Consider the following 57,554-nt stretch of genomic DNA (forward strand, 5'->3'; position numbering starts at 1 on the left):
GAAGATCCTTTTGGCGAAGAATCTTCAATTCAACCACATCATTCCGTTCTCACCATTAATGTCGTGTACCGTGGGCAGTGATAAGCTGAACCGCTCTATCTCTTTGTTTTCTCGCAATTCCGGACGGGAAACCGCTACGCATTTTTCCTGGAATTGCTTTAGTTCGAGACCGGCTTTATCACATCCATGATCCGTTTCAGCAGGATTTGCGGCCGGTAGTCCGCCCAGGCTGGCGTCAATCCCATTCGCACGACAACCAGATTGGCGGAGGGAACAATGGCCACCGTCTGGCCGTCGTGACCGCTCATCCAGAACGTATCTGCAGGCAGGCCGAATTGCGCATTCGAGCCGCCGGGACCCGCAAGCCAGGCCTGAACCTGAGAATAGACTCCTTCCGACGCCTTCGTCGGCGTGCGCATGGCGCCGACGAAACCTTCCGGCAGCAACCGATGCCCATTCCACACACCATCCTGAAGCAGGAACTGGCCGAAACGCGCCCAGTCACGAGCATTGGCGTAAAGATAGGAACTGCCGACAAAGGTCCCGCGCTCATCGGCCTCCAAAACGGCGCTATACATGCCGAGCGGGCCGAAAAGCGCTTCGCGCGGATAGGCGATGGCTGCACTCAGATTGGGCAACCGATTCATCCAGAGGCGGGAAAGAAGGGTTGCCGTGCCGCTCGAATAGCTGAAACGCTCGCCGGGCGCTGCGACCTGACGCGCACCGGCCGCGATGCTGGTCGTATCCGGATCGAGATAGAGCATGCGGGTCACGTCGGACACGCTGCCATAGGACTCGTTGAAGACGAGACCGCTCTCCATGGCAAGGAGATCGCTGAGCTTGATGTTCTTACGCTCGTCCACGCTCCATTGCGGCAACAGATTTTGATCGTCGAAAGACATGCGTCCCGCCAGCATCAGGCGACCGATGATGGCAGCATTGACTGTTTTCGTCATGGACCAGCCGATGAGAGGTGTCGCCTTGTTGAAGCCGTCGCCATAACTCTCGGCGACGACATGCCCCTCTTTGACGACCACGATCGCCCGCACGGCCGGCCCGGCGAGATCCGGATTGGCGACGATATCGGCAAGCTTCGCGCCCTGCTCGCCTTGGCCGACGTTGACAGCATCTCCATCCGGCCACAACGCATCGCTCTTCGGTGCCTTGATCTTGTTCAGGAAGACGGCGCTGCGTGCCGCCTGCAAATCGCCATCGGGCACCGACGTGCAGCCGAGTGCGCCACGATAAAGCGCATAGTTCGGCGCGAACAAACCAAGGAAGCGGGCGGCCACCACGCCTTCGTCACGATCGACGGAAACCCGAATGAGCTTCAGCGCCGGATTGCCGGGGGCCTGCACATCTTCTTCCAGCACCTTGTCCGGATCGCGCTTTGCCACGAACGTATTCGAGCAAACGATCTTTGCGGCATAGCCATCACCAACCCTGAGCAATTCCGGCGGGTAAAGGGAAAGCCAGATGGCTCCGCCGGCGACAATGATCAGCAGCAAAACAATAAGAGCCCCGATCACTCTCGATATCAAACGCATGTCACATACCCTCCAAAAAGTACGCGGAGACAATCAGGAAACGCAGCAATATGAAAGGCCTATGATGGCTGCGGAACCTTAAATATCCGCAGGGGTGCTTTTCCGCCGGATCTGCCAACAGCCCGCGTCATCAGACTGTAGCATTGCCGGGTTACACGCCTTGAACTTCACAAATCGGTGACAAGACTCAGATGACGGAATTCGCCCCGGATGCCGGTCTCCAAAAGAACCGGAAACTCAAGGACGCTCTCCTCCAGCATAAGCCGCTATCCAAGGCCGGCCTCTCCGAGCGCCTCTTCGGAATGCTGTTTTCCGGCCTCGTCTATCCGCAAATATGGGAAGATCCGGATATCGACATGGAGGCGATGGAGCTTCAGCCGCATCACCGCATCGTGACCATCGGTTCCGGCGGCTGCAACATGCTCGCCTATCTCTCGCAAAACCCCGCCTCGATCGATGTCGTGGACCTGAACCGCCATCACATCGCACTCAACAAGCTGAAGCTCGCCGCCTTCCGCTTGCTGCCCGGTCATGCGGATCTGGTGCGTTTCTTCGGCATGCCTGATGTTGCCGCCAACAGCCAAGCCTACGACCAGTTCATCGCATCGCGCCTCGACACGGCAACCGCCGACTATTGGGACGGTCGCGATCTCTATGGCCGCCGCCGGATCACGGTCTTCAACCGCAATATCTACAAGACCGGTCTTCTCGGCCGCTTCATCGGCGCAGCCCATGTGCTGGCGCGCCTGAATGGCGTTCGTCTCGCCAAGATGACGCAAGCCCGCACCATGCGCGAACAGCGCCAGTTCTTCGAGGAAGAGATCGCTCCAATCTTCGACAAGCGAGCCGTTCGCTGGCTGCTCGGTCGCAAAAGCTCGCTCTTCGGTCTCGGCATTCCGCCGCAGCAATATGACGAACTCGCAAGCCTTGCGGGCGACGATTCCATTTCCGCCGTGCTGAAGCACCGTCTTGAAAAGCTCGCCTGCCATTTCCCGATGCGCGACAACTATTTTGCCTGGCAGGCGTTTGCGCGCCGCTACGCAGCCCAGCACCAGGGTCCCTTGCCCACCTATCTCAAGCCGGAACACTATGCCGCGATCCGCGCCAATGCCGACCGCGTTGATGTGCATCACGCCAATTTCATCGAGCTTCTGGCCTCCAAACCGGCCGCCTCGCGCGATCGCTACATCCTGCTTGATGCCCAGGACTGGATGACCGACGAACAGCTCAACAATCTCTGGGCCGAGATTACCCGCACCGCGCGCGAAGGCGCCCGCGTCATCTTCCGCACCGCCGCTGAAAAGAGCATCATCGAAGGTCGTCTTTCTCCGGCGATCCGCGACCAGTGGGTCTATTTCGAGGAGCGTTCGCAGGAGCTCAATACACGCGATCGCTCGGCAATCTACGGCGGCTTCCACATTTACGGGAAAAAAGCGTGAGCCAGGCGGATACGGGCATAGAAACCAGCGACAGCAACCATGCCAAGCTGATGGACGGCATGTACCGCTATCAGCGCCACATCTATGACCTGACCCGCAAATATTACCTGTTCGGCCGCGACCGCACGATCGAGCATCTGAATGTACCTGCCGGCGGTTCCTTCCTGGAGGTGGGCTGCGGCACCGGCCGCAACATGTTGCTGGCCTATCGCCGCTTCCCTTCCGCTCGCTTCTATGGCTTTGACATCTCCCAGGAGATGCTGATTTCGGCGCGAAATAATTTCCGCGGTCTGAAGCAGATGCCGGATTTTCGCGTTGCCGATGCCACGGCCTTTTCGCCCGCTGATTTCGGGGTCGGCGGGTTCGATCGTGTGATGATTTCCTATGCGCTGTCGATGATTCCTGACTGGAAAAGCGCAATCGATGCTTCGCTCGATGCCGTCGCTCCTGGCGGTGAGCTCCACATCGTCGATTTCGGCCAGCAGGAAGGACTGCCGGGCTGGTTCAGGGCGCTTCTGAAGGGTTGGTTGAAGAAGTTCCACGTCGATCCGCGCGCCGACCTCCTGACGGTGCTTGAAGACAAGGCTCGGGCGCGCGGCATGTCCGTGAAGACCGAAAGGATCGGCCGCGGTTATGCCTGGCGCGCTGTGGCAAGCAAGCCCGGCGCGTGAGTGGCGGCAGATTCCAGCGCAAAATCCGTCAAGGAATGCACCAAGCATAAGAATTTGCTTGAAGATAACGCATTTTTTACGTTGATATGGTGAATAAAGTGGCAGGACCAGCCGGCAACGGTATGGTCTGCCGCTCTTTCGGATTCTCGGGGACCATAGTACGGAAGCCAAGCCTTGGGGCAGCAAGATCACTCGCGCCATAACGGGTTACACATGCGCCGGCTTCTGGCATGTCTACTGCCGCTCGCCCTTTTCTTGAATGGCTGCACGACGGGCTATGACGCCCTCTCGACAGCCGCCCTTCCCAAGACCAGATTCAGCGATACGAAGCCGCAGGATTTCGGCCGCGACCATCCGCAGCGCCACCCCATCCATGGCATCGACGTTTCCAAATGGCAGGGCGATATCGATTGGAAAACCGTGAAGGGGTCGGGTGTTGCCTTCGTCTTCATCAAGGCGACGGAGGGCAAGGACAGGATCGATCCGCGCTTTACGGAATATTGGCAGGAAGCCAGTGCCGCTGGGCTTCTGCACGCGCCCTATCATTTCTTCTATTTCTGCTCCACCGCCGACGAACAGGCCGATTGGTTCATCCGCAATGTGCCGAAGGATACGATGGCGCTTCCGCCTGTAGTCGACGTCGAATGGAACCCCGGCTCCCCGACCTGCAAGACCAGACCGGCTCCTGAAACGGTGAGAACGGAAATCAAGCGTTTCATGGATCGCCTCGAAGCCTACTACGGCAAGCGCCCGATCATCTATACGTCAGTCGATTTCCATCGCGAAAATCTTGTCGGCTATTTCAAGGATTATCACTTCTGGGTCCGCTCGGTCGCCAAGCACCCGAAAGAGACCTATGCCGATCGCAGCTGGGCCTTCTGGCAGTATACGTCGACGGGCGTTATTCCCGGCATCAAAGGTCCGACCGATATCAATGTGTTCGGCGGCTCCACGCAGAACTGGCAAAACTGGGTGGCGGCAGTAGAGAAGCAAGGAAATTCTTAAGGCCGACTCCACTTCACTCTTGCTTATGTCACAATCTTCTGTGAAAGCGACCCTATTCTATCTCCTAGGAAGGATCGCTCATGGATCGTCACACCATTCGGCGCAGCGCTCTTGCGTTGCTCTTCGCTTCAGCCATGACTGGTACGGCAATGGCTCAGAGTGCGGCTCCCGCCGCAGCCCCGAGCGGGGATGGCGCCAACGCTCCGAAGGTCGCCTGCGGTGGCGATCTCACAAGCTTCTTGGCAGGTGTGAAAGCTGAGGCAATTGCTGATGGCGCGGATGCAACCGCAGCCGACAAAACGCTGGCCGGCGCGCAGATCGACCAGAAGGTTCTCGCCATGGACCGCAGCCAGGGTGTCTTCCGCCAGACCTTCCTCGAATTCTCGCAACGCACCGTCAGCCAGGGCCGTCTCGATATCGGTCGCCAGAAGATGAAGCAGTATGCCGACGTCTTCGCCAAGGCCGAAAAGGACTATGGCGTTCCTCCCGGCGTCATCACCGCCTTCTGGGCCATGGAAACGGATTTCGGCGCCGTTCAGGGCAATTTCAACACCCGCAACGCTCTGGTCACCCTCTCGCACGACTGCCGCAGGCCGGACTTCTTCCGTCCGCGCCTGATCGCGCTGATCGAGCTGGTGCAGCGTGGCGACGTCGACCCGGAAACGACCACGGGTGCATGGGCCGGCGAAATCGGCCAGACGCAGATGCTGCCCCCAGATATCATCGCCTACGGCACCGATGGTGACGGCGACGGCCATGTGAATTTGAAGACCAGCGCGCCCGACGTCATCCTGACCACGGCAAGATTCCTTCAGCACCTCGGCTTCCAGCGCGGCCAGCCCTGGCTGCAGGAAGTAACGGTGCCGGATAATCTCCCCTGGGAAAAATCCGGCATCGGCGGCACGCTGACCGCTGGCGACTGGTTCCAGCTCGGCGTCAAGCCCCGCGACGGCGATACAAGCTTCGGTTCGTTGCCGGCGGCCCTCATCCTGCCGCAGGGCCGCAAAGGCCCGGCCTTCCTGACTTATCCGAATTACAACACCTATCTCGGCTGGAACCAGTCCTTCATCTACACGACATCAGCCGCCTATTTCGCCACCCGGTTTGCCGGCGCTCAGCCCTATAACAAGGGCACACCCGAGGCGGGCCTGAACGATACCGATATGAAGGCGCTTCAAACCAAGCTCGTGGGACGCGGCTACGATGTCGGCAAGATCGACGGTATTCTCGGCTCCGGCACCCGCGTCGCCATCCAGAAGGAACAATTCCGCCTCGGCATACCGGCGGACGGCTGGGCAACCACGGCGCTGCTCAACGCACTCTGAGTTCTTTTTGCCTCCCTATCGGAAAGGCGGCCACAAGCCGCCTTTTTGTTGCGCGGAATTTCAGCGAACCGCTCACGAGCCAGCCACCGCACACTCCGACGGAAAACGGGTGGAACACCGGCCCTCTCCCAGGTTACATGAACCGAAACGGGGGAGATGGTGATGGGTAACGACAACCGGATGAGTGCCTTGACCTGGGGGCTGCTTCTATTGCTCGGGCTGATCTGGGGCGGGTCGTTCTTTTTTGCCCGTATTGCGGTCCATCACGTTCCGCCCTTTACGCTCGTTCTTCTACGCCTGTCATTGGCAGCGCTGGCACTGCATCTCTATCTTGCCGGCCGCTTTGGCATTTATCAGCTGTTGCGGACGCAATGGCGACAATTTCTCCTGCTGGGACTCATCAACAACGCCGTGCCGCATACCCTGATCTTCTTCGGTCAGACACAGATGGGCGCCGGTCTTGCCTCCATCCTCAACGCAACCACGCCGATCTGGACCGTCCTGATCGGCAACCAGCTGACCACCGACGAACGTCTTACTCCGGCCAAGCTCATCGGCTGTTTCACGGGGTTAATCGGGACCGCTGTGCTGCTCGGACCAAGCGTAACCACCGGCGGCTCGGTTCCCTTCTGGGCGTTATCGCTGCCAATCCTCGCCGCGATTTCCTATGGTTTTGCCGCGATCTACGCCAAACGCTTCAAGGGCATCGCCCCACCCGTCGTCGCGGCCGGTCAATTGACCGGCTCTTCGCTGATCATGTTGCCGGTCGCCGTGATCGTTGACCAGCCCTGGTCTCTCGCAGCACCGCCGGCAACGGTGATAGCCGCTATTCTGGGCTTGGCGCTGCTATCGACAGCTTTCGCCTACATTCTATACTTTCGCATCATGGCGCTTGCCGGCGCCACGAACGCCTCGCTTGTGACCCTGCTGGTGCCGCCAAGCGCCCTTCTGCTTGGCTTCCTGTTTCTGGACGAGCGGCTTGGCTTTACCGAGATCGCCGGCATGGTGCTGATCGGCGCGGGCCTGCTCGTCCTCGACGGCCGCTTTTATGCATGGATGAAACACGGCCTAAGAACGCGCGCAACATGATCGAATGCACCGTCGACCGGCCTGCGGTCACAGCATGTTAATACTTATTCACAACCCGTCACTCAGCAGACGACCGGAATTTTTATAGTAAAATCAAATCTCTGTCAGAGTTACCTGAATTAAAACGCCAATCTCATGCCGCGTCGCAGCATCGAATTCGCTTTCCAAACGACATATTTTCGACATAAAATTTAACGGCTGACTGAGGAGGAAGACATGGGATTGACGCGATCCATCAACGTCCTAGTGGTCGGTGCGGCCTTCGCTTTCGTCTTGACGATGCTTTTCATCTGATGGCTTTGGCGAAATTCGCAGACGATCAAACTCCGAAAAGCTAACAAAACCCCTGCTTCATTAGAAAAGCGCATGTCCGAGATGGACATGCGCTTTTTCATAGGCAAATGGCACGGAATGCTCAGGCAGCGGCACCGGCGCGCGCATCCACCTTGCGCTGAAGGCCCAGCCGTTCAAGGACGGCCGAGACGAGCGCGGAGCGATTCATCGTGTAAAGATGAAACTCGTGGATGCCGCGACCTATCAGATCCTGAATCTGCTCGGCCGCGACGTCTGCGGCGACCTTGGCGCGTTCCTCGACATTCTCGTCCAGACCGTCGAAACGCTCGTCCAGCCAGGATGGGATGCTGGCGCCGCACGCGCCAGCAAAGCGCTTGAGCTGGGTGAGGTTCTGGATCGGCATGATGCCGGGCACGATGGGGATCCGGATGCCCGCCGCGCGAACGCGATCATGATAGCGCTCGAACGCGTCGTTATCGAAGAAGAACTGGGTCAGCGCCCGGTCGGCGCCATTCTCGGCCTTGCGCTTCAGCATGTCGATATCGGCTGATGTATCGCGGCTTTCCGGGTGCTTTTCCGGATAGGCGGATACGGAAATATCGAAATCGCCGCGCTCGCGCAAGGCGCCCACCAATTCGGCGGCATTGGCATAACCGCCCGGATGCGGCTGATAGGCCGAGCCGACACCGCCGGGCGGATCGCCGCGCAGGGCGACGAAACGGCGAACGCCCGCGGCTAGGAACTCGTCGATCACACGATGCGTATCCTCGCGCGTCGCACCGACACAGGTGAGGTGCGATGCTGTCGTGAACGGCGTTTCATGGATCATCTTGCGCACGGCGGAAAGCGTCGGCGCCTTGGTCGAGCCGCCTGCCCCGTAAGTCACGGAAACGAACTCAGGCTCCCAATCGCTAAGGTCTGCAACGGTGGTCCACAATTGCTGCTCGGCTTCTTCCGACTTCGGCGGAAAGAATTCGAAGGAGACGCGGATACCGTCACTAACACTTTCGGATCTCGAAGACATGTCAAACTCTCCCGGCAAGAATGGGGGACGACTGGTGACCTTGATCGGCTGCCATCAGCAGCCGCGGATCGCGCGCCAGCCAGATGCTGACTGTCAGCGCCTGACCGCCTTCCCTCCCTGAATGGAGGTGCTGCACGCGCTCCACATCCAGCCCGGCCAGCTTCAGCCAATCCGACATAGCCTGATCCGAGAAGCCGAGACGCAGATGCGCATGCTCGTCGCGCAAATATTCAAGCCCGTGTGGCGCGAGATCGATGATGACGAGCCGGCCGCCCGGCCGCAGCATTCGCGCGGCCTCGGCAACGGCGATCTCCGGCTGATCGAGGAAATGCAGCACCTGGTGGATGGTGATGAGGTCGAAGTCCTGCTGCTCGAGCGGCAGGTTGAAAATGTCGCCATGACGTACCGACGCGGCGGTGATGTTGGCGCGATCGAGATTGGCGCGGGCGACCGCCAGCATGTCACGGCTGGCATCGATGCCGACGGCGCGACGATAGTGGCCTGCCAGGAGCTGAAGCATCCGGCCCGTACCCGTGCCGAGATCGAGAAAGGAATCGATCGGCTGCGGGCCGATCAGCTCGATCAGCGCCTTGTCGACATCCTCGTCCGCGACATGCAGGCGACGCAGTTCGTCCCACTCGGCGGCATTCCGGCTGAAATAAGCCTGCGCCCGTTCGGAGCGGATACGCTTCACCGAAGCAAGGCGTTCGCCGTCGCGCAGCAGGACGGTATCCTTCTCGGCGGTGTGACGCAGCAGTGCTCGCGCCAGCGTCACCGCCTTGCCTTCCTGCTTCAAACGAAAATACGCCCAGGCACCTTCCTGATAACGATCGATCAGGCCGGCTTCGCCAAGCAGCTTCAAATGCCGGGAAATACGCGGCTGCGACTGGCCCAGAATTTCGGTAAGATCGGTGACGGTCAAATCGCTTGCTGCGAGCAGAGCCATGAGACGCAGCCGCGTCGGTTCGCCGACCGCCTTCAGCACGTCAACAACTTCATCCAAGCCGAGCTTCACCAGATCCGTCATTCGACACCCAATCAAGATATAAAGATATCTTTATGTGATTTGAGTGGGCTCTGCAAGAGCCAATTGGCCATTAAGGCCGCCGGACGTCGGAAATCTGTTCATTTCTGCCGAGAATGGAATATTGAATGCCATCGCCGGACAAACAAAAACCCCGGTCAAGCCGGGGTTTTCGAAGAGCGAAAACAGGCACTTATCGCGTCAGTCGCTTGTAGGTGACACGGCTCGGGTTGATGCTGTCAACACCAAGACGGCGCATCTTGTCCTGCTCGTAATCCTCGAAGTTGCCTTCGAACCATTCGACATGGCTGTCGCCTTCGAAAGCGAGGATATGCGTGGCGAGGCGATCGAGGAACATGCGATCGTGGCTGATGATAACGGCGCAGCCCGCGAAGTTTTCCAGAGCGATCTCGAGGGCGCCGAGCGTTTCGGTATCGAGGTCGTTGGTCGGTTCGTCGAGGAGCAGCACGTTGCCGCCAGCCTTCAGCATCTTGGCGAGATGCACGCGGTTGCGCTGGCCGCCGGAGAGGTTGCCGACCTTCTGTTGCTGATCGCCGCCCTTGAAATTGAAGGTCGAGCAATAGGCTCTCGAATTCATTTCATACTTGCCGAGCTTGATGACTTCGGCACCGCCGGAGATTTCTTCCCATACGGTCTTGTTGCCATCGAGCGCATCGCGGCTCTGGTCGACATAACCGAGGTGAACCGTCTCACCGATACGGATGGAGCCGCTATCCGGCGTTTCCTGACCGGTGATCATGCGGAACAGCGTCGTCTTACCCGCGCCGTTCGGGCCGATGACGCCGACGATACCGCCCGGCGGCAGCTTCAGCGACAGGCCTTCGATCAGCATCCGGTCGCCATACCCTTTGTTGATGCCTTCCATTTCGATGACAACCTGACCGAGGCGCTCGCCGACCGGAATGATGATCTGCGCGTCGCCGGGACGCTGGTTTTCCGCCGCATCGACCAGCTCGTCATAGGCGCGGATACGGGCCTTGGACTTGGCTTGGCGTGCCTTCGGGCTGGAAGCAATCCACTCCTGCTCGCGCGCAAGCGCCTTCTGGCGGCTCGCTTCTTCGCGATTTTCCTGCTGCATGCGCTTTGCCTTGGCCTGCAGGTAAGCGGAATAGTTGCCTTCGTAGGGGATGCCGCGACCGCGATCGAGTTCGAGAATCCAACCCGTGACGTTGTCGAGGAAGTAGCGGTCGTGGGTAATCATCAGCACGGCGCCCGGATAGGCGCGCAGGTGCTTTTCAAGCCAGGCGATGGTTTCGGCGTCGAGATGGTTGGTCGGCTCGTCGAGCAGCAGCACGTCCGGCTGGGACAGCAGCAGCTTGCACAAGGCCAGACGGCGGCGTTCGCCGCCGGAAAGGTTGGTGACGTCGGCGTCACCGGGAGGGCAGCGCAGCGCGTCCATCGCCATTTCGACCTGGCTTTCCAGGTCCCAAAGGTTCTGGCTGTCGATGATGTCCTGGAGCTTGGCGCCCTCGTCCGCCGTCTCGTCGGAGTAATTCATCATCAATTCGTTGTAGCGATTGAGGATGTCCGTCTTGGCGGCAACGCCTTCCATGACGTTTTCAAGCGCCGTCTTTGCCGGATCGAGCTGCGGCTCCTGCGGCAGATAGCCGATGGTCGCGCCTTCGGCCAGCCATGCCTCGCCGGTATATTCCTTGTCGAGGCCGGCCATGATGCGCAGCACCGTCGACTTACCCGCACCGTTCGGGCCGAGAATACCGATCTTGGCGTCGGGGTAGAAGGAGAGATGAATGTTCTCGAGAATCTTCTTGGCGCCATAGGCCTTATTCAGACCCGACATATGATAAATGAACTGACGTGCCATAGCTTGGGTTACTCCACGGGCGGAAACAGTACGAATTGTGCCGCTATGTAGGCGAAACCCCGCCCTCGGGCAACGGCGAAACCTTGTCCGAGGGCATTATCCGCGTCAGAAAAGCCGTATTTCTTCAGAAACCGGCGGCATCCACCACGCCACGGTCGCAGCCGAAAGCGGTGCTGCCCGCGCTTTGGATCAGTTTGGCGAGCCGCGGCTCGTTACCCTGCTGGGGCTCGATCGCATCCTCCGAGAGGCCGATGGTCAACTCCGAAATCATTCTGACATCGCCGACGCGGCGGCAGCTCATCTTGATGCGTGCATTGGCGCCCTCGCCGAAGCTCTGGTCGAAGGCCGCCTTGATGCTTTCAGCATCCAGCTCCTTGCCGATATTCTCAGCAAAGAGATCGCGCACTGACGACGCATTGAGCTCGGCGACCAGGCCGGCGGCGATGGAAAAATACTCGTCGGCACTGAGCTTGGTACAGGTGCCGTGCTTGACCCATTCATGCCGATCGAGGCCCGATTGCGTGCCCGGCATTGCCTTGTCCAGCTTCGCCTTGACATCCTGCGACAGCTGCACCGCCGGCAGGTCCTTCCAATCACGGCCGCGATCCGCCTGCTTCAAATCCTCCGAAACATCGCAATATTCCTGCCGCATGGGCCAGAGGCCGTGCAGCGAGAAGTTCTTGGCATCGTAATCGTTCGACGACTGGTTCCGGCATTCGGCCTTCTTCTGGTTCGTCGCGCAAAATGCCGGCTCCCAGCTCGCCGCCAGGATAAAGCGCGTCCGCCCGCGGCTATGCTCCTGCGCCATAGCGCTCGCGGCCGTCCCAACCGAAAGAAATACAACTGCAAATACCCGAAGCAACTGCTTCATTCCTGCCTCCAATAAGAACATTATAAGAACAAATAAGCAGTTTGATCGAGCGGACGCAATCCTGAATCGTAACGCTCGGAAAGATTTATTTCTGTGAGCTCCGGCACCTATCCATTGCAATCCGGCGAATGATAACCTTTCGTCCGAATAGGGAGGATCGAATGCATGTTCGCGGATACTGAGCGCCTGAATAGCCCGACGGGCGCGAAGATTGCCTATCATTACGTGCCGGCAACGGGAGAAGCACGTGGCATCCTGCTGATATCACATGGCCTTGCCGAACATTCCCGCCGCTACGAAACCTTTGCGGATGCGATGGCCGCCCAGGGCTTCCACGTCTACGCACATGATCATCGCGGCCACGGCGAGACCGTTGCCCATGATGCGCCCATCGGCCGATTTGCTCGAAAAGATGGGGTGGCTCGCGTCATTGCCGATGTGCTCGCCATGCGCGAGCTTGCCGCAGGGGCTCATCCCGGCCTGCCCATCATCCTCTTCGGCCACTCCATGGGCGGATTGATCAGCCTCAACACGATCGTCACGCATCCGGACAAGTTCGATGCCGTCACCGTGTGGAATTCCAATTTCAATGCGGGCCTTGGGGGCCGCGCCGCCCAGCTCATCCTCAAGACAGAGCGCATGTTCAAGGGATCGGATGTTCCAAGCGGCCCCTTGCCGAAGCTGACCTTCGGCACCTGGGGCCGGTCGATCACCAATCGCCGTACCGACTTCGACTGGCTTTCGCGCATCCCCGAGCACGTGGACAAATATATCGCCGATCCGCTTTGCGGCTTCGATGCCTCCGTCTCGCTCTGGCTCGACATTTTCGAGCTTACTTTCCGGGCACCGCAAAAAGCCTATCTCGACCGGCTCCGGCGCGATATGCCCATCCATCTCGTCGGGGGGGCCAAGGATCCGGCAACGGACAATGCGAAAGCGATCTCCTGGCTGGCAAACCATTTGAAAAGTGCCGGTTTCTCTCATATCACAACCGAGATCTATCCCGACATGCGGCACGAGACGCTGAACGAAATCGGTGCCGATGAAGCCATTTCCCGCTTTGCCGACTGGTGCAAAGAGGTGACGGCAAACACCTGATTCTCATGGGAATTCTATAATGAACACCTCCAGCGGCTCCTCGATCCGATTGCCGCAATCGGAGCTGACCTTCGGCTTGTTGATGATGTTTCTCTCCGTCGTCCTTTCGCCGATCATCGATATCTTCTCCAAGCTCGCCGCAACCACGATCCCGCCGGCCGAAGTCACCGCGGCCCGCTTCATCCTTCAATCGCTGTTTGCGCTGCCGATGATGGCGATGCGCGGGCAATGGGGCGTATGGACATGGCGGCGCAGCGGCGTGCATGCCATTCGTGCCGCGGTGCTGACGTTGTCCATGGTGTCGTTCGTGACCACGCTGCAGGTGATGGAAGTGGCTGATGCCATCGCCATCTTCTTCGTCGAGCCGATGATGTTGACCATCTTGAGCAGCATCTTCCTCAAGGAAACCATCGGCTGGCGGCGCTACACCGCCTGCGCCGTCGGCTTTTTCGGCGCGATGCTGATCATCCAGCCGAGCTTTCAGGAAGTCGGCTTCGTCGCCCTGCTGCCCGTCGTCACCGCGCTTTGCATCGCCATCTACGTGATGATTACGCGCGTCGTCTCCCATAGCGAGGATGCCTGGTCGATGCAGTTCCAGACCGGCCTATGGGGCTCCGCCTTCAGCCTGATCCTGCTTGCCATAGGCCGGGCGACGGGGTCTGCGATCCTCGATCCGGTCATGCCTGATCTGACGGCCATGCTCTACCTGCTCGGCGTCGGGGCTACCGCGGCGGTTTCCGGCATCTTCACGGTGCACGCCTATCGCGCCGTGCCAGCCTCGACGCTCGCGCCGCTGCAATATTTCGAGATCGTTTCCGCCACGGTCTTCGGCTGGCTCGTCTTCGGCAATTTCCCGGATGCGATCAAATGGCTCGGTATCCTCATCATCATCGGCTCCGGCCTGTACATTCTCTGGCGCGAGCGGCGCTTTGCTTCCAAGCCCGTATCCGATACATCTGAAACGGCATTCACGCCCTAAGCGGGAGAGCGGATCGACATGACAGACAAGAAAACCAAGAAACCCCCGCTTTCCGGTATTCGCGTCATCGAACTTGCCCGCGTGCTCGCAGGCCCCTGGGCCGGGCAGATGCTGGCCGATCTCGGCGCCGATGTCATCAAGGTGGAAAACCCCGACGGCGGCGACGACACGCGTCAATGGGGGCCGCCCTTCGTCGAAGGCAAGGATGGCGAAAACCTCTCCGCCGCCTATTACCATTCCGCCAACCGCGGCAAGCGTTCCATCACCGCCGATCTCAGGACCGAGGAAGGACAGGAGCTGGTGCGCCGGCTGGTGAAGACGGCCGATGTGGTGATCGAGAATTTCAAGCTCGGCGGCCTGGTCAAATACGGGCTGGATTATGAAAGCCTGAGAAAGATCAATCCCGGCATCGTCTATTGCTCGATCACCGGTTTCGGCCAGAGCGGCCCCTATGCCAGCCTGGCAGGCTATGACTATATCGTTCAGGGCATGTCCGGCTTCATGTCAATAACAGGCGAGCCGGATGGCCAGCCAATGAAGGCGGGCGTCGCGATCGCCGATATTTTCACCGGCGTATATGCGGTTTCGGCGATCGAGGCCGCCCTGATCCACGCTTTGAAGACCGGCGAAGGGCAGCTCATCGACATGGCGCTGCTCGATGTGCAATCGGCCGTACTTGCCAATCAGAACATGAACTATCTGATCTCGGGCAAACCGCCGGTGCGCCTCGGCAATGCCCATCCGAATATCTCGCCCTATGAGGTCGTGCCCACCGCCGACGGCTATCTCATCCTTGCGGTCGGCAATGACGGGCAGTTCCGGCGCCTCTGCGCCATTCTTGGCATGGAGACCAATGCCGACGACGAGCGCTATGCGACCAACAAGGCCCGCGTTGCCAACCGAAATGAAGTACGGGCCTTCGTCTCGGCTGAAACGCTCAAGTGGAGCAAGGCGGAGCTGCTCCGAGCCTGCGAGGCCAATGCCGTTCCGGCCGGCGCCATCAACACGATCGAAGACATGTTTGCCGACCCGCAGATCGTGGCGCGTGGCTTGAGGATCGATCTCGAGGACAGCGCCGGCACCGTCATTCCAAGCGTGCGCACACCGATCGTGCTGTCGGAAACGCCATTGGCCTATACGCGGCCGAGCCCGCGTCTCGGCGAACATCAGGAGGAAGTTCTGGCCGAATTGGCCGAACTGGAGGGAAAGGCGAGGACATGAAGCGAACGGGCGGGCAACTCATCGTCGAGGCTCTGAAGGCAAATGGCGTGCGGCGCATGTCCTGCGTGCCGGGCGAGAGCTTTCTCGCCGTGCTCGATGCGTTACATGACGGCGATATCGAGGTGCTCGTCTGCCGCCAGGAGGGTGGTGCAGCGATGATGGCGGATGCTTGGGGCCGATTGACCGGCGAGCCGGGCATCTGCATGGTCACCCGCGGCCCCGGCGCCACCAATGCATCCGCCGGCCTTCACATCGCGCGGCAGGATTCAGTCCCGATGATCCTGTTCATCGGCCAGGTCCAGCGCGATGCCCGCGAACGCGAAGCCTTTCAGGAAGTGGAATTCCGCCGGGCCTTTACCGAATTCGCCAAGTGGGTCGGCGAGATCGACGATGCCGCCCGCATTCCGGAGTTCGTCACCCGCGCTTTCGCCGTGGCGACATCAGGGCGTCCCGGTCCCGTCGTGCTAACCTTGCCCGAAGACATGCTGCGTGAGGAGGTCGAGGCGCCGGAAGCGCTGCCCTATGTCCCAGTTGCCGCCCATCCTGGCCCCGACCAGCTTGCCGATCTCCGCCAGTGCCTCGCGGCTGCCGAACGGCCGATGGTCATCCTTGGCGGTACGCGCTGGAACGAGGAAGCCGTTGCCGGCTTCAGGCAGTTCGCGGAGCGTTTCAAGTTGCCGGTCGGCTGCTCCTTTCGACGGCAGATGCTATTCGACCATTTGCATCCAAACTATGCCGGCGACGTCGGCATCGGCATCAACCCAGCTTTGGCCAACGAAATCAAGGAAGCGGACCTGCTGATCCTTCTCGGCGGCCGCCTCTCCGAGATGCCGTCGTCCGGCTATACGCTGGTCGATGTCCCCTACCCGCGCCAGCAACTTGTCCACGTCCATCCCGATCCCTCGGAACTCGGCCGCGTCTATCGCCCGGACCTGGCAATCTGCGCCAGCCCGGCGGATTTCGTTGCGGCGCTGGCGGACCTCGACGCGCCGACCGAGACGCGCTGGGCCGAACGGACGGAACGTATGCACGCCGCCTACCTTGCCTGGTCGACGACACCGGAAAAGAGCCCCGGCGCGGTTCACATGGGCCGCATCATGGATTGGATCGAAGCCAATACGGCTGATGATGCGATCTTCACCAACGGCGCCGGCAATTATGCCACATGGCTGCACCGCTTCCATCGCTTCCGCCGTTTCAACACGCAAGCCGCCCCGACTTCGGGCTCGATGGGCTATGGCCTGCCGGCGGCGGTGGCGGCAAAGCAGCTCTTTCCGGAGCGCGAAGTCATCTGCTTTGCCGGTGATGGCTGTTTCATGATGCATGGGCAGGAATTCGCAACCGCCGTCCAATATGGCCTGCCGCTGATCGCTTTGGTCATCAATAACGGCATGTTCGGCACCATCCGCATGCACCAGGAGCGGGAATACCCCGGCCGCGTCAGCGCCACGGCGCTCGACAATCCTGATTTTGCGGCCTTGGCACGCGCCTATGGCGGCCACGGCGAAACAGTGATGGCGACAGAAGAATTCGGCCCGGCCTTCGAGCGGGCGCGGGAGAGCGGCAAGCCGGCCATCATCGAGATCGCGCTTGACCCGGAAGCGATCACGCCCTCCCGCACCCTCTCGGAAATCGCCCAGACAAAAGGCCGGTGAGCACGAGCCCACCGGCCTTTCCAAAAACACTGATGGAGCGACTTAGAGCGCTGCCGTCACGATGAATTCGACCTTGTACTTCGGCGCTGCGAGCTTGGCTTCGCTGGTCGCCCGGGCCGGCGTGTTCGCCGGATCGACCCAGGCTTCCCAGGCGGCGTTCATTTCGGCGAAGTAGGAGATGTCCGAGAGGTAGATCAGCGTCTGCAGGATCTTCGACTTGTTGGTGCCGGCAGCACCCAGCAGGCGATCGACTTCAGCCAGTGCCGACTTGCACTGATCCGTGACGCTGTCGCCTTCGCCAACCTGGCCGGCGAGGTAGACGGTGTCGCCGTGGATGACAGCGCCGCTCATGCGGGCGCCAACGTCGATACGCTTGATGCTCATGGTCTTCTCCTGATGTTGTTCTTCGACAGGTAAACAGGGCAAGGCCTGCGGCCTGCCCTCAATCAAAAGGCCGGGTAAAAACCCGTTCAGCCGCGAATGTGATGCGTCTTCTGATAGATCGCCGTCGAGCGTGCGCCCGAGCGGCAATAGCCGAGCATCGGGCGCGGAAACTCGTCCAGCGCATCGACCATGCCCTGCACGGCTTCTTCCGTCACGCCCATGGGGCCGACGGGCACCTGGGTGATCTCCAGGCCGAGTTCCTTGGCGCGGGCTTCGATGATGCCAAACGACGTCTGATCCGGGCTCTCACCATCGGGGCGATGGCAGACGATGGACTTGAACCCCAGAGCCTTGATCTGGTCGAGATCCTCTACGGTGATCTGGCCGGACACCGAGTATTCATCGTCGATCGGGCGGATATCCATGGTTCATGTCCTCTTTAAAACCGTGGCTTTGATCTACGCCGCGACAGGGCGAGCGTCAACTGCGGGGCACTCTCAAACGAAGGCAAAGTTGAGCATGAAATTGCGGGCTTCGCCGGGCTCGAGAATATTGAATTCACCCGCCTCCTCAAGCTCGGCGCGCGAGACCCAGCGATGCGAAACCGGCTCGATGCCAAGCACATGCGCAGGCGCGCGCTGATTGCGCCAGACCTGCAGGAACGGCAGGGTATCGGTACCGAAGCGCACCCTTAAAGACTTGCCGCCGATGGCCGCGATGGGGCCGAGACTGATTTCGGCCCAGTCCTCCCCCTTGTCTTGTGCCGGTACGCAGAAGATATCGCCACCCTCTTCGCCGAACGTCCAGGGAAAGCCGCCATTCTCCAGCATCTGCCCGGTAAGGCGCGTACCGCTGTCGAACCACTTTCCGCCGATATTCATGTGGTACATCAGGAAGACCGGCATCGCCTCCGTACTCGTGTTGACGATGCGGTCGGCAAGCGAGACCTCGCCGGTCGCGCCATCGATCCGCCAAAGACGTTCCAGCCTCGCGGTGCGGCGTTCGGCGGTGATAACATCGATATCGGCACGGCATTCCGCATTGCCATTCTCGAATTTGGTCCAGAGAATTTTGGCCGGATGAGAGGAAAAGGATCCGTGCAGCGGATAGCGCTTACCCTCATATGCGCCCGTCATCGGCTCTGGATGGCGGATGTGATCTGGCCCGCAAGTGAAGAGAAAGCCTTCCACGGAATGACTGATACGCGGATCGCCATCATCGGGAACGGCGCGTCCAGGCGCAAGATTGTTGCCATCGACGATGCACGCGCCGATATCCAGGACGGAGCCCTCGTCCAGCGTCAGTTTCGGCCCCATGGCCGCCGAAAAATCCATCATCCCTGGCATCCTCCCTGATTGGCGCAGCCGGCGGACATTGTCCCGCAATGGAGCGCGGCTGAAATAAACGGTGATTTGGCTTACCGAATGTTAACTTGAAGCCTTGATCAGATAAATTTTTATATTTTATTCAGCATGATAATTTAAATTTCCATACTGGCGTCAAAATTGCCATGTGTGTGTCAGCCGAACGGCCATCCGAGGATTCGACAGACGTGAACCGGTTTGTAAAATTGAGTTTTGTCCTGGCAATGACTGCCACCGTGTCCGTGCTCGCGCTCACCGACGCGCAGGCACAATATTATCGCAGCGGAAACGGCAACACGGTTCTCGTCACTCCCGATGGCCGGATCCTCGATCAATACCCTTACGGCGGTGGATATTCCATGGCACGTGACGGACGCGGCCGACGGGTTCTGATCGATGCCTACGGCAATGTCGTTGCCACGGAGATGAAGGCAAGTACCTATTATCCTCGCGCGCCGGCTCGCGGCGCTTATAGCGATAATGGGGACGACAACGGCGGCCGCTATGGCGACACGCAGCTTTCCAACAACGGCGGGTACCAGGATTATCGCCGCTATCGCACCGACAGCTACGGCAATTACGACGGCGACGATCAGCAGGATCGTGGCGTCGTGACCGGCGGTATTCCGCGCGACAGCGATATTCAGCGCCAGCCGCTCGACAGTCAGCCCCTGCCGGGCAGGAACCAGGGCCAGACGAACCAGAACGGCAGCGATTATGCCTCGATAGATCCGCAGCAGGGTGCACCGGATATCGTCGACAAGCCGCCGGCCGAGCCCGTCATCACGCTCAAGGGCAAGTCGAAGATGGAGATTACCGCGCTTGAGGTCTTCCTCTCGCGGCAAGGCATTTCGCCCGGCGCTATCGACGGCCGCATGGGCGCCAACGTTACCAAGGCGATCTATGCCTATCAGCAGATGACCGGCCAGACCCTCGATCCGAACAATACCGACGCAATCCTCGAGCAGCTGCGCATGTCCGGTGGCATGCCAATCATCAACTACACGATTACGGCCGCCGACGCCGCCGGCCCTTATGTTGCATCGATCCCGGAAGATTATGCGGCAAAATCACAGATGCCCTCCCTCGGCTATACGTCGACGACCGAAATGCTGGCGGAGCGCTTTCATATGGATGAAGGCTACCTGAAGGCGCTCAATCCCGGTGTCGATTTCACCGTGCCGGGCAGCACCATCAAGGTCGTCAATACCGGTCCCAGCAAGACCGGTGCCGTCGCCAAGATCCTGGCGGACAAGGGCCGCAAGCAGGTTTTCGCCTATGACGCCAACGGCACCCTGATCGCGGCCTATCCGGCCAGCATCGGCTCCGCCGACACGCCCTCACCGTCCGGCACGGTCACGGTCGAGCGCGTCGCCTTCAATCCGGGCTATACCTACAATCCGAAGATCAACTTCCAGCAGGCCGGAAACGACAAGATCCTAAACATTCCTCCTGGCCCGAACGGCCCGGTCGGTACGGTGTGGATGGCCCTGTCGAAGCCAACTTACGGCATCCACGGCACGCCCGATCCCTCACGGATCGGCAAGACGCAGAGCCATGGTTGCGTGCGCCTCACCAACTGGGATGCCACGGAGCTCGCCAAGATGGTCAAGCCGGGCGTCGTCGTCGAATTCGTCGATTGACTACCAGACATAGCTTCAATGAAAAAAGCCGCCGAAACACTCGGCGGCTTTTTTGTTTGTCTTACGCACTGCTAGATGCATCCACCGCATAGAGAAGGCGGGGACAGCTTATCAGAAGCAATCCCTGAATAGCGCCCTGGTATTTTCCAAGGTCATCGGTACCGGATTGCCGCCGGCGCTTGGGTCTTCGATCGCCATCGCGGAGAGTTCGTCGATCCGGTCTGGTGCGATGCCCATGGCAGAGAGGCTTTCCGGCACGCCGAGTTCCGAACGCAGCTGCAGCACATATTCATAGAAGCCGTCAAAGCCACCGGCGATGCCGAGATAAGCTGCGGCACGCGCGATCTTGTCTTCGATGGCCTTGCGGTTGAAGCGCAGGACGGCCGGCATGACGACGGCATTGGTCATGCCGTGATGGGTGTTGTAGACGGCGCCGATCGGATGCGACAGCGCGTGAATGGCGCCAAGACCCTTTTGGAAGGCAACGGCGCCCATGGCGGCTGCACTCATCATGTTGGCGCGCGCTTCGAGATCCGTCCCCTCGCGATAGGCGCGCGGCAGGAATTCCTTGACGAGCCGCATGCCTTCCAGCGCGATACCGGCCGACATCGGATGATAGAACGGCGAGGAATAAGCTTCCAGGCAATGAGCGAAAGCGTCCATGCCGGTGCCGGCAGTGATAACCTTCGGCATGCCGACGGTCAGCTCCGCATCGGCGATGACGACGCCCGGCAGGAACTTCGGATGGAAGATGATCTTCTTCACATGTGTCGCGGAATTGGTGATGACGCTGGCGCGGCCGACTTCCGAACCGGTGCCGGCGGTCGTCGGCACCGCGACGATCGGCGCAATGCCTTCGACGCTGGCGCGGGTCCACCAGTCGCCGATATCTTCGAAATCCCAGACAGGGCGCGTCTGGCCGGCCATGAAGGCGACGCACTTGCCGAGATCGAGGCCGGAGCCACCGCCGAAGGCAACGACGCCATCATGCCCGCCGTCCTTGAAGGCCTTCACGCCGGCTTCGAGGTTCTTTTCATTCGGGTTCGGATCGACATCGGCAAATAGAGCCCGTCCAAGACCTGCATCCTCCAGAATGTCCAGGGCCGTCTTGGTGATCGCCATCGAGGCAAGTCCCCGATCGGTGATCAGAAGCGGCTTCTTCATGCCCAGGCTCTTGCAGGCGTCCGCGAGCTCCTTGATACGGCCACGGCCGAGCTTGAAGGCGTTCGGATAGCTCCAATTGGCTGAGATAGTGCTCATGCTGTTACTTTCTTCAGGTGATAGGATTTCGGACGCGTCAGGTTATGGAAGCCGATGATCGACAGCGAGCCACCACGACCGGTTTCCTTGACGCCGGTCCAGCAAAGCGCCGGATCGAGATAATCGGCGCGGTTCATGAAGACGGTGCCGGTTTCGATGTCGCGGCCGAGGCGCGAGGCGCGCTCGACATCTTTGGTCCAGAGCGATGCCGTCAGGCCGTAGGGGCTGTCATTCATCAGTTCCAGCGCTTGCACATCGCTCTTCACCTTCATGATGCCGACGGCCGGGCCGAAGGTCTCTTCCCGCATGAAGGCCATGGAATGATCGACATTGACGAGGATCTGCGGCGCGAGATAGGCGCCGCCGTCATCGGCCGGAAACAGCTTGGGATCGACCAGCGCCTTGGCGCCCTTGGCGACGGCATCGGCGATCTGTTCGCGCACCACCTTGGCAAAGCGCTTGTGCGCCATCGGTCCGAGCGACGTCTCGGGATCGAGCGGATTGCCGAGCTTGTAGTTCGAAACCCATGCGACCGACTTTTCCACGAAGCTGTCGTAGAGCGATTCATGCACATAGATGCGCTCGATACCGCAGCAGCACTGGCCGGAATTGTATGTCGCCCCATCCATCAGCGTATCGACGGCGGCGTCGAGATCGGCATCCTCCATCACATAGCCCGGATCCTTGCCGCCAAGCTCCAGTCCGAGACTGGTGAAGGTGCCGGCAGCGGCGCGCTCGATCGATCGCCCGCCTTCGACCGAGCCCGTGAAGTTGACGAAGTTAAAGCTTCCGGTTGCGATCAGCGCCGAAGTCGTTTCGTGATCGAGGAAGACATTCTGGAAGACATCGGCGGGAACGCCCACCTCGACGAAAGCCTGAACAAGCCGCTCGCCAACCAGCAGCGTCTGGCTCGCGTGCTTGAGAATGACAGTATTGCCGGCCATCAGTGCCGGGGCGACCGTGTTGATCGCCGTCATATAAGGATAGTTCCAGGGTGCGATGACGAAGACAACGCCGTGCGGCTCGCGCTCGATACGGCGGGCAAAATTCGCGCTGTCCTCGACAACCAAGGGCGCCAGTGCGTCTGCAGCGATGGAAGCCACATAGTTGGAGCGCTCGTTGAAGCCGCGATACTCACCGCCATACTTGATCGGGCGGCCCATCTGCCAGGCAAGTTCGGGTACGACCACATCGGCCATCTCATTGAGCCGGGCGACACCCTTCAGCACGAGCTGGACGCGATCTTCCAGCGGGCGACGCGCCCAATCCTTCTGTGCCTTGCGTGCACGGGCCACCACTTCCTTGGCTGCATCCAGCGACAAGGCCGGACGTTCGGCATAAACCTCTCCATTTACCGGGGAGACGCATGTGATCATGGTCATGATCGAATTCCTGTTTTCTTCGTCATCAATTGATTTGCCGGATGTCCCGCAACCGCAAAAAACATCCTGGCGCCCCGCCCGATCATAGAATGAAAATCGGGCATGAGGCAGATCGCAAAAGCCTTACGCTCTTTCGAATCCGCGCGCCACTTCCCAATCGGTGACGCGACGATCGTACTCCTCCTGCTCCCATTCGGCGGCGCGAGTATAGTGATCAATGACGTCGTCGCCGAAGGCGGTGCGCAGCATCTTCGAAGTCGTCAGGGCCGTGGCGGCATCCCGCAAGGTGCGCGGTATCTCGCGAACTTCGCGCGCGCCGTAAGCATCGCCGACGAAGGGCGCTTCGAGTTCGAGCTTGTTTTCAATACCGGCAATGCCGGCGGCGATCAGAGCCGCAAAAGCCAGGTAAGGATTAAGGTCCGAGCCGCCAACGCGGCACTCGATGCGGATCGACTTGGTATCCTCGCCGCAGAGGCGATAGCCGGCCGTGCGATTGTCCTTGCTCCAGATCGCCTTGGTCGGCGCAAAGGTGCCGGCCATGAAGCGCTTGTAGGAATTGATATAGGGCGCCAGGAAGTAGGTGATTTCGCTGGCATGGGTCAAAAGCCCGGCGACATAGTGCGTCATCATCGGCGACATGCCGTATTTGCCGCCCTCCTCGAAGAACATCGGGCTCTTGCCGTCGACGCTCCACAGCGACTGGTGGATATGCGAGGAACTGCCGGCAGCGCTATAGTTCCACTTCGCCAGGAAGGTGATGGCCTTGCCCTTAGACCAGGCGATCTCCTTGCAGCCATTCTTGATGATGGCATGGCGGTCGGCCATATCAAGCGCATCAGCGTAGCGGACGTTGATTTCCTCCTGCCCCGCCGAGGCCTCGCCCTTCGAATTTTCCACCGGTATGCCCGCGCCCTGGAGGCCGGTGCGGATCGCCCGCATCACCTCTTCTTCCTTGGTGGTCTGGAAGATGTGGTAGTCCTCGTTATAGCCGCTGGCGAGCTTCATGTTGCGATAGCCGGCTTCGCGCGCGCTGTCATAGCTCTGGTCGAACAGGAAGAATTCGAGCTCCGAGGCCATGTAGGCCTTGAGACCCATAGCTTCCAACCGCTTCACCTGCTTCTTCAGGATGGCGCGCGGGGAGTGCGGCACTTCTTCGTGGGTATGGTGGTCGAGCACATCGCAAAGGACGAGCGCCGTGCCATCGAGCCAGGGTATGCGACGGAGTGTGGCGAGATCGGGCTTCATCGTATAGTCGCCATAGCCCTTCTCCCAGCTCGTCGACTTGTAGCCGGAGACCGTTTCCATCTCGATATCGGTCGCCTGCAGATAGTTGCAGCTATGCGTTTCCTTCCAGGCGCTTTCGATGAAAAATTCCGCCTGGAAGCGTTTGCCCATCAACCGGCCCTGCATGTCAACCTGACATGCCAGGACCGTGTCGATGCGCCCTTCGGCCACATCTCGTCTGAGGTCGTCGAACGTATAGCTGCTCATAATTTGGTCCGCCTGAACAATGAATTGAAACATCGGCCTGTCGAACAATGCTGCCGCTCGGAAATTAATCCGCGCTCCGCAGCCTTGTCGTTACCGGAGAGAGGGGCCGCAGGTCTGCGACCCCATTGCTTGGAAGAATTTGCCGCGCTCAGTTCTCGCCGACGGCGGCTTCCGCTGCCGCGATCTCGGCCTTGCGCTTGGCAATCGCGTCGCCGATCGGCGGGCCTTTGAAGCGGCGGCGCTCGAAACCGAACCAGACGACGGCAGTCAGCGCGAGGAAGCCAACGGTGATGATACCGGCCCAGTCGTTCGGCGGCTGGATGCCGAGCACGAAGATGATGATCATCGCGATGATCGACAGCACGGCAAACAGCTTGAACAGCCCTTCCCCGAGGTTCCACGGACCCATCTTGTCCCACTTCGCTGTACCCCACGCGAAGAGACCAAGCGTGATCGGGATCGCGAAGGAGAAGAACAGGAAGATGACGGTGCACGAGACGACGATGGTGTAAACTGGCGTATCGCCGATCGACGCCAGTGACGACCCCCAGACGAACAGGACGGAAAGAACGGATCCGGTCCAGATCGCAGCGACGGGCGTGCGGTATTTCGGGCTCACGCGTGAGAGAGCCTTGGAGGCCGGAAGGCCACCATCACGCGAGAAGGCGAAGATCATGCGCGAAACCGAGGTCACGGTTGCAAGACCGCATAGCCACTGGCTGATGAAGATCAGCAGGTACAGGATGTCCTTGACGATGGGATTGACCCGGGCATCCATCGCCCAGAAGAACACGTTCCAACCCTGCTTGGCGGCATCGTCCATGTTCGGCAGCATCAGCACGAACGAGCAAAGCATGATGTAGCCGAACAATGCCGACCAGAGAACGGACGCCACCATGCCGCGCGGAACGGAATGAGCGGCCTTCACGGTTTCTTCCGAGGTGTGAGCCGAGGCGTCATACCCGGTGATCGTATAGATCGGCAGCAGGAGGCCCAGCGCGAAGACCCAGAAGGTCGAGACCTGCGGCCAGACCGGCGCACCCGTTGCCGAACCGTCGGCGGCGACCGTCGCCAGGCCGGAATAGTTGGTAAACGTGAAAAGCCGGGCGAATTCATAGGAAGGTGCGGCAACCAGGCACACGACCGCAAGGGCGACGGAAGTCGCAAAGATGAGGTAGCCGGAAAAGTCCGTGAGCTTCGCTGTCAGACCGATACCCATATGGTTGACGAGTGCCTGAAGGCCGGTGATGACCACCAGGAACAGGATGCGCACCGGCGTGGTGTCGGTCATGTTGAAATAGCCGCCGAAAGCACCCACGAAGAAATAATAGGTGCCGACATTGATGGCGCCGAGCACGGTGACGAGGCCGAGCAGGTTGAACCAGGCGGTCAGCCAGCCGGTGAAGCGATTGCCGAGGATCGAGCCCCAGTGATAAAGGCCGCCCGCCGTCGGATAGGCCGAGCTGATCTGTGCCATTGCTATGGCGAAAACGAGCGATATGAAGCAGCCGACCGGCCAGCCGATGCCGATCGCGGCGCCGCCGGCGCCTGATGTCGCCTGGGCGAGCGAATTGATACCACCCGAAAGAATGCAGATGATCGAGAAGGACACGGCGAAATTCGAGAATGAACTCATGCGCCGTTCCAGCTCCTGGGCGTAGCCCATGGAGTGCAGGATCTGGACATCCTGCTTCTTGTCTAACTCTGAATAATCAGACATGCCATTCCCCCTAAAGCCCGGTTGTCCGCGGGATTGCGGAGAACCATGTGTCACATGAGCCGCTGGCTCTTGCCATGCGGCCCGATCGCAGTTGAACTGCTCCCCGGGGTCTTTTTCTTTATGCTCAGGCTTCCAGACTGCTCTGGAGAAGCCCCGTCAGATAATCGGCCACGACCCCTTGGCCGACGTCATCGTGAATGAGGTCGTTGCGGACCTCGATCATTACATTATGCAGGCTATTGGCGATCCCATGCAGCTTCAGCGTATGGGTAACGCCGTCTTCAGGCCCGTAAGGCTGGTTGCGTTCGGTGCGGTAGAGCGGCGCTTCAGCTGCCGCATCCAGCATGCGATCGGCCAGCCAACGGTCCTCGTCATGCAGAATGCCAAGCTCCACCGCGCGCGGATTGCCATTATAGATCGGCGTGAAGCTGTGAATTGTCACGATCACGGTTTTTTGTCCGCGTTCGGCCCTTTCTTTCAACAGGGTCCTGATCCCGTCGTGGAACGGTATGTAAAGGCCTTGCGTGCGTGCGTGCCGGTCTGCCTCGTCCAGATGCTGATTGCCTGGGATCGTATAGATTTCGCTCGTCTCCGGCATGGCGCCTGCACTTTCCGGCGGCCGGTTGCAATCATAGATCAGACGCGAGAAACGCTGAGAGACCAGCGTCGCATTCAAGCTGGCGGACATTCTTCTTGCAACCGCCAGTGCGCCCGGATCCCAGGCAATATGACTGGAAAGCGCCTCGGCGGAAAGCCCGAGATCCCCGAAGCGCTCGGGGAGAGCGCGGGAAGCGTGCTCGCAGACAAGCAAAATCGCACTGCTTCCATCCGGCCTTTCGACCGAGACACAATCGCCATCCGCCTTCGTCAAAATGCCTTGCTGCGCAAGCATCGGAGACGCCCCATTGCCGATTAATAAAATCTTATAAGAAAAGAATTCTTCAGGTTTTTGCCGCTGTCAATCGAAAACTGAAATTATTTCTTCATTTGTGACATTGACTCGAAATATGACAGCGTTGTTATATCGTTGCAGGAAAGCGGCATAAGACCGTTCCGGGGAGCAAAAATCGAGTGAACACTGCGTCGAAGACAGTTTCTGACGTGATCAACGCGCGCTTCGAGACGCTGACGCGCGCCGAAAAGCAGCTCGCCAAGAGCCTGCTCGACAATTATCCGGTTTCAGGGCTCGGCAGCATCACGACGGTTGCCGAAAATGCGCGCGTTTCGACGCCGACGGTCGCGCGCATGGTGCAGAAACTCGGATACAAGGGGTATCCGGACTTCCAGGCCCATCTTCATCAAGAGGTGGAAGCGACGATCTCCAACCCGCTGACGAAGCATGATCGCTGGGCATCGAACGCGCCAGGCACGCATATTCTCAATCGCTTCGCCGACGCCATCATGAATAATCTTCGCCAGACGCTTTCGGATATCGATGCCGCGACATTCGACGGCGTCGCTGCCCTGCTATCCGAAAGAAAGCGTGGGCTCTATTTCGTCGGCGGACGCATCACGGGCGCGCTTGCCGAATATTTCTTCACCCATATGCAGGTCATCCGCCCGAACACGACGCTGCTCTCCTCCAATTCCAGCACCTGGCCGCAATATGTTCTGAATATGAATCCAGGCGACCTGCTCGTGATCTTCGACATCAGGCGCTACGAGCAGGAAATGGTCAATCTGGCAGCCGCCGCCCGCCGGCGCGGCGCCGAAATCATCGTCTTCACCGACCAGTGGGCCACACCGGCGGCCAAACATGCAAGACACACGTTCCGCGTGCAGATCGAGGCCCCCTCTGCCTGGGATTCGTCGGTCGTTACTCTCTTCATCGTCGAGGCCCTGATCGAGGCTGTTCAAAGCTCGACATGGGATGAGACGAGCAAGCGCATGAAAACGCTCGAGGGCCTTTTTGAACAAACAAAATTGTTTCGCAAGCTGAGTTAAGAAGGAAGCGAAAGCATAAAATAACGTCTCGCGAAGCGATGTGAAATGCAGCGACTGTCATACTTGTTGATTAGAAGCAAAATCATCTTCGTTGTTAGCAAACGCAACGCTTTGAAACCGTCACACAACCTTCATGTTACGTCATTAACAGCAACGCCAGACACTGAAAACCCAGAAGGAGGAAATGCAGTGACCTCGAAAATTCATCGTCTTCTGACCATCTCTACCGCAATGCTCGTCGCTTCGACGGCTATTGCGGCCGCAGAGCCGAGCGCCGATCTCATCGCCGCTGCCAAGAAGGAAGGCACGCTGACCACGATCGCCCTGCCCCACAACTGGTGCGGTTACGGCGATCTCATCGCTGCGTTCAAGGCAAAGTACGGCATCGACGTCAACGAGCTGAACCCGGATGCCGGTTCGGGCGATGAAGTCGAAGCAATCCGCGCCAACAAGGGCAACACCGGCCCACAGGCTCCGGACGTGATCGACGTCGGCCTCTCCTTCGGCCCGACCGCCAAGAAGGAAGGCCTGCTGCAGCCTTACAAGGTCTCCACATGGGACTCCATTCCGGACAGCGCCAAGGATTCCGAAGGCTACTGGTATGGCGACTATTACGGCGTTCTCTCGTTCGTCGTGAACAAGGACGTCGTAAAGAATCCGCCGAAGGACTGGGCCGACCTGCAGAAGCCGGAATATGCCAACACCGTTTCGCTCGCCGGCGACCCGCGCACCTCGAACCAGGCCGTCCAGGCCGTTTACGCAGCCGGCCTGGCTGCTGGTGAAAAGGATGCCGCCAAGGCAGGCGCTGCCGGTCTCGACTATTTCGCCAAGCTCAACAAAGCAGGTAACTTCGTTCCGGTCATCGGCAAGTCCGCTTCGCTCGCCCAGGGCGCAACCCCGATCGTCATCGCATGGGACTACAATGGTCTCTCCTGGCGCGACAGCCTGAACGGCAACCCGCCGGTTGACGTCACCGTTCCGGCTTCGGGCGTTATCGCTGGTGTCTACGTCCAGGCGATCTCGGCTTTCGCTCCGCACCCGAACGCCGCCAAGCTCTGGATGGAGTTCCTCTATTCCGACGAAGGCCAGATCGGCTGGCTGAAGGGCTATTGCCACCCGATCCGCTTTAACGATCTGGCAAAGAACAAGAAGGTCCCGCAGGAACTTCTCGACAAGCTGCCGCCGGCTGCCGCCTATGAAAAGGCCGTCTTCCCGACGCTCGACGAGCAGGCTGCCGGCAAGACCGCCATCACCACGAAGTGGGACTCTGTCGTCGGTTCGAACGTACAGTAATCACAGCTGACTTGACCTCCCCGCTTCGGCGGGGAGGTTTTTCCTTTTTGACGCCGCGGATTGGGCCAATCATGAGCACCGTCACAACATCAACGGCCAGTTCCACCCCCATGATCAACAGACGCGTGGTTGTCGACTGGCTGGGCATCGCGCCCTTCCTGATTTTCGCGCTGCTGTTTCTGATTCTGCCGACGATCTACCTCGTCGCCGGCGCTTTTCTGACGCCGGATGGGAGCTTTACGCTCAAGAATATCGCCGACCTGTTCGCGCCGACGATCATGAGCGCTTATTGGATCAGTATCAAAATCTCGGCCGCTTCGGCGCTTGGCGGTGCGATCATAGGTTTTTACCTTGCCTGGGCACTCGTGCTTGGCGGTCTTCCTCCCTGGATCCGCCACGCCTTCCTGACCTTCTCGGGCGTGGCATCCAATTTCGCCGGCGTGCCGCTGGCCTTCTCGTTCATCGCGACGCTAGGCCGTCAGGGCCTGGTCACCATATTGCTCGCTCATTTCGGTTTGAACCTTTATTCGACCGGCTTCAATCTTTTGAGCTTCCTCGGCCTTACCATCACTTACATGTACTTTCAGATTCCCTTGATGGTATTGATCATCACGCCGGCACTCGATGGCATGAAGAAGGAATGGCGCGAAGCTGCCTCCATTCTTGGCGCAACCAACAGGCAATATTGGCTGATGGTCGCCCTGCCGATCCTGTGGCCCAGCCTGCTGGGCACGACGCTACTGCTCTTCGCCAATTCTTTCGGCGCCATCGCGACCGCAATTGCCCTCACCGGCAGCTCGCTGAATATCGTTCCGATCGTGCTCTATGCGCAGATCCGCGGCGACGTGCTGCACAACGCCAATCTCGGCTATGCGCTGGCACTCGGCATGATCGTCATCACCGGCATATCGAACGTCATCTATATCTTGATGCGCATGCGCGCTGAACGGTGGCAGAAATGAAGCTGCAAAAACTCTTTGCCTGGATCGCGGTTGCCATCGGCCTCATCTATTTCCTGGTGCCGCTCATCGGTACGTTGGAATTCTCGTTGCGCATGCGGCGCGGCGCCTACAGCTTCGATGCCTATGCTTCGGTCTTTTCGGACTTCACCTTCCTGACCGCCTTCGGCTTCTCGATGTTGATGGCACTTCTGACCATCATCTTCGGCATGCTTCTCGTCGTGCCAACCGCATATTGGGTGCGACTGCGGCTGCCGCAGCTTCGCCCCTTGGTTGAATTCATCACGCTGATGCCGCTGGTCATTCCCGCCATCGTCATCGTTTTTGGTTATCTCCGCCTCTATAATTCGTCGTCGATCCTGCCGCTGACGGGCTATAATTCCACGACGAACATTCTGCTTGTCTGTTCCTACATTGTTTTATCCCTGCCCTATATGTATCGTTCGGTCGATACGGCGATGCGTACCATCGATATCGGCACGCTGACGGAAGCAGCCGAAAGCCTTGGTGCAAAATGGACAACCATCATGTTCAAATGCATCTTTCCGAATGTCATGAGCGGTGTGCTTTCCGGAGCGTTCATCACACTCGCGATCGTCATGGGTGAATTCACCATGGCGTCGCTGCTCAACCGTCCGGCGTTTGGGCCCTATATGCAGCTTGTCGGAGCTAACAAAGCCTATGAGCCGTCTGCGTTGGCGATCATCGCGCTCGCTGTGACTTGGCTCAGCATGGCTCTTCTCCAGCTGGTCTCCCGTTTCTCAAAATCCGCTCCGATTAAGGCGTAAGGTCCCCGCTATGGCTTTTCTCGAACTCACCCACATCAAGAAGTCTTTCGGCGACGTTCACGTCGTTCACGATTTCAATATGCAAATCGAGAAGGGAGAATTCATCTCCTTCCTCGGACCGTCGGGCTGCGGCAAGACGACCGTGCTGCGCATGATTGCCGGCTTCGAGGCCCCGACCGCCGGCACGCTGACGATCAACGGCAAGGATCAGCGCCACTTGAAGCCAAACCAGCGCAACATCGGCATGGTGTTCCAGGCCTATGCGTTGTTTCCGAACATGACGGTCCATGACAACGTCGCCTTCGGCCTCAAGGTCGCCGGCATGGCGAAGCCCGACATCGACAAACGCGTCAAGGAGATGCTTGCTCTCATCAAGCTCGATCATCTCGCCAGCCGCTACCCCTATCAGATGTCCGGCGGCCAGCAGCAGCGCGTGGCGCTGGCCCGCGCCATCGCCGTCAAGCCTCAGGTTCTCCTGCTCGATGAGCCGCTGTCGGCACTGGATGCGAAGATCCGCGTGTCGCTGCGCGAGGAAATCCGCGCTATTCAACAGCAGCTCGGTATCACTACTGTCTTCGTAACGCACGACCAGGAAGAGGCCCTGTCGATCTCTGATCGCATCGTCGTCATGAATGCCGGCCGCGCCGACCAGATCGGTTCGCCTTTCGAAATCTACAACACCCCGGCCACCCGCTTTGTCGCTTCCTTCGTCGGCACGCTGAACCTCATCGAAGGCAAGGTCGTGGATCCCAACAACAACCGCATCACGATCGGCGATCAGGATGTCACGCTCAAGCAATCGGTCACCGCCTACAAACCTGGTGATACGGTATCGCTGGCTCTGCGCCCGGAAGCAGGCTCATTGGCCGAATCGGCCAAGGGCGATACGGCCCTGACCGGTGAAGTCTCCTCGGCTCACTTCCTTGGGTCGGTCATCCGCACCCGCATGAATGTCGCCGGCAACACCATTTCCTTCGATATGTTCAACAGCCCCGGCATGATGCCTCCGAGCGTCGGCGAAAAGGTGACGCTGCGCTTCGCATCGTCCGACCTGCTCGTCATTCAGGATTGAGCACGCCTCTGCGTCGCAGGGAAACTTTGAAAAATTATTCGCAAGCGCCGGGTCAAAAGCCCGGCGTTTTTCTTTGATTTCCATGAGGGAAAGCATCTATAGTCCACGCGTTCTCAGGGCGGGGTGCAATTCCCCACCGGCGGTATGGGGAGTTTCCTCGAGCCCGCGAGCGCCTTCCGGGCTTCGGAAGGGTCAGCAGATCCGGTGAAATGCCGGAGCCGACGGTATAGTCCGGATGGAAGAGAGCAAGCCGGGTTGCACCCTCCCTCGCGCGGAGAGTGCTGCAATTCTGCGTGTTCGCCCAAGGGATATTTGACAACAACCCTTGAAAGGCAAATTCATGACCATTTCGATTTCTACCCAGCCGAGCCGCGTTGCGATCATTCGGGCTCGCTGGCATGCCGACATCGTCGATCGTTCGGTCGACTCCTTCATTGCCGAATGGCAGACGACGGAAGGCGCGTCGCCGATCGACATCTTCGACGTCCCCGGCGCGCTTGAAATTCCGCTGCATGCGCAGACGCTGGCCCGCAATGGCCGCTATTCCGCAATCGTTGCCACCGCTTTCGTTGTCGACGGCGGCATCTATCGCCATGAATTCGTCGCCAACACGGTTCTTGATGCCATGATGCGCGTCCAGCTCGATACCGGCGTGCCGATCCTCTCGGCAGTCCTGACACCGCATCACTTCCAGGAGTCGGAAGCGCATATCCAGTTCTTCAAGGAACATTTCATCATCAAGGGCCGTGAAGTAGCAAGCGCCTGCCGCCATATTCTCGCGGAACGGGCCAAGCTGCTGCCTGCAGTCACGGTCTGAGCCAGCATAGTGGAGGCGCGGTGAAGGCCCGCCTCCATGTCCACAAGGAAGAAACGTCAGTGACCGTCCTACGCATCGTCCCAAACCTGCCCGCCGCCGATCCCGACACCGCTCGCCTTTTCTATCAAGACCTACTCGGCCTCGATATCGTCATGGATCACGGCTGGATCCTCACTTTCGCCTCTGAGGCGGCAACGGTTCCGCAGATCAGCATCGCCAGCGAAGGCGGCTCCGGCACGATCGTCCCCGATCTCTCAATTGAAGTCGACGACGTCGATGCGCTTTATCAGCGAGCCACATCCCTGGGCTTCGGCATATTGTATGACCTGACGGACGAGCCTTGGGGCGTTCGCCGCTTCTATGTCCGCGACCCCTTCGGCAAGGTGATCAATATCCTTTCGCACCGCTGAGGCTGACATAGGCGGGCGCTTTTGCCTCAGCTATCGGCAAGATCGTCCCAAACTGCTATCGCAGATCCACGTTGAAGGTGATCCGCTCCGCTGACCACATCGACTCCGAATAGGTGATCGGCACCCCGTCCGCATCCGCGTCCAGCTTGCGCGTGATAAGGAGCGGTGTGGATTTCGGCTGCCGCAGAAGCCGCGCCTCTTCCGCCGTCGGCATGCGCGCCTCGATCTCCGTCGACAGTCGCTCGTAGTCGGTAACGCCGTAGCTGGCGAGCGCTGCCGAAATCGTTGGATGTTGCAAGCGCGCCTTGTCGAAATCAGGGAAGCGCACGGCCGGATAATAGGAATCCCCCAATTCTATGGGCACACCATCAGCCGTCATCACGCCACGTCGATGAATGACCGGCGCACCCGCCACAAGCTTCAAATAGGCAGCGACTCGTTCCGTCGCCGCCACGATCTCGTGAACGAGCAATTCGCCGCCCGGCTCGAAGCCCTGCTCGATCAGGTTCTTGGAAAAGCGCGTGCGCTTCGACAGCGTATAGTCGAGCACGCCCTTATGAACGAAGGTTCCCCGCCCCTGCTCGGCGCGGACCAACCCACGCTGCTCCAGGCGGCCCAGTGCCTGACGCACCGTGAAGCGGCTGACGCCGAAACGCCGCATCAGCTCGGGTTCGGTCGGTAATTTCTCTCCGGGCACGAAAGTCCCGGCGGCGATATCGGCCGCCAGGATTTCGCCGATCTGATGCCAGAGCGCACTGCCGCCCTTTCGATCGATCGTCTCCATGTCAGACGCGCTTTTCGAGCCGGAACAAAAGCTTGTATTCGGCCGGGTAGCTCAAGGCATCGAGAATGCTCGGATAATATTTGCGGTCCTTCGTTGCACGCACGAAGCCGTCATAGCCGAAACGTTTGACGGAGACATCGAAGCCGGCTGCCGTGAAGGCTTCGATATAGTCCTGCGGGGACCGATCCTGCATCGGTGCATTGCTGTTGTCGCCGATGAGCTCGAGCCATTTCGGCCAGAGCGGCATCTCGTTGTGGCATCCGGTCACAGCGTAATAGACGCCGCCATTGCGCATGACCTGGAACATCTGTTCGGCGTGCTGTTTCAGCTCCGGCAGCAGATAGATCACCTCATAGCTGAAAGCGACATCGAAACTATCGGCGAAGGGCGACAGGTCGGTCGTCACATGAAACTGCAGCGGCATATTGCCAACAGCCTCGACCGCAGCAGCCACCGACTCCGAAGCGATATCGATGCCGACGCCGTGCCGGAACGGCCGGATGCCATAGAGCAAGCGCAGGAAACCGCCGCGATTGCAGCCGAAATCCAGGATCGTCTTTGAGGAGAAATCACGCTCCGGCACCGTTTCGATGAAGTGCCGCCAATAGGGGCTATGCGATTCCGCCATTGCGGTATCACCCTGCGGGTCCTTGTGCCAGGTGGCGTAGATAGATGCTGCGTTTGCCATGATGTGCTCGCTGTTGGAGTGGACTGAGTTTGAGATAGCGCAGCTTCACGACAATAGCATGAATTCGTCCGGACGACTGGAGTATTTATTTGGCGCGCCACGCCCGTCGAGATCCGCTGCTATGCGCAATCCACCATCCATTGCACGCCGAACTGATCCGTCAACTTGCCGTAATAGCTGCCCCATGGCTGGAGAGCGAGCGGCGTCGTCACTTTGCCGCCCTCAGCCAATCGGGCAAAAATACTGTCGGTGCTGTCGCGATCATCCATGACAAGGATATGAGCAGACCCCCGCATCGGCTCCGCGTCGTGATTGTCGGATGCGAAGAACAGCACGCCCGGCCCCTCGAACCGCGCATGCATCACCCTTCCCCGCATTGAATCGTCAGACAATGGCGTTCCATACGCACCATGCCGGACCAATAGCGTCACCTGGCCGAGCCCGCAGGCGGCATAGAACGCAAGAGCTTCCTCGCAATGCGTCGTGAAAAACAGATAATTGGCGAGTTGCATGTCCTGCCTCCTTTTCGTTGTCGGACGAGCGGCCCACGCGGCCGCCCGGTATTAAAGCCAGTTACATCACCTCAGACGTGATTTGCTGCGGTCTCATGCGCTGCGGCATTCGCAATGGCGCCGACCAGATCGGCATTGCTGTAGCTTTGTCCTGCGATGCCCCAGGCGCCCTCGGGCGCATAGACTATATTCGACCAGATATGCTCACGCTTGATCCGCCCCTCGGCCGCCTGCTCGACGACATCGGTTACTCTTGCGATGAAATCGCGCTTGGCTTCGGCGGTCGCGAGTGCGATTTCGGGCAGCTTAAGTTCGATGAAGGCAGCGACAACGGGCTTTCCGGCCGCCAGTACGTGCCCGGCTGGAAGCACATTGATCGTGCCGATGACATTTGCCGTCATGAAAGCATTTCCGGTCAAGCCGGCAACATCGAGGACTGCATCCGTCAATCCGGCAAAAGCTTGCGCCTGCGCTTCGGACGAAAGCAGCCCCTCGGGTATGGTGAGCGTAATAGGCATGGGACATCTCCTTGTTGGACCTGCGACGGTAATTGATATATACCGATCACTCTTTAACGATACACACCGATCACTCTCTATACAAGCAATAAAGAGAGATCACTCTCAATGGAGATAGCAATGCGCTACAGCGCCGAACATAAGGAAGAGACCCGGACGCGGGTCGTCGCGGCTGCAGGACAAGTCTTTCGAAAGGAAGGCTATGGCGGCGCGGGCATCGACGCGCTGACGAAAGCAGCCGGCGTTACCAACGGCGCCTTCTACGGACACTTCAAGTCCAAGAGCGAAGCGTTTCGTACAGCTGTCGTGGAAGGATTGGAAGAGTTGCGCCAAGGGATCCTGGCACTCAGGGAAAACCAGCCGAAAGACTGGCTGAAGGCGCTTGCCAGCTTTTATCTCGGCTACAAGCGGACTTGCGATCTCGGCGACAGCTGCACGCTGCCAAGCCTTTCCCCCGATGTGATGCGCGCCGACGAGGAAACCCGCCGCATCTATACGGTGGAGTTGAGAAAACTTATCGCGGATGTCACAGCTGGCCTGCCTGAAAGCACAAGTTCCGCCGAAACACCGGCAGAGGATCGTGCCATCCTTCTCCTGGCAACGCTGAGCGGCGGTCTAACGCTTGCCCGCGCCGTCTCCGATCCCGCGCTTTCCGTCCAGATTGCCAAAGTCATTGAGCGAGCCGCTTTGGCGGCGGACAATCCTTTGCACCCGCAAGCGAAATGATGATGCATCCAAGCCGTGGCAGACAGCTGAGACGAAGCTAGCCGTGTCGTCTCAGCGAAACCAACTTACGCCCGGATCGCCTTGTCGTTCGCATCGAAGCGATGCATTTGGTTCGTGTCCGGCGTCGCATAAACAATCTCATCCGGCTCGTATTTGTGTTCGCCGAAGAGACGCGCGGTGAGAAGGCCGGTAGCCTCGGATTCGAGATAGATGATCGTATCGGCACCGAGATGTTCGACATGGATGACCTTGGCGGCCCATGAGCCCTGATCACGCGACAGCGTGATATGCTCGGGACGGATGCCGACAGTCTTGGCACCGCTTTCTCCCAGCTTCTCCGCCGGAACGAAATTCATCTGCGGCGAGCCGATGAAACCGGCGACGAAGACATTGGCCGGACGGTTATAGAGCTCCATCGGCGAGCCGATCTGCTCGATCGCGCCGGCGTTGAGCACGACGATCTTGTCGGCAAGGGTCATCGCCTCGACCTGATCGTGGGTGACATAGATCATCGTTGCCTTCAGGCTGCGGTGCAGACGAGCGATTTCCAGGCGCGTCTGCACGCGCAAGGCGGCATCGAGGTTCGACAGCGGCTCGTCGAACAGAAAGAGCTCCGGCTCGCGCACGATGGCGCGGCCAATGGCGACGCGCTGGCGCTGGCCGCCGGAAAGCTCGGCCGGCCGACGCGCCAAGTAGGGCTCGAGCGACAGCATACCGGACGCTTTGCCGACACGGCTCTCGATCTCGTCTTTCGGAGTGCCGGCCTGCTTCAGGCCCAACCCCATATTGTCCTTCACTGTCAGGTGCGGATAGAGCGCATAGGATTGAAAGACCATCGAGATACCGCGCTTTGCGGGCGGCGTTACCGTCACATCCTCACCGTTGATCAGCACCGCTCCAGAGGTCACATCTTCGAGACCGGCGATGCTGCGCAAAAGGGTCGACTTGCCGCAGCCCGAAGGGCCGACGAAGATGACGAATTCGCCATCCTTCACCTCGAGATCGATGCCCTTCAGCACATCATGCGTACCGTAGGCCTTGCGAATGGATTTCAGTTGAAGCGATCCCACAGTCTCTTATCCTTACAAATAAACGGGCTTGCCGGTGCGCACGCTCTCATCGGCGGCGAGGCAGATGCGCAATGATTGAACGGCGTCTGCCATATGACGATTGAGGTCGATATTCTCGCGAATGGCCTTCAGCATGAAGGCCTGCTCGAAGTCGCAAAGCTCCTGATGGCCCGGCTCGCCATCCATATGCAGGTCGCGATCCGGCTGGATGAATTGGCCGCTCGGCCCTGTCTCGGCATTGTGCAGCCGAATGACCGATGTTTTGGTATGCATGTCGATATCATCGGACTTTGCGTTCTGATCCATGACGATCGAGACCGAGCCGTTCGGCGACATCACATCCTTCACGAAGAAGGCCGTCTCCGAAATCATCGGTCCCCAGCCTGCCTCGTACCAACCAACTGAACCATCCTCGAAAATCACCTGCAGGTGGCCGTAATTATACATGTCTGGCTTCACCTCGTTCGACAGGCGAAGGCCCATGCCGCGCACCTCGACCGGCTTGGCATCGGTGATCTGGCACATGACGTCGACATAATGCACGCCACAATCGACGATCGGCGAGGTCGTTCGCATCAGCGCCTTGTGCGTCTCCCAGGTAGGGCCGCTCGACTGCTGATTGAGGTTCATGCGGAACACATAGGGGCCGCCGAGCTTGCGGGCCTCGGCGATCAGCCGCATCCACGAGGGATGGTGACGCAGAATATAGCCGACCGCCAGTTTCTTGCCGGCTTTTGTCGCAGCAGCGACGACGCGCTCGGCATCCTCGACCGTCGTTGCCAGCGGCTTCTCGACGAAGACATGGCAACCCGCCTCGAAGGCCGCGACGGCATAATCGGCATGGCTGTCGGAATAGGTATTGATGGAACAAAGATCAGGCTTCAGTTCCTTCAAGGCAGTTTCGAAATCCGGGTGGATCGTGTAACCCCGCAATTCCTCCGCCAACTCGGGCTTCGAGCGATTGACGAGGCCGACGATCTCGAAACCGGGATTGTTATGATAGGCGAGCGCATGGCTGCGGCCCATATTACCGAGGCCGGCAACAAGAACGCGGATCGGTTTTTCGGATACGCTCACTTGACTGCTCCGGAGGTAATGCCACGAATGAGTTGGCGCGAAAAGATGACGTAGAGGACGAGGATCGGCAGGATGGCGAGCGTCAGTGCCGCCAGCACCGCGTTCCAGTTGGTGACGAACTGGCCGATGAAGATCTGCGATCCAAGCGTCACGGTTTTTGTCGCCTCGCTTGGCGCCAGAATCAGCGGGAACCAGAGGTCGTTCCAGATCGGAATCATGGTGAAGACCGCGACTGTCGCCATGGCAGGACGAACCAGCGGCAGGACGAGCCGGAAGAAGATGGCGTATTCGCTGAGGCCATCGATCCGGCCGGCATTCTTCAGGTCGTCGGACACCGTCCGCATGAACTCGGACAGGATGAAGATCGCCAGCGGCAGGCCTTGGGCGGTATAGACGAGGATCAGAGCCGTCAGCGTGTTGACGAGACCGGCGGCAACCATGCCCTGCAGGATCGCGACCGTGCCGAGCCGGATCGGGATCATGATGCCGATCGCCAGATAGAGCCCCATGACCGTGTTGCCGCGGAAACGATATTCCGACAGCGCAAAGGCAGCCATGGCGCCGAACAGTAGCGTCAGGATGATCGAGACGATCGTCACGATGAAGCTGTTCTGGAAATAGGTCAGGAAATCCCCCTGCTTCAGAACGGTGTCATAGCCGACCATGCTGAAGGAAGATGGCGTCGGGGCGCTCAACGGCGCGCGGAAGATCGATGCGCGATCCTTGAAGGAGTTGATAACGGTCAGGAACACCGGAAAGATGGCAATCAGCGTATAGGCGATGAGCGCCAGATGCACGAGGCCGGTGCGGACAAGCGAAGTGCGTGCCTTGGACATGGGTCGCGCCCTCAGAACTGGTAGCGGCGGATGCGCCGCTGGACGATGAAAAGATAGAAGGAAACCCCGGCCAGGATGATGAGGAACATCACCGTCGCGATCGTGGCGCCCATCGAGCGGTCCCCCAGCTGCAGCTGGAAGCCGAAGAAGACGCGGTAAAGCAGCGTGCCGAGAATGTCGGTGGACCCATCCGGCCCCGCCAATGCGCCTTGCACGGTATAGACAAGGTCGAATGCGTTGAAATTGCCGACAAATGTCAGGATCGAGATAATGCCGATCGCCGGCAGCACCAGTGGCAGCTTGATCTTCCAGAACTGGCTCCAGCCGGTGATGCCATCGCATTCGGCGGCTTCGATTACCTCTTCCGGAATGTTGAGCAGGGCAGCATAGATCAGCATCATCGGAATGCCGACATATTGCCAGACCGAGATCAGCGCGACGGCGATCAGCGCCGTGCTGGGCTTACCGAGCCAAGGCGCGAAAAGCGATTTCAGGCCGATCACGTTCAAAAGCTCGGGCGCAACACCCCATAGCGGCGAAAGGATCAGCTTCCAGATGAAGCCGACGACGACGAAGGAGAGCAGTGTCGGCAGGAAGATCGCGGTACGATAAAAGGCGACGAAGCGCAATTTCGGCAATGACAAAAGCGCGGCCAGCGCGACGCCGATGGGATTCTGCACGCACATATGGATGGCGAAGAAGAGCAGGTTATTGCGCAGCGCATTCCAGAAATCATGCGACCAGCGTTCGTCGCCGAACAGGACCTTGAAATTGTTCAGGCCGACGAAGACGGATTGATTGTCAACGACGTTGTAAAGCGACAGCCGCAAGGTCTCGATCAGCGGCAGGATCATGACCGCCGAATAGACGACAAAGGCGGGGAAAAGGAAAACGAGGATGTGCCAGCGCTTGGAGCGCCTGATCGGCATGATCTCAAGGGCATCTGATGTCGCAGCGTCGCTCATGGCTTTCTGCCTGTTTTTCTTGGCTGCATGCCGACGCAGCAGCTCTAAGGTTCAAATCCACCCGCAGTTACGGCTTATGGCCGAAGTGAAGCGGTATCGGGTGTGTCGAATGCAAAGGCGAGGCGATCGCCGGTTCGATTATCGAAACAATGAAAAGGGCGAGGAGCCCGTAAGGTCCCTCGCCCGCGTGATGCCGCTATTTACTTGCCGGGCTTATACCAGCTGTCGAGGCCCTTCTGGAGCTTCTCGGCAGCCTTTTCCGGCGTATCCGTGCCGTTGATCACGTTTGCGGATTCGGTCCAGGTTTCATTTTCCAGATTCGGTGTACCACGCGACAGGATCTGATAAGTGGAGCGAACGGTCGACTTGTGATTGTCGCGCCAGGAGACGAATTCCTGCGCAAGGGCATCGCTCATCTTTACCGGATGCGAGTTCAGGCTGAAGAAGCCAGGCAGCGAGTTAGCATAGATGTTGGCAAACTCGTCGGAAGCAACCCAGCTCAGGAACTTCTTGGCTTCTTCCTGATGCTTGCTCTTGGCGTTCAGACCGACGCCGATATCCGGATGGTCGGAGATGTAAGCCGTATCGCCAGCTTTTGCGACCGGCGGCGGGAATGCGCCCATCTTGAACTGCGCCTGGGTGTTGAAGAGAGAAATTTCCCAGGAGCCGGCCGGATAGATCGCAGCCTTGCCAAGCGTGAAGAGGTTTTGGCTGTCGGAATAGCTTTGTGCTTCGAAACCATCGCCGAGATAGGGCTTCCACTTGGCCAGCTCCTTGTAGGGATCGACCCACGCGGCGTCCGTCAGCTTTTCCTTACCTGATATCAGCGCCTTACGGCCGTCTTCGCCCTTCCAGTAGTTCGGACCGATGTTCTGGTAGCCCATGGTTGCGGCTTCCCAAAGATCCTTCGTGCCCATGGCCATTGGAATGTAGGTGCCGTCAGCCTTGATCTTGTCAAGAGCGGCAAAGAACTCGTCGCGTGTCGCCGGCACCTTCAGGCCGAGCTTGTCGAAGGCATCCTTGTTGTAGATGAAGCCATGGATGACGGACGCCATCGGCACGCAGAAGGTCGACTTTCCATTGTCGGTGGACCAGGCGGCCTTGGCGACAGCAGAAAAGTTCTCCATGCCCTTCAGGCTCGTCAGATCGACAAGGTGCTTCTTGTTGAAAAGGTCGAGCGAGGCATCGAACGGACGGCAGGTGATGATGTCGCCTGCGGAGCCTGCGTCAAGCTTGGCGTTCAGCGATGCATTATATTCGGTCGGAGCCGTCGGCGAGAAAACGATCTTGATGCCCGGGTTCTTCGCTTCGAAAGCCGGGATGATCTTTTCCTGCCAGATCTGCAGATCGTCGTTACGCCAGCTTTCAACCGTCAGCGTCACGTCGGCCGCATGCGCCACGCCGACCGAGGTCAGCAGGCTCGATGCAAGAAGCAAGCCTTTCAGAACATTGGTTTTCATTTCCCTCTCCTGTTTTCCGCGCCATAGCAAGGCGCTGTTTTCGATCTGAAATCCGCTGGCCTGTCCGAGGAAACGGTCAGCGCTCAACTGGAATCGCCAAAAATTGCCGATCCCCATGCAAGAGACGTCACAGGCATTGCGCCCGATCGGCCCGATCAATTGCCGCCCACCGCCAAAGGCAGCGATGCTGCAAGAACCACCCGGGAATTTCATGACGAACGCCGAAGCGAGATCCTCCTGATCCGAACGGCTTGGGACAACGACGAGATGCGCGCCTTTCCGCTTCACCTACCGGCTGTTGTTATTTTGCCGGTCTTGCCGATGTCCGTTCGTATTGTTCCCTTGCTACGAATTAAGGCCAAAAAAATACCAATTGTCCAGCCGATTTTAACTTTCGCATATAAAAATATCGGAGAGCATAAATTACTTCATATATTTCAAATAGATAACAGAAAACAAAAATGAACGTGTCGCCTATTGGTAAATGGTATTTTTTTGGTATTGTATGGAAAAGCGGGGAATGGACGGCATCCGGAGGCATGATGGGGCAGTTTGCAATTGGTATCGATGGCGGCGGAACAAGTTGCCGGGCAGCGGTTATAGACAGTACCGGGCAAGTGCTCGGCACCGGCAAGGCCGGCGCGGCAAACATCCTCTCCGACCTGGAAAACTCGTTGATCCACATTGTCGCCTCGGCAAAACAGGCGCTGATCGACGCGAAACTGGATCCGGAACTGCTGCAGAAGCTGCCTGCGGTTATCGGAACCGCCGGAGCCAACGTAGGCAATTATGGCAAGCGGGTTGAAGGCGCCCTGCCCTTTGCGAGCGCGCACGTGGTCACCGATGCGACGATTGCGCTTCAGGGGGCGCTCGGCGACGCTGATGGAATCATCGGCGCATTTGGCACCGGCTCTGTCTACAACGCCCGCCGCGATGGCAAGAGCTGGGGGATCGGCGGCTGGGGCTTTGTCATCGGCGATCAGGCCAGCGGCGCACGCCTCGGCCGCGACCTGCTCGAGCGAGCCCTTCTCGCGCGTGATGGCGTGATGACGGGCTCGGCACTGACCGCATCGATCATGGCCGAATACGGCAACGATCCGGAACGGGTCGTCGAATTTGCGCACGTATCGAAGCCCAAGGATTTCGCCCGCTACGCTCCGATCGTGTTCGAATATGCCGGACTGGAGGATGTCGTCGCCATCGATATCGTCAGGATGGCGGCGAAATCCATAACCGACAGCCTCGACGCATTGCTTTGGCCGGGATGCCCTTCGATCTGCCTTCTCGGCGGCCTCGCCCTGGCCTATCGTCCCTGGCTTGATGAACGGCACAAGGCGATTCTCGCCGAGCCCAAGGGCGATGTCTTGCGCGGCGCCGTGGAGCTGGCAGCAAAATTGCTGCTGGGTGGAGAGGGAAACAGGGCATGACCGAAGATTTGAGCGCGATCTTCTCGCCGAAGCGCCTTTCTGGAGGCGGCACGGGGCCGCTATATGTCAAGCTGCGGCGCACGCTCGAAGAGGCCGTGAAGGTCGGAACGCTGAAACATGGCGACGCGCTTCCGCCGGAGCGTGACATCGCCGAATTCGCGGCGGTCAGCCGCGTCACCGTGCGTAAGGCGATCGACGATCTCGTCGCCGAAGGCATTCTGGTGCGCCGCCACGGTTCCGGCACCTTTGTCGCAAAGCCGGTATCCAAGGTGGAGCAACGCCTGTCGCAGCTCACGTCCTTTACCGAGGACATGGCGAGACGCGGGATGACCGCTCGTTCGGAATGGCTGCACAAGGGCGTGCACACGCCCTCCCCGGACGAAATGATGATTCTCGGCCTTGCAGCCGACACCAAGGTATCGCGGCTGAGCCGCCTGCGCATTGCCGACGACCAGCCGCTCGCGATCGAGCACGCCAGCGTTTCCGGTGAGTTCCTGCCGGATCCGTCGGTGGTGACGACATCGCTCTATGCGGAACTGGAGAAGCGGCAGGTGCGTCCCGTCCGCGCCGTTCAGCGCATCTCCGCGACCAACATGAAAGAGACCGATGCGGGGCTGCTTGGCGTCCCGGTGGGAGCGGCCGGCCTCTCGATCGAACGTATCTCCTATCTCGGCTCCGGCCGAGCAGTCGAATTCACGCGATCGCTCTATCGCGGTGATGCCTATGATTTCGTCGCGGAGCTGACGATAGGGGCTGCCTAGAGCAATTCCAGGAAAAGTGCGCAGCGGTTTTCCGTCCGGATTTGCGAGAAAACAATGAGCTAGAGCAGTCCTGCGATTCCGTGAAAAGCTGAACCGCTCTAGCGTAAAGCTGAACCGCTCTAGCGTAAAGCTGCGAAGCAGAAAGGAGTCCCGGAATCAAAAAAACGCCGCCCCAGCTTGAATAGCTGGGGCGGCGTTTTCATGAAGAATCAAATTCCAAGCAAAACAGTTTAAGCCATTGAAACAGTTGACAATCAGGCCGCTGCGTCACGCTTCTCAGGTACATAGTTGAGAACCGGACCCAGCCAGCGCTCCACCTCGGCAACCGGCATGCCCTTACGGGCAGCATAGTCTTCGACCTGATCGCGCTCCACCTTGGCGACACCGAAATAGTAGGAGGACGGATGGCCGATATAGAGGCCCGAAACGGACGAGCCCGGCCACATGGCGTAGCTTTCCGTGAGCGTTACACCAGTCGTCGCTTCGGCATCCAATAGACGGAAAAGCGTACCTTTCTCGGTATGGTCGGGCTGCGCGGGATAGCCAGGCGCCGGCCGAATACCGGCATAAGCTTCGAGAACCAGTTCTTCGCTCGAGAAGTTTTCGTCCGCGGCATAACCCCAGAACTCCCGCCGCACCCGCTCGTGCATCCGCTCTGCGAAGGCCTCGGCAAAGCGGTCGGCCAGCGCCTTGACAAGGATCGACGAATAATCGTCATTCGCCCGTTCGAAACGCTCGGCGATGGCGACTTCCTCGATGCCGGCCGTGACGACGAAGCCACCGACATAATCGCCCATACCGCTTGAAACCGGTGCCACAAAATCCGACAGAGCTACGTTCGGTCGGCCGTCGCGCTTCGACAACTGCTGACGCAGCGTATAGAAAGTCGCAAGCTCCTCGCTGCGGCTTTCATCCGTAAACAGCCTGATATCGTCGCCGACCGCACCCGCCGGCCAGAAGCCGATGACCGCGCGTGGGCGGAACCAGTTTTCCGCGATGATCTTCTCCAGCATCGCTTGCGCGTCGCTATAGAGCTGCCGAGCCGCCTCGCCCTGCTTCTCGTCCTCCAGAATGGCGGGGAAACGACCCTTCAGCTCCCAGGTCTGGAAGAATGGCGTCCAATCGATATATTTCGCCAGCTCGGCAAGATCATAGCTCTCGAACACCTTGGTCCCGAAGAACTGCGGCTTAACAGGCTTGTAGCTCGACCAATCCACCTTCTCGGCATTCTCGCGTGCCCTTGCGATCGGCAGGCGCACCTTTTCCGCTTCGCTGCGGGCATGGGCTGCAGCAACCTTGGAATATTCGGCCCGGACGGTATCGATATAGCCTTGGCGCGCTTCCGGCGACAGCAAGGCGGATACGACGCCGACAGCGCGGCTCGCATCCGTGACATAGACCGTCTGGCCGCGATGATAGCTCGGATGGATCTTCACCGCCGTATGGACGCGACTGGTGGTAGCACCGCCGATAAGCAGCGGAATATCGAATCCCTGCCGTTCCATCTCGGAGGCAACATGCACCATCTCGTCGAGGGACGGCGTGATCAGCCCCGACAAGCCGATGATATCGACCTTCGCGGCGACAGCCGTTTCCAGGATCTTCGTGGCCGGCACCATGACGCCAAGATCGATGATTTCGTAATTGTTGCAGGCAAGCACGACGCCGACGATATTCTTGCCGATATCGTGCACATCACCCTTGACGGTCGCCATCAGTATCTTGCCAGCGGCTTGACGTTCGCCGCTGCCGCCATTGGCGAGCTTCTCGGCTTCCATATAAGGCAATAGCACGGCAACAGCTTGCTTCATGACGCGGGCAGACTTCACCACTTGCGGCAGGAACATCTTGCCCGAACCGAAGAGATCGCCGACGACGTTCATACCGGCCATCAGAGGCCCTTCGATGACGTGCAATGGCCGCTCGGCAGACTGACGCGCCTGTTCCGTATCGGCTTCGATATATTCGGTAATGCCATTGACCAGCGCGTGTTCGAGCCGCTTCTCCACCGACCACTCGCGCCAGGAAAGATCCTGGGCCTTGGCCTCCTTGCCGCCAGCACCACGGAAACGCTCGGCAATTCCAAGCAGGCGCTCAGTGCTGTCTGGCCGGCGGTTGAGCACGACGTCTTCGCAGGCGTCTCGCAATTCCGGGTCGATATTGTCGTAAACCGCAAGCTGACCGGCATTGACGATGCCCATGTCCATGCCGGCCTGGATGGCGTGGTAGAGGAACACGGCGTGCATAGCCTCGCGGACAAGTTCATTGCCGCGAAACGAGAAGGACAGGTTCGACACGCCGCCGGAAATATGGACCAGCGGCATCGTCTTACGGATCGTCCGCGTCGCCTCGATGAAATCGACTCCGTAATTATTGTGCTCTTCGATACCCGTTGCGACGGCGAAGATGTTCGGATCGAAGATGATATCTTCCGGCGATAGGCCCGCCACTTCCGTCAGCAGCTTGTAGGCACGCGAGCATATCTCGACCTTGCGCTCATAGCTATCTGCCTGCCCCTGTTCATCAAAGGCCATGACAACAACGGCCGCACCGTACATGCGCATCAAGCGAGCCTGCTTGAGGAAGTTCTCCTCGCCTTCCTTCAGGGAGATCGAATTGACGATCGGTTTGCCCTGCACGCATTTCAGGCCGGCCTCGATGATCGAAAACTTGGAACTGTCGATCATCACGGGAACACGGGCGATATCCGGCTCGGCGGCAATGAGATTGAGGAATTCCACCATAGCCTTCTCGGAATCGATCAGGCCCTCGTCCATGTTGATGTCGATGATCTGTGCACCGTTCTCGACCTGATCCCGGGCGACGGCAAGTGCTGCCGTATAGTCGGCATTGGTGATCAGTTTGCGGAATTTTGCCGAGCCGGTGACGTTCGTGCGCTCGCCAACGTTGACGAAGGGAATGTCCTTGGTGAGCTCGAAAGGCTCCAGGCCGGAAAGCGCCATGAAGGGGCGATGCTCTGTGAGCTTGCGCGGCGGATACTTGGAGACCGCCTGAGCGATAGCGGCGATATGCTCAGGCGTGGAACCACAGCAGCCGCCAACGATATTGACGAGTCCTTCGCGCGCAAATTCTTCGACCTGCGCCGCCATCATCTGGGGCGTTTCATCGTACTGACCGAATTCGTTCGGCAGACCGGCATTGGGGTAAGCGCAGATGAAAGTATCCGCAGCAGCCGAAAGCTCCTGCAGATGCGGCCGCATGGCATTGGCGCCGAGCGCACAATTAAGCCCGACAGTAAAGGGGCTGGCATGGCGCACAGAATTCCAGAACGCCGAAGGTGTCTGACCTGACAGCGTGCGGCCGGAAAGATCGGTGATCGTGCCTGAAATCATCACAGGCAAATGGATGCCTTTGGCCTCGAAGCGCTCCTCGCAGGCGAAGATCGCCGCCTTGGCGTTCAGCGTGTCGAAAATCGTCTCGATCAGAATGATATCGGCGCCGCCGTCGATAAGGCCATCGATCTGCTCGCCATAGGCCAGGCGCAGATCATCGAAGCTGACAGCACGATAGCCGGGATTATTGACGTCGGGAGAGATCGAAGCCGTACGATTGGTCGGGCCGATGGCACCGGCGACGAAACGGCGCTTGCCATCCTCACGCTCGGCGCGGATCGCCGCGCGGCGGACGATCTCGGCGCCCTCCTTGTTGAGGTCGTAGACCGCACCTTCCATCTGGTAATCCGCCTGCGCAATGCTGGTGGAGGAGAAGGTATTGGTCTCGAGGATATCCGCACCGGCTTTGGCATAGCGATAATGAATATCTTCAATCGCATCGGGCTGGGTCAGGATGAGGAGGTCGTTATTGCCCTTCTGGTGGCACGCGCAGCCGATGAACCGATGGCCGCGAAACTGATCCTCGTCGAAGCCGAGGCCCTGGATCTGCGTGCCCATGGCGCCATCAAGCACGAGGATTCGTTCGCTCGCCGCCTTTCGCAAAGCTTCGAAAATCGCGCCGCCATCGCGCTTCGTCGTCTCGGAACCAAAAAGAGTGTCAAACATAAGCGAATTCCTCTGGCCTGATTGCGACTCCACAATCAGATCACATAAAGATATCTTTATGTCAACATATCTACGCTCATGTTTGGCATAGCGCAAGCACGAGTTCCTTCAGGAAAAGACGGACCGGACGAATTGCCGCCCGACCATGGACAACGCGGGGGGAGCGACACAGTTTCATCCCATAACGCCATGACAGCGCTTTCGGGCGGCGCTATACGGTTCTGGAAAAGAATCCAAGGAGGACGGCATGAACATACAGGTTGAACCCGCAGCGCTCGGAAACTGGAGCACCCGCGCCTACCACAGGCGCTGGCTGCTCGATCAGGCCGATGCGCTCTTTAATTTCTTCCAGTATCGCGCCGTCAATCCTAAGGGCGGCTTCTATGAAATGGACGATACCGGCAAACCGCTGGATAAGGCCAATCCCGTGCGCGGTATCCACTCGACGGCCCGCATGGTGCACTGCTTCTCGATCGGATCGCTGCTCGGCCGCCCCGGTGCGAACGAGATCGTCGACCATGGGATGAATTATCTATGGAACCATCATCGTGACACGAAGCATGGTGGCTATGTCTGGTCGCTGAACAATTATGGCCCTGTCGATTCCAGCAAGCAGGGCTATGGTCACGCTTTCGTGCTGCTTGCGGCGTCTTCCGCCAAGACGATCGGACACCCGCTGGCCGACGGCATGCTCGCGGATGTCACGGAAATTCTGAATACGAAGTTCTGGGAAGCAAAGCACGGCGCAATTGCCGAGGAATTCAACCAGGATTGGTCGTTGATCGACGGCGGCAGCTATCGCGGCCAGAATTCCAACATGCACCTAACGGAAGCGTTGATGGCTGCCTTCGAGGTCACGGGGGAAAAGTCGTATCTCGATAAGGCCGAAAGCATCGCGGATCTCGTCATCCGGCGCTCGGCTGGATCCGTTGGCTGGCGTGTTGCCGAGCACTTCAACGCCGATTGGGTGCTCGACAAGAATTATCGCGGCAATGAGATGTTCCGCCCGTCAGGCACGACGCCGGGGCATTGGCTGGAATGGGCGCGTCTCATCCTGCAGCTTTGGTCGCTGGGAGAAAAGCGGCACGACTGGATGCCGGACGCCGCCAAGGGCCTCTTCTCGCAATCCATGTCCCTGGGTTGGGACAATGACAAAGGTGGCTTCTTCTACACACTCGACTGGGAAGATACGCCGGCCAAACGCAACAAGCTTTGGTGGCCTGCCTGCGAAGGAGCAGGCGCCGCTCACTATCTGAATGAATACGTACCGAGCGACTTCCACGAAGAAAGCTATCGCAAGATTTGGAGCGTGATCGGCCGAGCTTTCATAGACCACACCAATGGCGGCTGGCATGAAGAGCTGACAGAAGGTCTCGTTCCGGCTCACACGCTGTTCCCGGGCAAGGGAGATATTTACCACGCCTTGCAGGCGTGCCTGATCCCTCTCTTCCCGGCAACAGGCAGCCTCACCAAGGTCATAGCCGAGGCTGGCGGCAAAATCTGAGATTGGCGGCGGCGTCCGGTCCAAACCCGCGCCGCCTTAGCTTTCTATGCGAGATTGAGATTGTGAAGCTCGTGACCAAGCGTCAGAGCCAGCGCCTCGACAACCAGATTATGGTCTTCACGCTGTGGAAGGCCTGAAACGGTGACTGCGCCGATGCAGCCGGTGCCATTGACGAAAATGGGGAAGCTGCCGCCGGATGCGGCATATTCGACGCTCGAAAGGCCATTGTCCTCGATTGTTTTCCCCTGCTGCTGTAGTCGCAAGGCACTGGCGTAGCTGCTGCGAAAATACCGCAAGACCATGTTGCGCTTCCGGCGAATCCAGTTGGAATTGTCGGGGGTGGAGCCGGGTAACGCAACATAGAAAACCGGCATCGAATGCAGCGTGATATCGATTGCGACGCCCAAATTACGCTCGCTGGCCAGGTCGCGCAGCAGCTTGCCGAGTACCCAGGCGGTCGAAAGATCGAAAGCGTCGAAACGCAGCGTTTCCTCTTGAAGCTCGATACGAGCAAGGTCCTGATCGATCGTCATGGAAAGCCTTTCCTAAAAATGGATCGGCCTATCAAACGCGGAGAAAGGGATTTGTCCACCTATCTCTTTGGGACTTCGAAACCAAGCCGCCATTTCTGACCGATGAAGAGATCATATTCCTCCGGCTCAAATGCCTCGAAGCCTCCGCCGGGATAGAAGGTCAATTCGCCGACACGGACCCACTCCGCCGACGCATAGAGATCGACACGAACGAAATCGATATCATGCGCCACGGTTTCAGCGACATGGATCATTTCATCCAGCCGCGGCGGGCGCGCAACATCGCCCGGATAAAGGCCAAGATAATCCGGATCGTAAAACGGCAGCTTCCGCCAATCGGGCGTATAGTTGCAGGAGTAGCCTCGACCACCCTCACGTATGTCGATCTCGATATGAGAAACCTTGCCGTTGAAGGTGAAGAGCCGATAATCCCAAGGAACTCGGCCATCGACGAGCAACATGCTTTCTATGAGAATGCGGCGCTCCAATTGGCTGTAAGCCCACTCCCTGTTGTAGGAAGCATGATCGATCGATAGCCACTCGGCCGAAGGATCACTCTTGAGAAGCCGATCCACATCCGCCTCTCCATAAAGAAATCGCCCCACACCGCTCGCATGGGTCGGCTTGACCACGGCAGGCAAGGAAATTTCCGACCAATCCACGGAAGCCAGATCGGTCCCGACCCAAATCGTGGGAATGACATATTGGCTGCCAACCCGTTCCGCAATCAGCAGCTTGGCCTCGGCCTTGTCCACGAAGCGTGAAAAGAGAGGATTGCGATCGTAGAGTTTCCGCGCCTGCACCTTATCGGTAAAGGTTTGAGGTGATGTCAAATTGGGAAATTTGCCGCGGATGGTACGATATTTCAGAGCACAATAAGCCCTATCCGGCAAAGGCGACATAAGCCGCCACAGGAGATTGTGCATCCGCTCGCGCAACCCCTTCTGCAGATATCCGGGAATAAGAAATCCATCCCGCTCAGCAGCTCGATCTGTCATAGCAGCCATCTTGAATTTCAACTAGAACGCAAGTGAAAACTACCAGCCCGCCTTTAACACAAGGTTATGCGTCGGCCTTCAAGATAGATGACCATGAGCACGTCTGCATCCAATCTTCTTAGAAGCTCACTGATCAGCCTAGCAGCAACGTCCATTTCGCTGGCAGCGGGCGTCGCGAGCAGCATCATCGCCGCCCGCCTGCTCGGCCCCGCCGGGTCAGGCAAGGTCGCCTATGCATTGTGGGTTGCGACGGCGGCCGCAGCGCTGGCAGACATGGGCCTGCCCCAAACCTTGCTGCGCAATGCGGGGAACCTTTCGGGCAATGGCGACGCATGGAAAACATTGGTCCGTACGGCGCTGCGCAGCTTTCTCATATCCGTCGGCATGATCACCGCGGCCATTCTTCTCTATGCCGCAATTACCTACGTTCACCACGATGCACGCCATGCCTGGTTCTGGCTGGTTACCGGGCTCCTGTCCCTGAGTTATGCGTTCCATGTATTCTCGACCGCCGTCGCACGTGGAAGGAACCGCTTCGGTCAAACGGCCCGCACGACTTTACTGGGCGGAATTATGCAAGTTCCGCTCGTCTTTGCCGGAGCCTGGTTACTAGGCCCCACCGGCGCCTTGATCGGCTATGTCGCCCGCTACCTGCCACAAGCATTGAAATTGCGGGGCTACATCGATCCCGCCTCAAAATATTCGCGAAACGCGCTGACACCGGAAATGTTGCGCTATGGCCGGTATATGTGGCTCAGCGATCTCATCGAGATCCTCGTCCTCTCGCGCATAGAGTTCCTTTTTCTCGGTGTCTTTCTCTCTCCGACCAGTATTGGCTACTTCGCTGCAGGCCTCGGCCTAGCCGGCCTCATTGAACAGGTCATGCTCCAGATATCGCCAGCATTGATCGTCAGCTTCGCCGAGGCACACGCGCGAAATGACCAGCAAGCGCTTGATGAGGCATATCAACGTGTTATCCGCGTCGTCGCCCTGGTCATGCTGCCGATCAGCCTCGGCGGCGCAACCATCATGCCCGAGCTTTTGCCGCTGATGTTCGGCGATGCCTTTGAGCCTGCCATTCCGGCGGCAGCCACCCTGCTGGCCCTTGTCTGGCTCGCCGGCATGTCCGTCATCCCCTGGGGGATGATCGGCGCTTCCGGGCGCAGCGCTATTTTGCTGCGCATACAGATTGTAAGCGGCATATCGACGATATTGTTGTTGACGGCTCTCGTGCCGCTGTTCGGGCTCGAGGGTGCCGCTCTTGCTCGGGCAATGATCGTTACATTGACGTTCACCTTGCTCGGCTGGATGGCTTGGAAATATGCCCGCGTTGCTGTGCCTATGGCAGCCTTGGCAAAAACGATGCTCGCAGCTCTTCTATGCGCGAGCGCCGCAGGCTTCTGTGTTTACGGTCTCGACGGGCTAGCGGCGCTTATGACCGCCATCCCCGCCGGGGCAATTACCTATATGCTGGCAATCCGCTTTTTGCGCTTGGTTACACCCGAAGACGTACAGATTGTGATGGACACAGCGGCGACGAGGTTACCGAGAGCGTCACGTCCATTCGCCGGAAAACTGCTCGATTTCCTGGCGCAAGGCTAAAGAGATCACTGCGCTTCGAAGGCGGCGGCAAAAGTCTGCCGTGCAACCTCATCCCAGGTCATTATTCTATCGCGGAAAGCAGTCGAACGTCGCATCGCCAATGCCGCGTCGATCTTCTCTCGCCAGGCAACCTCTCCGTCAAGGCGATATGCAATCCCGTTGGCACGGGTAAAGGGAACAAGATCAGGCAGCAGGATCGGCAAGCCGCAATAGCTGTACTGCGCGAGCTTCAAACTTGATTCGGCGAGATAAACCTCAGTTGTTGTGAGCCGATAGGGAGCAATGCCAAAATCCGCATGCTGCAGATAAGGAACGATACTTTCGAAGTCCCGCTCGCCGTAGATCGTGACATTTGGCTGAACCCAGCCGCTCCATGCTGCGCCAAAAACGTGGAAATTCACATCCGGTGCAGCCGCTGCCATGGCAGCGACGGACGCCTGATCAAAGAGCATATTACCGATGGAAATTGCATTTCGACTGCCAGATTGATACGGCGACGGCTGTTCGCGATCAAAAAGGGTGGCGTCAACGCCCTGAGGAATGACACACACACGTCCCCCCGGTGGCAACATCGCACCCAGCCTTTCCGAAGGAACGCAAACCGTGTCGAAGCATCCAATCCGAGCGGCCTGAATCTCTTGCAGCAATGGTGCTGCACCTATGCTGCTCAATAGATCGCGGCAAAAATACAAGGTGCGTGCTCTCGAATTCAGCCTTTTGACCTTGTTAAAGAATGCAAGTGCCGAGCCGCTTTCGATCACTACCAAATCTGCATCGGCGATTGCGCGCCGTGCAAAAGTCGGAAGATAGCGGCCATAGAGCCGAAAGAAACCAGCATTTGCTACATTCAGAAAACGGTTGCTGGAGCTGAAGGCATGGAACGGAGGAAGATAAGCGCCTGCTCTCAAGTTAGCGGCGATAACCTGAAATCGGTTCGCCTGGTTTTGGGACAGTGCGCGAAAACGTGGACGATCCTTCAACAGGGTCAGCCAGCTATGTCCTATAGTAACAAAATCGACCTTATCTCCCTGCTCAGCCCAGCAGGACGCGATGAAGTGGATCGACGCCTTGCGGTAGCCGCGCAGAAACGCGTGTGACGTTAGAATCACGATCTTTCGTTGTTGCTTGGCCTCGCTTATGGCCAGCTCCGCATCCCCATTTGCCAAAGGCGATCCCCAACAGCGACCTTTCGCCGGTTTGTCTCATGACCGACATCAAAACGTCGTTGAGGTTGCGGCGGCGAACGATCATGTCCGGGGCGCTGATAGCCGCAACCAAGCCCAATCCGTAGGGATATGAACCGCAAAGCGTCTAACAGGCGGTTAAAGTAGCACCATCAATCATCACATTAATAGGTTGTGGTACTCGTTCTCGTGGATTTGATTGGAAGTGACTTGGCGAACCATCAATTGGGCTTGAAGCCGCGCAAGCTCTCGCTTGCCTGCAAGAAGCGAACAGGTCATTGATAAAGCTCTACGAATGTCCCGCCAGAGGAATACGCCTGCATGAATGCAAAATACGCACTGCCCGCCATCCTGGCCTGCACCTGCGCCGCAACGCCAACTCTGGCTGACAGCCCAGCGCAGATGGTTCTGCGTGATGGCTTCGACGGTACGGATTTCGCACCGTCCGGCCATCTCTATTATCGCGATAACTTCGAGCAAAAAGCGGGGGCGATTGAATTTCAATCGGAAGTCAAGCGGACTGGCCCCGGCGCATTGAAGCTGAGTGTCAAACCATTCTGCCCGCCCGGCAAAGCGAATTGCAGCGAAAGAGCGGAGATCTGGGAGCGCACCAAATATCGCGTACCTTACGATCAGGGAGTTTGGTACGGCTTTGCCGTGAAGTTCGCCGATCCCATCCCGTCTGGCGATCATCGTTATCTCATTGCGCAATGGAAACGCGAAATCGGGCCGAAGGCAGAGGGGGATTTCAGTCCCTTCCTTGCCCTGCGCCTAAACAACGGCAAGCTTTTCGCTACGGTGGAAACCAACTACGTCGCGCCGACCAAGAAGCGCAAGCCCAAGAGCGATGGGGAAATTTGTGGTGACGGCGAAACGCCAGTTTGGTTCCGGCCAGACACCAATCAGATGCGTGCATTGGTGGCGACGGATAATAATTGGAATGACGTTGATGGTGCGGAGTTCACCAGCTGCACGAGCGCAATCAAGGTAATAAATCGCGGCAACAAGCTACCAACGCCTGCTTCGGGATGGATTGATTTTGCCATCTACAGTAAACCTGGCCCGGACGGCTCAGGTCATATCGAAATATTCGCCAATAACAAATGGATCGTCTCTGTTACCGGCCATATTGGACACGCAGACCACGGACTGGGAAAGAACCAATACTTTAAATTTGGTCCATATCGTGCCGCCGATACTACTGTATGGACCCTCTACTATGACGATTTTCGTCGTTCGCCGCATTGCGCCGATGTATTGCCGGACCCCAGTCTGTGTCCCATGAAGTGAGATGGTAGACGGAGTCGCGCCGGTCATTGATAAACATCGCTAGGGAACGCTACAAAAATTGCTTTTTTTAGCAATTCGGCCGAACTTTTTCTCCTTTCGTTAGTTATCTTCTTTCGTGAAGGAGGTGACCGGAATGCTTACTACTCATCGCGATTGCAAACAGCACGTGAAGAGGAATGCAATACCATCCCTCGGTGAAATCGAAGGGAGGGTAGCGGTTCTCGAAATCGTTGCTCAATCTGCATTGACGCACGTCTTCGACGAAGGAGAAGTCGATATTGACGCTGCATTGCTCGCACAAATTCGCAGAGCCATGCATCACAAGTGCAAGGAACTGAAACTCGACGGAGAAGACACGGCATCGGCACTTTCATATGCCGAAGAGTTGATCGAGGCCGCAGTCAGGGCGTCCTATCCAATTCACCAATGATGCCTTCCAGACCGAAGCTCGTATTATCCCTTCTAGTGGCGCTGGCGATTACGCTCGGCGTCCTTTTGTTTGTTGCGCCACATGACACAAAGGACAGGCTTGCACATCCAACAGCCAAGCCTGGCGAGCATCAAACTCTGCAATGATGTGCTCGAAAAGAACCCTTGTTACATTAGGAGACAAGCTACCTGTTCCATATCAGTCTGACGTTAACGTCGAGCAATGAACGCGGTTGCAAATTTCCAAAACCAAAGCAGTGTTCGCTTTACCCCGCCCGGTATAGCTCCAACAATGAATGGTGTAGCGAATGTCTATGATGGTCAACGCGCCGCTTTATCCTGACGACATTGATGTCCTCGCAGGCGCACTCTTCGCCTGGTGCGCAGAGCGGAGCATAAGACTGCAAAGTCAGGACGGCCTGTCCGCGGCCAACGTGGCTATCGATCTCTACAATGCCGGCTATCAAACCCAGGACCAGCTTCTGGGCGCGCTGTATGACTACGAATTTCATTGATGATCGGCCGCCCATTCGCCCTCAAATTCGTAATATCACGGCATTCTGACGAACCGAGGCAGCGGTTCCGTTTCAGTTATAGGAAGCCTTAATCGATAGCCCCTCTCTCAAAACATCGGCGATACAGTCCCGCTCTTCAAGAATGCCGGCCCATTCGTCGCGATGGTATGTCGAATCATAGATTAGCGTAAAAGGACCCTGATAACTGGCCGCGGTGGAAAGCTTGACGCAACGAATATAATCCTCGGCATCAAGGCCAGCCGCTGAATAGCGCCCCTTTGCATGGCAAAGTTCGGCGCGGCCCATGATTCTCGCGAGATCATCATATTTGCCGACACGCTCCCAATTGCCAAAATCCCCGTTGAGGCCAACTTTGCCGCCCAATGCATCGAGAAGTCGGTTGACCTCCGCCGGACCTGGTAAGAGATCGAACCAATTTTCGGCGTGATTGGCGACACCCTCGAAGAGCGATCGCCGTGCAAGGAATGCGAGCCTTGACAAGGGATTCAAATAACAATTTGAAATCACTGGTAAATATTGCGTTCTACAGTCCGACGATTTGAACGCTACAACCCCAATCCATACCTGGCAGCTTCGAAAAATATCAGAGATGCACGATCGAATTCAGCCGAAGAGAAACCTCAAGCAGATCCGCCCTACACTCCTGCCGCAACACGAACACGGTGCGGGTGATGTCACGAGCCAGGATTGGATTCGGCGATTCATCATCGCCAATCTCCCTGTCCAGCCTGTTCCCGGCATTCCGGACATTCGTTTGCATAAAGCAGGCCCGCAAAGCGGGTTGCGACGCCTCGCGGAGCGGGATTCGCAGTTCGGTTCCCCCTATTGGGCACATTATTGGGGAGGAGGCCTGGTCTTGGCGCATCATCTTCTCGACAAGCCCGCAAGTGTGGCCGGTTGTCGTGTGCTTGATCTGGGCGCCGGTTCGGGAGTTGTTGGGATTGCGGCCGCAAAGGCGGGTGCGGCGGAAGTCCATGCCGCCGACATTGATCCCTGTGCAATCTCAGCCATCGAGCTCAATAC

General features: G+C 58.6%; 54 protein-coding genes and 1 riboswitch (1 of these 55 running past the window's edge). Of the genes, 27 read left to right on the plus strand and 27 right to left on the minus strand.

Annotated features, from left to right (window positions below; all coding sequences use genetic code 11):
* Positions 1-158: 158 nt before the first annotated feature.
* Positions 159-1,547, minus strand: coding sequence for a serine hydrolase (locus HGP16_RS23265; RefSeq protein WP_168842367.1), 1,389 nt, complete (start codon positions 1,545-1,547; stop codon positions 159-161).
* A gap of 191 nt (positions 1,548-1,738) precedes the next feature.
* Here HGP16_RS23265 and HGP16_RS23270 point away from each other — a divergent pair, with 191 nt between their 5' ends.
* From HGP16_RS23270 to HGP16_RS23290, 5 genes are all read left to right on the plus strand, one after another.
* Positions 1,739-2,986 (plus strand): DUF3419 family protein, encoded by a 1,248-nt coding sequence (locus tag HGP16_RS23270; protein ID WP_168842368.1) that lies wholly within the window; start codon positions 1,739-1,741, stop codon positions 2,984-2,986.
* Positions 2,983-3,657, plus strand: a complete 675-nt coding sequence (locus HGP16_RS23275) for a class I SAM-dependent methyltransferase (RefSeq protein WP_409526858.1) — start codon at positions 2,983-2,985, stop codon at positions 3,655-3,657. Before HGP16_RS23270 ends, HGP16_RS23275 begins: the two co-directional genes overlap by 4 nt.
* Positions 3,658-3,870: 213 nt before the next feature.
* Entirely contained in the window at positions 3,871-4,662 is a 792-nt protein-coding gene (locus HGP16_RS23280; protein WP_168842369.1) for a GH25 family lysozyme, read from the plus strand.
* A gap of 80 nt (positions 4,663-4,742) precedes the next feature.
* Positions 4,743-5,987, plus strand: coding sequence for a lytic murein transglycosylase (locus HGP16_RS23285; RefSeq protein WP_168842370.1), 1,245 nt, complete (start codon positions 4,743-4,745; stop codon positions 5,985-5,987).
* 162 nt (positions 5,988-6,149) lie between these two features.
* Positions 6,150-7,076, plus strand: a complete 927-nt coding sequence (locus HGP16_RS23290; protein WP_168842371.1) for a DMT family transporter — start codon at positions 6,150-6,152, stop codon at positions 7,074-7,076.
* A 415-nt stretch (positions 7,077-7,491) separates the two neighbouring features.
* Here HGP16_RS23290 and metF read toward each other — a convergent pair whose 3' ends face one another.
* The 4 genes from metF to HGP16_RS23310 all read right to left on the minus strand — a co-directional run bounded on the left by metF (position 7,492) and on the right by HGP16_RS23310 (position 12,132).
* Entirely contained in the window at positions 7,492-8,394 is a 903-nt protein-coding gene (gene metF / locus HGP16_RS23295; protein WP_168842372.1) for a methylenetetrahydrofolate reductase [NAD(P)H], read from the minus strand.
* Between the two features lies 1 nt (position 8,395).
* Positions 8,396-9,421, minus strand: a complete 1,026-nt coding sequence (locus HGP16_RS23300; protein WP_168842373.1) for a metalloregulator ArsR/SmtB family transcription factor — start codon at positions 9,419-9,421, stop codon at positions 8,396-8,398.
* A 190-nt stretch (positions 9,422-9,611) separates the two neighbouring features.
* Complete coding sequence (ettA, locus tag HGP16_RS23305; protein WP_168842374.1) at positions 9,612-11,261, minus strand: energy-dependent translational throttle protein EttA; 1,650 nt, start codon at positions 11,259-11,261, stop codon at positions 9,612-9,614.
* Between the two features lie 124 nt (positions 11,262-11,385).
* Complete coding sequence (locus HGP16_RS23310) at positions 11,386-12,132, minus strand: ribonuclease T2 family protein (RefSeq protein WP_168842375.1); 747 nt, start codon at positions 12,130-12,132, stop codon at positions 11,386-11,388.
* Between the two features lie 165 nt (positions 12,133-12,297).
* Between HGP16_RS23310 and HGP16_RS23315 the strand changes: the two genes are divergently transcribed.
* The 4 genes from HGP16_RS23315 to HGP16_RS23330 are packed head-to-tail and all read left to right on the plus strand — an operon-like array spanning position 12,298 to position 17,085.
* Positions 12,298-13,230, plus strand: coding sequence for an alpha/beta hydrolase (locus HGP16_RS23315; RefSeq protein WP_168842376.1), 933 nt, complete (start codon positions 12,298-12,300; stop codon positions 13,228-13,230).
* A gap of 19 nt (positions 13,231-13,249) precedes the next feature.
* Positions 13,250-14,209, plus strand: a complete 960-nt coding sequence (locus HGP16_RS23320; protein ID WP_168842377.1) for a DMT family transporter — start codon at positions 13,250-13,252, stop codon at positions 14,207-14,209.
* A gap of 18 nt (positions 14,210-14,227) precedes the next feature.
* Positions 14,228-15,430, plus strand: a complete 1,203-nt coding sequence (locus HGP16_RS23325; RefSeq protein WP_168842378.1) for a CaiB/BaiF CoA-transferase family protein — start codon at positions 14,228-14,230, stop codon at positions 15,428-15,430.
* Positions 15,427-17,085, plus strand: coding sequence for a thiamine pyrophosphate-binding protein (locus HGP16_RS23330; protein WP_168842379.1), 1,659 nt, complete (start codon positions 15,427-15,429; stop codon positions 17,083-17,085). The genes HGP16_RS23325 and HGP16_RS23330 overlap by 4 nt, the downstream gene beginning before the upstream one ends.
* Before the next feature lie 42 nt (positions 17,086-17,127).
* Here HGP16_RS23330 and HGP16_RS23335 read toward each other — a convergent pair whose 3' ends face one another.
* From HGP16_RS23335 to HGP16_RS23345, 3 genes are all read right to left on the minus strand, one after another.
* On the minus strand, positions 17,128-17,469 hold the full coding sequence (locus HGP16_RS23335; RefSeq protein ID WP_168842380.1) for a RidA family protein: 342 nt from the start codon (positions 17,467-17,469) through the stop codon (positions 17,128-17,130).
* An 86-nt stretch (positions 17,470-17,555) separates the two neighbouring features.
* Entirely contained in the window at positions 17,556-17,894 is a 339-nt protein-coding gene (locus tag HGP16_RS23340) for a TIGR01244 family sulfur transferase (RefSeq protein WP_168842381.1), read from the minus strand.
* 72 nt (positions 17,895-17,966) lie between these two features.
* Complete coding sequence (locus tag HGP16_RS23345) at positions 17,967-18,806, minus strand: DUF4432 family protein (protein WP_168842382.1); 840 nt, start codon at positions 18,804-18,806, stop codon at positions 17,967-17,969.
* Positions 18,807-19,021: 215 nt separating this feature from the next.
* Between HGP16_RS23345 and HGP16_RS23350 the strand changes: the two genes are divergently transcribed.
* Positions 19,022-20,476 (plus strand): L,D-transpeptidase, encoded by a 1,455-nt coding sequence (locus HGP16_RS23350; RefSeq protein WP_168842383.1) that lies wholly within the window; start codon positions 19,022-19,024, stop codon positions 20,474-20,476.
* A gap of 111 nt (positions 20,477-20,587) precedes the next feature.
* Here HGP16_RS23350 and HGP16_RS23355 read toward each other — a convergent pair whose 3' ends face one another.
* From HGP16_RS23355 to HGP16_RS23375, 5 genes are all read right to left on the minus strand, one after another.
* Positions 20,588-21,736, minus strand: a complete 1,149-nt coding sequence (locus tag HGP16_RS23355; RefSeq protein ID WP_168842384.1) for an iron-containing alcohol dehydrogenase — start codon at positions 21,734-21,736, stop codon at positions 20,588-20,590.
* Positions 21,733-23,118: an aldehyde dehydrogenase family protein gene (locus HGP16_RS23360; protein ID WP_168842385.1), complete on the minus strand. Its 1,386-nt coding sequence runs from the start codon at positions 23,116-23,118 to the stop codon at positions 21,733-21,735. The genes HGP16_RS23355 and HGP16_RS23360 overlap by 4 nt, the downstream gene beginning before the upstream one ends.
* Positions 23,119-23,241: 123 nt before the next feature.
* Positions 23,242-24,609, minus strand: coding sequence for a glutamine synthetase family protein (locus tag HGP16_RS23365; RefSeq protein WP_168842386.1), 1,368 nt, complete (start codon positions 24,607-24,609; stop codon positions 23,242-23,244).
* Between the two features lie 148 nt (positions 24,610-24,757).
* Complete coding sequence (locus HGP16_RS23370; protein ID WP_168842387.1) at positions 24,758-26,329, minus strand: amino acid permease; 1,572 nt, start codon at positions 26,327-26,329, stop codon at positions 24,758-24,760.
* Positions 26,330-26,453: 124 nt separating this feature from the next.
* Entirely contained in the window at positions 26,454-27,221 is a 768-nt protein-coding gene (locus HGP16_RS23375) for an N-formylglutamate amidohydrolase (RefSeq protein ID WP_168842388.1), read from the minus strand.
* Between the two features lie 179 nt (positions 27,222-27,400).
* Here HGP16_RS23375 and HGP16_RS23380 point away from each other — a divergent pair, with 179 nt between their 5' ends.
* The 7 genes from HGP16_RS23380 to HGP16_RS23410 all read left to right on the plus strand — a co-directional run bounded on the left by HGP16_RS23380 (position 27,401) and on the right by HGP16_RS23410 (position 33,612).
* On the plus strand, positions 27,401-28,273 hold the full coding sequence (locus HGP16_RS23380; RefSeq protein ID WP_168842389.1) for a MurR/RpiR family transcriptional regulator: 873 nt from the start codon (positions 27,401-27,403) through the stop codon (positions 28,271-28,273).
* Positions 28,274-28,462: 189 nt separating this feature from the next.
* A complete protein-coding gene (locus tag HGP16_RS23385) occupies positions 28,463-29,566 on the plus strand; it encodes an ABC transporter substrate-binding protein (protein WP_168842390.1) in 1,104 nt (367 codons plus the stop codon).
* A gap of 71 nt (positions 29,567-29,637) precedes the next feature.
* Positions 29,638-30,528 (plus strand): ABC transporter permease, encoded by an 891-nt coding sequence (locus HGP16_RS23390; RefSeq protein ID WP_168842391.1) that lies wholly within the window; start codon positions 29,638-29,640, stop codon positions 30,526-30,528.
* Positions 30,525-31,313 carry an ABC transporter permease gene (locus HGP16_RS23395; RefSeq protein ID WP_149634870.1) on the plus strand — a complete coding sequence of 263 codons (789 nt, stop codon included), beginning with the start codon at positions 30,525-30,527 and terminating at the stop codon, positions 31,311-31,313. Before HGP16_RS23390 ends, HGP16_RS23395 begins: the two co-directional genes overlap by 4 nt.
* Before the next feature lie 10 nt (positions 31,314-31,323).
* Complete coding sequence (locus tag HGP16_RS23400) at positions 31,324-32,385, plus strand: ABC transporter ATP-binding protein (protein ID WP_168842392.1); 1,062 nt, start codon at positions 31,324-31,326, stop codon at positions 32,383-32,385.
* Between the two features lie 105 nt (positions 32,386-32,490).
* A riboswitch (FMN riboswitch) is annotated at positions 32,491-32,636 on the plus strand.
* A gap of 89 nt (positions 32,637-32,725) precedes the next feature.
* The gene (locus HGP16_RS23405; RefSeq protein WP_168842393.1) at positions 32,726-33,202 is read left to right on the plus strand and encodes a 6,7-dimethyl-8-ribityllumazine synthase; all 477 of its coding nucleotides are present in this window, start codon (positions 32,726-32,728) and stop codon (positions 33,200-33,202) included.
* A gap of 59 nt (positions 33,203-33,261) precedes the next feature.
* Positions 33,262-33,612, plus strand: a complete 351-nt coding sequence (locus HGP16_RS23410; RefSeq protein WP_168842516.1) for a VOC family protein — start codon at positions 33,262-33,264, stop codon at positions 33,610-33,612.
* A 55-nt stretch (positions 33,613-33,667) separates the two neighbouring features.
* Here the strand turns inward: HGP16_RS23410 and phnF are convergent, their stop codons facing one another.
* From phnF to HGP16_RS23430, 4 genes are all read right to left on the minus strand, one after another.
* Entirely contained in the window at positions 33,668-34,396 is a 729-nt protein-coding gene (phnF, locus tag HGP16_RS23415) for a phosphonate metabolism transcriptional regulator PhnF (protein ID WP_168842394.1), read from the minus strand.
* Position 34,397: 1 nt separating this feature from the next.
* Positions 34,398-35,084, minus strand: coding sequence for a bifunctional 2-polyprenyl-6-hydroxyphenol methylase/3-demethylubiquinol 3-O-methyltransferase UbiG (locus HGP16_RS23420; protein ID WP_168842395.1), 687 nt, complete (start codon positions 35,082-35,084; stop codon positions 34,398-34,400).
* A gap of 119 nt (positions 35,085-35,203) precedes the next feature.
* Positions 35,204-35,596 carry a VOC family protein gene (locus HGP16_RS23425; protein WP_168842396.1) on the minus strand — a complete coding sequence of 131 codons (393 nt, stop codon included), beginning with the start codon at positions 35,594-35,596 and terminating at the stop codon, positions 35,204-35,206.
* Positions 35,597-35,667: 71 nt separating this feature from the next.
* Positions 35,668-36,114 (minus strand): tautomerase family protein, encoded by a 447-nt coding sequence (locus tag HGP16_RS23430; RefSeq protein WP_168842397.1) that lies wholly within the window; start codon positions 36,112-36,114, stop codon positions 35,668-35,670.
* A 120-nt stretch (positions 36,115-36,234) separates the two neighbouring features.
* On the opposite strand from HGP16_RS23430, the gene HGP16_RS23435 reads away from it, so the two are divergent.
* Positions 36,235-36,840 (plus strand): TetR/AcrR family transcriptional regulator, encoded by a 606-nt coding sequence (locus tag HGP16_RS23435; protein ID WP_168842398.1) that lies wholly within the window; start codon positions 36,235-36,237, stop codon positions 36,838-36,840.
* Positions 36,841-36,905: 65 nt separating this feature from the next.
* On the opposite strand, the gene HGP16_RS23440 is transcribed toward HGP16_RS23435, so the two are convergent.
* The 5 genes from HGP16_RS23440 to HGP16_RS23460 all read right to left on the minus strand — a co-directional run bounded on the left by HGP16_RS23440 (position 36,906) and on the right by HGP16_RS23460 (position 42,248).
* Entirely contained in the window at positions 36,906-37,910 is a 1,005-nt protein-coding gene (locus tag HGP16_RS23440) for an ABC transporter ATP-binding protein (protein WP_168842399.1), read from the minus strand.
* 12 nt (positions 37,911-37,922) lie between these two features.
* Positions 37,923-38,987, minus strand: a complete 1,065-nt coding sequence (locus HGP16_RS23445; protein WP_168842400.1) for a Gfo/Idh/MocA family protein — start codon at positions 38,985-38,987, stop codon at positions 37,923-37,925.
* Positions 38,984-39,823, minus strand: coding sequence for a carbohydrate ABC transporter permease (locus tag HGP16_RS23450; protein ID WP_168842401.1), 840 nt, complete (start codon positions 39,821-39,823; stop codon positions 38,984-38,986). Before HGP16_RS23450 ends, HGP16_RS23445 begins: the two co-directional genes overlap by 4 nt.
* An 11-nt stretch (positions 39,824-39,834) precedes the next feature.
* Positions 39,835-40,788, minus strand: coding sequence for a carbohydrate ABC transporter permease (locus tag HGP16_RS23455; protein WP_168842402.1), 954 nt, complete (start codon positions 40,786-40,788; stop codon positions 39,835-39,837).
* Between the two features lie 200 nt (positions 40,789-40,988).
* A complete protein-coding gene (locus tag HGP16_RS23460) occupies positions 40,989-42,248 on the minus strand; it encodes an ABC transporter substrate-binding protein (RefSeq protein WP_168842403.1) in 1,260 nt (419 codons plus the stop codon).
* 159 nt (positions 42,249-42,407) lie between these two features.
* Between HGP16_RS23460 and HGP16_RS23465 the strand changes: the two genes are divergently transcribed.
* The 3 genes from HGP16_RS23465 (at position 42,408) to HGP16_RS23475 (ending at position 44,436) form a co-directional block, all read left to right on the plus strand.
* A complete protein-coding gene (locus tag HGP16_RS23465) occupies positions 42,408-42,713 on the plus strand; it encodes a hypothetical protein (protein WP_168842404.1) in 306 nt (101 codons plus the stop codon).
* A gap of 77 nt (positions 42,714-42,790) precedes the next feature.
* Positions 42,791-43,675 carry a BadF/BadG/BcrA/BcrD ATPase family protein gene (locus HGP16_RS23470; protein WP_168842405.1) on the plus strand — a complete coding sequence of 295 codons (885 nt, stop codon included), beginning with the start codon at positions 42,791-42,793 and terminating at the stop codon, positions 43,673-43,675.
* Positions 43,672-44,436: a GntR family transcriptional regulator gene (locus HGP16_RS23475; protein ID WP_168842406.1), complete on the plus strand. Its 765-nt coding sequence runs from the start codon at positions 43,672-43,674 to the stop codon at positions 44,434-44,436. The genes HGP16_RS23470 and HGP16_RS23475 overlap by 4 nt, the downstream gene beginning before the upstream one ends.
* 254 nt (positions 44,437-44,690) lie before the next feature.
* On the opposite strand, the gene metH is transcribed toward HGP16_RS23475, so the two are convergent.
* Positions 44,691-48,455 carry a methionine synthase gene (metH, locus tag HGP16_RS23480; protein ID WP_168842407.1) on the minus strand — a complete coding sequence of 1,255 codons (3,765 nt, stop codon included), beginning with the start codon at positions 48,453-48,455 and terminating at the stop codon, positions 44,691-44,693.
* 247 nt (positions 48,456-48,702) lie between these two features.
* Here metH and HGP16_RS23485 point away from each other — a divergent pair, with 247 nt between their 5' ends.
* Entirely contained in the window at positions 48,703-49,959 is a 1,257-nt protein-coding gene (locus tag HGP16_RS23485) for an AGE family epimerase/isomerase (protein WP_168842408.1), read from the plus strand.
* Between the two features lie 44 nt (positions 49,960-50,003).
* Here the strand turns inward: HGP16_RS23485 and HGP16_RS23490 are convergent, their stop codons facing one another.
* Positions 50,004-50,492 carry a heme-degrading domain-containing protein gene (locus HGP16_RS23490; protein WP_168842409.1) on the minus strand — a complete coding sequence of 163 codons (489 nt, stop codon included), beginning with the start codon at positions 50,490-50,492 and terminating at the stop codon, positions 50,004-50,006.
* A 59-nt stretch (positions 50,493-50,551) separates the two neighbouring features.
* Positions 50,552-51,490, minus strand: coding sequence for an ATP-grasp fold amidoligase family protein (locus tag HGP16_RS23495; RefSeq protein ID WP_168842410.1), 939 nt, complete (start codon positions 51,488-51,490; stop codon positions 50,552-50,554).
* Positions 51,491-51,577: 87 nt separating this feature from the next.
* Between HGP16_RS23495 and HGP16_RS23500 the strand changes: the two genes are divergently transcribed.
* Positions 51,578-53,092 carry a lipopolysaccharide biosynthesis protein gene (locus HGP16_RS23500; protein ID WP_246705584.1) on the plus strand — a complete coding sequence of 505 codons (1,515 nt, stop codon included), beginning with the start codon at positions 51,578-51,580 and terminating at the stop codon, positions 53,090-53,092.
* 5 nt (positions 53,093-53,097) lie between these two features.
* On the opposite strand, the gene HGP16_RS23505 is transcribed toward HGP16_RS23500, so the two are convergent.
* Positions 53,098-54,258 (minus strand): polysaccharide biosynthesis protein GumK, encoded by a 1,161-nt coding sequence (locus HGP16_RS23505; RefSeq protein WP_205926625.1) that lies wholly within the window; start codon positions 54,256-54,258, stop codon positions 53,098-53,100.
* Positions 54,259-54,597: 339 nt separating this feature from the next.
* Here HGP16_RS23505 and HGP16_RS23510 point away from each other — a divergent pair, with 339 nt between their 5' ends.
* The 3 genes from HGP16_RS23510 to HGP16_RS23520 all read left to right on the plus strand — a co-directional run bounded on the left by HGP16_RS23510 (position 54,598) and on the right by HGP16_RS23520 (position 56,510).
* The gene (locus HGP16_RS23510) at positions 54,598-55,566 is read left to right on the plus strand and encodes a polysaccharide lyase (RefSeq protein WP_168842411.1); all 969 of its coding nucleotides are present in this window, start codon (positions 54,598-54,600) and stop codon (positions 55,564-55,566) included.
* A 133-nt stretch (positions 55,567-55,699) separates the two neighbouring features.
* Complete coding sequence (locus tag HGP16_RS23515; RefSeq protein WP_149634850.1) at positions 55,700-55,996, plus strand: hypothetical protein; 297 nt, start codon at positions 55,700-55,702, stop codon at positions 55,994-55,996.
* 307 nt (positions 55,997-56,303) lie between these two features.
* A complete protein-coding gene (locus HGP16_RS23520) occupies positions 56,304-56,510 on the plus strand; it encodes a hypothetical protein (RefSeq protein WP_168842412.1) in 207 nt (68 codons plus the stop codon).
* Positions 56,511-56,582: 72 nt separating this feature from the next.
* On the opposite strand, the gene HGP16_RS34745 is transcribed toward HGP16_RS23520, so the two are convergent.
* Positions 56,583-56,816, minus strand: coding sequence for a hypothetical protein (locus HGP16_RS34745; RefSeq protein ID WP_409526859.1), 234 nt, complete (start codon positions 56,814-56,816; stop codon positions 56,583-56,585).
* A 304-nt stretch (positions 56,817-57,120) separates the two neighbouring features.
* Here HGP16_RS34745 and HGP16_RS23530 point away from each other — a divergent pair, with 304 nt between their 5' ends.
* Positions 57,121-57,554, plus strand: partial view of a 50S ribosomal protein L11 methyltransferase gene (locus HGP16_RS23530; RefSeq protein ID WP_168842413.1) — the 5' portion only. 292 nt of this gene lie beyond the right edge of the window; the window shows 434 of its 726 coding nt (coding positions 1-434); the start codon lies at positions 57,121-57,123; its stop codon lies beyond the right edge, outside the window.

The organism is Rhizobium sp. P40RR-XXII (assembly GCF_012641405.1).
GTDB lineage: Bacteria > Pseudomonadota > Alphaproteobacteria > Rhizobiales > Rhizobiaceae > Rhizobium.

Bases quoted from the DNA above. Each gene is read 5' to 3' on its own strand.
- HGP16_RS23270 (WP_168842368.1), top strand. From the start codon at position 1,739: ATGACGGAATTCGCCCCGGATGCCGGTCTCCAAAAGAACCGGAAACTC.
- ettA (WP_168842374.1), bottom strand. From the start codon at position 11,261: ATGGCACGTCAGTTCATTTATCATATGTCGGGTCTGAATAAGGCCTAT.
- HGP16_RS23320 (WP_168842377.1), top strand. From the start codon at position 13,250: ATGAACACCTCCAGCGGCTCCTCGATCCGATTGCCGCAATCGGAGCTG.
- HGP16_RS23285 (WP_168842370.1), top strand. From the start codon at position 4,743: ATGGATCGTCACACCATTCGGCGCAGCGCTCTTGCGTTGCTCTTCGCT.
- metF (WP_168842372.1), bottom strand. From the start codon at position 8,394: ATGTCTTCGAGATCCGAAAGTGTTAGTGACGGTATCCGCGTCTCCTTC.
- HGP16_RS23495 (WP_168842410.1), bottom strand. From the start codon at position 51,490: ATGACAGATCGAGCTGCTGAGCGGGATGGATTTCTTATTCCCGGATAT.
- HGP16_RS23330 (WP_168842379.1), top strand. From the start codon at position 15,427: ATGAAGCGAACGGGCGGGCAACTCATCGTCGAGGCTCTGAAGGCAAAT.
- HGP16_RS23310 (WP_168842375.1), bottom strand. From the start codon at position 12,132: ATGAAGCAGTTGCTTCGGGTATTTGCAGTTGTATTTCTTTCGGTTGGG.
- HGP16_RS23375 (WP_168842388.1), bottom strand. From the start codon at position 27,221: ATGCTTGCGCAGCAAGGCATTTTGACGAAGGCGGATGGCGATTGTGTC.
- HGP16_RS23510 (WP_168842411.1), top strand. From the start codon at position 54,598: ATGAATGCAAAATACGCACTGCCCGCCATCCTGGCCTGCACCTGCGCC.
- HGP16_RS23435 (WP_168842398.1), top strand. From the start codon at position 36,235: ATGCGCTACAGCGCCGAACATAAGGAAGAGACCCGGACGCGGGTCGTC.
- HGP16_RS23455 (WP_168842402.1), bottom strand. From the start codon at position 40,788: ATGAGCGACGCTGCGACATCAGATGCCCTTGAGATCATGCCGATCAGG.
- HGP16_RS23360 (WP_168842385.1), bottom strand. From the start codon at position 23,118: ATGACCATGATCACATGCGTCTCCCCGGTAAATGGAGAGGTTTATGCC.
- HGP16_RS23280 (WP_168842369.1), top strand. From the start codon at position 3,871: ATGCGCCGGCTTCTGGCATGTCTACTGCCGCTCGCCCTTTTCTTGAAT.
- HGP16_RS23395 (WP_149634870.1), top strand. From the start codon at position 30,525: ATGAAGCTGCAAAAACTCTTTGCCTGGATCGCGGTTGCCATCGGCCTC.
- HGP16_RS23365 (WP_168842386.1), bottom strand. From the start codon at position 24,609: ATGAGCAGCTATACGTTCGACGACCTCAGACGAGATGTGGCCGAAGGG.
- HGP16_RS23340 (WP_168842381.1), bottom strand. From the start codon at position 17,894: ATGGATATCCGCCCGATCGACGATGAATACTCGGTGTCCGGCCAGATC.
- HGP16_RS23355 (WP_168842384.1), bottom strand. From the start codon at position 21,736: ATGAGCACTATCTCAGCCAATTGGAGCTATCCGAACGCCTTCAAGCTC.
- HGP16_RS23290 (WP_168842371.1), top strand. From the start codon at position 6,150: ATGGGTAACGACAACCGGATGAGTGCCTTGACCTGGGGGCTGCTTCTA.
- HGP16_RS23470 (WP_168842405.1), top strand. From the start codon at position 42,791: ATGGGGCAGTTTGCAATTGGTATCGATGGCGGCGGAACAAGTTGCCGG.
- HGP16_RS23460 (WP_168842403.1), bottom strand. From the start codon at position 42,248: ATGAAAACCAATGTTCTGAAAGGCTTGCTTCTTGCATCGAGCCTGCTG.
- metH (WP_168842407.1), bottom strand. From the start codon at position 48,455: ATGTTTGACACTCTTTTTGGTTCCGAGACGACGAAGCGCGATGGCGGC.
- HGP16_RS23520 (WP_168842412.1), top strand. From the start codon at position 56,304: ATGTCTATGATGGTCAACGCGCCGCTTTATCCTGACGACATTGATGTC.
- HGP16_RS23325 (WP_168842378.1), top strand. From the start codon at position 14,228: ATGACAGACAAGAAAACCAAGAAACCCCCGCTTTCCGGTATTCGCGTC.
- HGP16_RS34745 (WP_409526859.1), bottom strand. From the start codon at position 56,816: ATGGGCCGCGCCGAACTTTGCCATGCAAAGGGGCGCTATTCAGCGGCT.
- HGP16_RS23500 (WP_246705584.1), top strand. From the start codon at position 51,578: ATGACCATGAGCACGTCTGCATCCAATCTTCTTAGAAGCTCACTGATC.
- HGP16_RS23425 (WP_168842396.1), bottom strand. From the start codon at position 35,596: ATGCAACTCGCCAATTATCTGTTTTTCACGACGCATTGCGAGGAAGCT.
- HGP16_RS23475 (WP_168842406.1), top strand. From the start codon at position 43,672: ATGACCGAAGATTTGAGCGCGATCTTCTCGCCGAAGCGCCTTTCTGGA.
- HGP16_RS23400 (WP_168842392.1), top strand. From the start codon at position 31,324: ATGGCTTTTCTCGAACTCACCCACATCAAGAAGTCTTTCGGCGACGTT.
- HGP16_RS23490 (WP_168842409.1), bottom strand. From the start codon at position 50,492: ATGACGATCGATCAGGACCTTGCTCGTATCGAGCTTCAAGAGGAAACG.
- HGP16_RS23430 (WP_168842397.1), bottom strand. From the start codon at position 36,114: ATGCCTATTACGCTCACCATACCCGAGGGGCTGCTTTCGTCCGAAGCG.
- HGP16_RS23485 (WP_168842408.1), top strand. From the start codon at position 48,703: ATGAACATACAGGTTGAACCCGCAGCGCTCGGAAACTGGAGCACCCGC.
- HGP16_RS23300 (WP_168842373.1), bottom strand. From the start codon at position 9,421: ATGACGGATCTGGTGAAGCTCGGCTTGGATGAAGTTGTTGACGTGCTG.
- HGP16_RS23515 (WP_149634850.1), top strand. From the start codon at position 55,700: ATGCTTACTACTCATCGCGATTGCAAACAGCACGTGAAGAGGAATGCA.
- HGP16_RS23450 (WP_168842401.1), bottom strand. From the start codon at position 39,823: ATGTCCAAGGCACGCACTTCGCTTGTCCGCACCGGCCTCGTGCATCTG.
- HGP16_RS23265 (WP_168842367.1), bottom strand. From the start codon at position 1,547: ATGCGTTTGATATCGAGAGTGATCGGGGCTCTTATTGTTTTGCTGCTG.
- HGP16_RS23370 (WP_168842387.1), bottom strand. From the start codon at position 26,329: ATGTCTGATTATTCAGAGTTAGACAAGAAGCAGGATGTCCAGATCCTG.
- HGP16_RS23420 (WP_168842395.1), bottom strand. From the start codon at position 35,084: ATGGCAAACGCAGCATCTATCTACGCCACCTGGCACAAGGACCCGCAG.
- HGP16_RS23315 (WP_168842376.1), top strand. From the start codon at position 12,298: ATGTTCGCGGATACTGAGCGCCTGAATAGCCCGACGGGCGCGAAGATT.
- phnF (WP_168842394.1), bottom strand. From the start codon at position 34,396: ATGGAGACGATCGATCGAAAGGGCGGCAGTGCGCTCTGGCATCAGATC.
- HGP16_RS23405 (WP_168842393.1), top strand. From the start codon at position 32,726: ATGACCATTTCGATTTCTACCCAGCCGAGCCGCGTTGCGATCATTCGG.
- HGP16_RS23345 (WP_168842382.1), bottom strand. From the start codon at position 18,806: ATGATGGATTTTTCGGCGGCCATGGGGCCGAAACTGACGCTGGACGAG.
- HGP16_RS23390 (WP_168842391.1), top strand. From the start codon at position 29,638: ATGAGCACCGTCACAACATCAACGGCCAGTTCCACCCCCATGATCAAC.
- HGP16_RS23335 (WP_168842380.1), bottom strand. From the start codon at position 17,469: ATGAGCATCAAGCGTATCGACGTTGGCGCCCGCATGAGCGGCGCTGTC.